Source organism: Thalassococcus sp., assembly GCF_982780845.1.
Genome location: NZ_CEYADA010000015.1, coordinates 1 through 56,601, shown reverse-complemented (window position 1 = coordinate 56,601; position 56,601 = coordinate 1). Strand labels below are relative to the sequence as shown.

Below are 56,601 nucleotides of genomic sequence, written 5' to 3'. Positions count from 1 at the left end.
GGCATGGAACCAACCAGAACCTTGTCTTCGTTGTCCAGCCCTTCAAGCTGACGACCACGGCCGCCCGCGTTCTTGATGACGTTCTTCACGCCTGTGACATCAACCAAGGCATCTGTCAGCTGCTGCAACAAAACGTCCGCCCAAGCCGCGTTGGGCTGGATCACCGCGGTGTCACCGAACCGGTCGATAATAACACCGGGCAGTTCATCCGCTTCGGCATGAACCAGACGGTAGAACGGCGCATCGAACAGGCGTTCACGCAAGGAATGCGCTTTGTCCAGACGGTTCGCAAACCAAGCCCGATCCGGCACGTCCCGTGTGTCACGGTCCAGAACGCGGCAAACGATCTTGGAGTTCGGGTTCACGGTAACCAGCGCGATTTCCTTGCGCTCGTTATCCTCAAGAACAGCAATCGTGCCTGCAGGCATTTTGCTGGTGCGCCGGTCCAGAACCATTTCGTTGGCATAGACCCAAGGAAAGCCGCGGCGGATCGCGCGGGCATTGGCCTTGGGCTTAAGGCGGACAACGGGAAGGTCTGATGCGGGCAAAGAAGAAGGGGGCTGTGTCATACAGCCCCCTTATATCGGGTCACAGCCATTTAAAAGCGGTCTTAAAGAGCGCCCGGCTGATTTTGTACCAGACCAACAGTCGAAGTGCTCAGTACCTGATCCGGTGTCAACTCTTCCTGGAAGACGCGCGCCAGATGCTGGGTGATGCGGTATTTCTGTGTGTGACCACGGCTTTCCGCCTCGATAGCACGAACCCCACCGAACCCTTTCAGGTCAGCTTTGACTGTTTTGTTGTTCAACAGCGTCTGGCCTGTAACCGCGTGACGGATGGTCAGATCAAAGGTGATGCTGTGAACGCCACCAACGGTGTAGCGCGTTTTCTCTGTCAGGCTGTGGAAACGCTTGACGGTCACTTCAACGGCCACCGGAACGTCACCTGTCAGCTTGCTGCTGGACAGTCGCAGGCTGTCTTGGAAGATCGCGCGCACCTGTTCATAGCGGTTGCCCAGCGGGTCACCGCGCCAAACGATGTCACCCAGCGGGTAATACATGTTTGCCTCGGACACACGCAGGCTTGTCGGAACGTCGACTTTGAAATCGACAATGCGAACGACCGGTGCGGTCGCGGCCTGAACATCCGCTTCGACGGCGGCAGTTGTTTCTACCGGGGCGAATGCAGGGCCGGCTGCGATGCCGGTGCCGCCACGGGTTGCTGTATCGGCTGCACCACAGGCGGACAGCGCGGCCATCAGGCCCAGCACACAGATTTTCTTTACGATCGACATCACAATGTCCCCATAAGAGATATTTCGTATCTTTCGATAATTCGCTTCAAATTGAGGCGCGAATTTGGCTTAGCCCTGACGAAAGAACGATTTATCGTGGCCGGTCAGTCCGGATTTGACACATTTCACATTCCACAATTCCGTTCCGAACGTCGCGAAACCTGCCGGAATATGCTCCTTATAATAGGCGGTTTTAATTTTCGGCTTTTGGGTTTACTGTTAGCGCTAACCGAAGTATGACGCCCCCAAACGTCGCAACCGGATAGGTCGCCAGCTATGACTGTTAACCCCACAATCGCCAAAGTTACCGAACGGATCGAAAAACGGTCCGAGAAAATGCGCGCCACATATTTGGATCGTATGCGCCGCGCCGCCGAAGAAGGCCCTCGCCGCGCGCATCTGACCTGTGGCAACCAGGCCCACGCTTACGCCGCTATGGGCGATGACAAATCCGCCCTGGCCGACGCCAAGGCCCCAAACATCGGGATCGTCACCGCCTACAACGATATGCTGTCCGCGCATCAGCCTTTTGAAACCTACCCAGCCCAAATCCGCGAAGCCGCGCGTCTGAAAGGCGCAACCGCGCAGGTGGCCGGTGGCGTGCCTGCAATGTGTGATGGCGTGACACAAGGTCAGGTCGGCATGGAACTGTCGCTGTTTTCCCGCGACGTGATCGCACTGGCTGCGGGCGTGTCCCTGTCCCATAACGTCTATGACTCGGCTTTGTATCTGGGCGTTTGCGATAAAATCGTGCCCGGTCTCGTCATCGCCGCAGCCACATTCGGATACATCCCCGGCATCTTCCTGCCCGCGGGTCCGATGACATCCGGCCTGCCCAACGACCAAAAAGCCAAAGTCCGCCAGCAGTTCGCAACCGGCGAAGTTGGCCGTGACAAGCTGATGGAAGCCGAGATGGCCTCGTATCACGGTCCGGGCACCTGCACTTTCTACGGCACCGCGAACTCGAACCAGATGTTGATGGAGTTCATGGGTCTGCATCTGCCCGGTGCGTCTTTTGTGAACCCCAACACGCCTCTGCGTGACGCATTGACCAAGGCAGGCACGGAACGCGCGCTGGAAATCACCGCGCTTGGCAATGACTACCGCCCAGTCAGTGACATTCTGGATGCCAAGGCCTTTGTAAACGGTTTGGTCGGCTTGATGGCAACCGGTGGGTCCACCAACCTTGTGCTGCACCTGCCCGCGATGGCCCGCGCTGCCGGTATCGCGCTGGAACTGGAAGATTTCGACGATATCTCGAACGTCACCCCGCTGATGGCCAAGGTTTATCCGAACGGTCTGGCCGACGTGAACCATTTCCACGCCGCAGGCGGTCTGTCCTACATGATTGGCGATTTGCTGTCCGAAGGCCTGCTGCACAACGACGTGAAAACCGTCGCCGGTGACGGCCTGTCGCTTTACACCAAAGAGCCGAAGCTGAAAGACGGCGAACTGGTCTATGAAGACGGTGACGGCAAAAGCCAGAACGACAAAATCCTGCGCTCTGCCTCTGATCCGTTCCAGCCGACAGGCGGCCTGAAACAGCTGTACGGCAATCTAGGCCACGGCATGATGAAGATTTCAGCCGTTGCCCCTGAACGCCATGTGATCGAGGCAAAGGCACGTATCTTCCACGATCAGGAAGATGTGAAAACAGCTTTCAAAAACGGCGAATTCACAGAAGACACCGTTGTAGTTGTCCGCTTCCAAGGCCCGCAGGCCAACGGGATGCCGGAACTGCATTCGCTGACACCGACACTGGCTGTTCTGCAGGATCGCGGTTTGAAAGTGGCCCTTGTCACCGATGGCCGTATGTCCGGCGCATCCGGCAAGGTGCCCTCTGCCATCCACATCTCGCCCGAAGCCGCCGCAGGTGGCCCGCTGGCCCGTGTTCGTGATGGTGACATCATTCGCGTCGACGCTGTGAAAGGCGAAATCACCTGCATGGCCGAAGATTTTGACAGCCGCGCGCCTGTGTCAGCAAACCTGTCTGACAACGGCCATGGCGTAGGCCGCGAGTTGTTCGAGGTCTTCCGCCGCAATGTTGGCCTTGCCTCGAACGGCGCGGGCGTCGTCGTCTAATTGCACAATACATTTGGGACAGAATTTATGATCACCCCTCAGGAAGCAAGCAAACGTAACGAAGAACTGTGCCGTCTGGCGCCGATCATCCCTGTGCTGGTCGTCGAAGACGCCAGCAAGGCCCGCCCCTTGGCCGAGGCACTGGTCGCAGGCGGCCTGCCGGTCCTGGAAGTGACACTGCGCACCGACGCCGCGCTGGACGTGATCCGCGAGATGGCCCAGGTTGAAGGTGGCCGCGTCGGCGCGGGTACCTTGCTGACCAAGGCGGATGTAGACGCAGCTGTAGCCGCTGGCGCGACCTTTGGCGTGTCGCCCGGTGCCACAGACGCGATCCTGACAGCCTGTGAAGAGGCAGGTCTGCCTCTGCTGCCCGGTGCTGCAACATCGTCCGAAGTGATGCGCCTTCTGGAACGTGGCTATACCGTTCAGAAGTTCTTCCCAGCCGAAGCCAACGGCGGTGCGCCTGCGCTGAAGGCCATCGGCGCCCCGCTACCGCAGGTCAAATTCTGTCCGACCGGTGGCGTGTCGCTGAAAAACGCCAATGACTACCTGTCGCTGTCCAACACGCTTTGTGCAGGCGGTAGCTGGGTTGCGCCCGCCAACCTGGTCGCTGCTGGCGACTGGAAAGCGATTGAGGAACTGGCCCGCGAAGCGGCGAGCCTGCCTGTTTCCTGATCAGTTCCGCGGTCTGCTGCGCCACCCGCCACGGCGGCGTGGCGCCTGCATGCCGCCCAACCCTTCCCGCAAAACCTGCGTCATCGGGTGGCCTTCCTGACCATGGCGGTCGATCAGCTGCTTGATCAACTCGCCCGTGTCACTGTCCACAGGATGGCTTAGGGCCCAGTCCATAAAGATGGTACGGCAATCCTCGATGGAAATGCCCTCGATTGCGTAGCTTTCCGCGATCAATCCGCGCGGATCTAATGTGTCACCTTTGTTCATGCCCTAGCCCTCTGCCGCTTGCAGTGATTGATCAATCATCTGCGCCGCTGTTTCAACTGCCACTCTTAGTGTTGCTTCGAGTTCTTGGAAATCAGAAGCACCCGCCAGACGGCACAAGAACTGCGCCGAGCTTTCCGCGGTCTGCTCGGGATCAATCTGCTCGCCGCTCAAAAGCTTTGCCCCACACTGAAGGGCCCACAGTTTCTTGTAGGTCTCGGCCAGATGCTGGGACGTGTCCGGATCAAGCCATCCGCACTCAGCCGCCGATTTCAGAGACAAGGGGACGTTGGCTGGCGGCGCGCCAGTGCACAACAACGCGCCAGCTTGGGATAGCAGTTCGATCTCTTGCATCTTGCCGCGCCCGATCTTGAAGTCCCAGATACCGCCATCGCCCTTGGCCTGCGCGATGCGGTCACGCATGTCGGACACTTCTTTCAGCACCTTTGCGCGGTCTTGCGGCTGTGACAGCAGCTCATCGCGGAAGGCCATCACCTCTTGGCCAAGCGCAGCCTCGCCCGCAACGGCACGCGCGCGGGTCAGCGCCAGATGTTCCCACAACCATGCCTGATTTTGCTGGTAGTCTTTGAACGACGTCAGGCTGGTCGCCACAGGCCCCTGATTACCAGACGGGCGCAGGCGCATATCGATTTCGTAAATCCGCCCCTCGGACATCGGCGCGGTGACTGCCGTGACCAAGGCCTGCGTCAACCGTGCGTAATAGGGCCGAACACTTAGGGATTTCGGACCATCGGACATCTCGGCCCCGTCCGCATCGTAGATGACGATCACGTCCAGATCGGAGCGTGCATGCATTTGCCCTGCCCCTAGGCTGCCCATGCCGATCACAGCTGCGCCCTTACCCGGCGGAGGGCCGTATTTGCGGGCAAATTCGGCCACGACAACGGGCCACAGGCTGGCAAGCGTTGCTTCGGCCAGTTCCGCGTATTGCGCTGCGGCCTCTGTTGCGGTGATCAACCCGCGCAGCAGGTGCACACCGATCCGGAAATGCCATTCCTTCCCATGACGCCGCGATGCGTCCAGTTTGCGTTCGTAATCCTTTTCGCTCTCCAGAGCCTCGGCCAGATCAGCGGTTAGTTTTTCCACACCCACCCAAGGCGCAAAGAAATCGCCGCCCAGAACCGCGTCGAACACACGGGCGTTTTGCGACAGGTAGCGCGCCAGTTCGGGTGACATGGTCACGATGTCGATCAGCAGGTCAACAAGCTGGGGATTGGCCTCGAACAGGGAAAACAGCTGCACGCCTGCGGGCAATCCGGCAAGGAAGCCATCAAAGGCCACCAACGCCTCATCCGGACGCGCAGACGCTTTCAATCGCCGCACGATGTCGGGACGCAAGCGTTCGAAAATTTCGGTCGCACGCGATGATCGCATAGCGGGATAGCTGGGCCAGCGGGCAATCAGCTTTTCACCGAAGGTATCCTCGTCTTCATCAGGCTTTGCAGCCGTCGCATCAGGCGCGAAAAAGCTTTCAGTTAGGGCGTGAACCTCTTCCAAACGTTGGGAAATATCCCGTTTCATGTCATCCACATTCAGACCGGACAATGCCGCCAAACGCTCAAACCCGTCGGGTGAACGCGGCAGATCGTGGGTCTGGGCGTCTTGGATCATCTGCACCCGATGTTCGACCTCGCGGTGCGCGCGGTAGTGTTCGATCAGCTTGTCCGAGGCGTCTTCGGGCACCCAGCCCTTGGCGGTCAGAACGCGCAGGCCGTCGACCGTGCCCCTGACCCGCAAATCGGGATCACGCCCACCCGAGATCAACTGGCGAGTCTGGGTAAAGAATTCGATCTCGCGGATACCGCCACGACCCAGCTTCATGTTGTGGCCGTCCAGCGTGATCGGCCCACCCAGCCCTTTGTGTTCGCGGATTTTCAGGCGCATGTCGTGGGCGTCCTGAATAGCCGCGAAATCCAGATGGCGGCGCCAGACAAACGGGCGGATGGTGTTCAGGAACTGTTCACCTGCCTTGATATCCCCCGCAGCAGCCCGCGCCTTGATATAGGCGGCGCGTTCCCATGTGCGCCCGAGGCTTTCGTAATAATGCTCGGCCGCGTCCATCGAAACGCAGACGGGCGTAACCGCCGGATCGGGGCGCAGACGCAAATCGGTGCGGAACACGTAACCCTCGGCGGTTAGATCGTTCAGCATCTTGGACATGTTGCGCGTGGCTTTGATAAGACCTGCGCGGGCATCCAGAAAATCGTCTCGGTCAAAGCGGGTTTCATCGAACAGGCAGATCAGGTCGATGTCCGAGGAATAGTTAAGTTCCCCTGCCCCCATTTTGCCCATGGCCAAGGCCACAAGCCCTGCCCCGACGCCGATGTCATCCTCAGTCGCACCGGGAATTTTACCGCGACGGATTTCGGCCCCGACGGTTGCCTCGATCGCCAGTTGCACGGCCAGATCGGCAAAATCCGACAAAGCACCTGTGACCTGCTCCAACTGCCAAGCGCCGGACAAATCCGCCAATGCGGTCAGAAGCGCCACGCGGCGTTTCGCAATCCGCAAATCAGCGGCACGTTTATCAACAGGTCCTTCGCGAAGCGCGGTAAAGACAGCAGGCAAAGCGCCGTCCAGATCATCCAGCGCGCTTTCCAGCCACTCGGCCTCTTTCACGATCAACCCGTGCAAATAGGGGCTGGACCCCGCCGTGCCTTGCAAAAGATCAAAGATATCTCCGCTTGCCCATGGAACGGCTTGCTGGAAATCCCCAAGGTGCCCTTTGGAGAACGGGCGCGGCATGCGGGTGATGGCATTACTGAGTCTCATATCCGCAGCATGGTCACGGGCGCGGTCCGGTGACAAGTGGGCAGGAGCCCTTGCAGTTGTGGAAAATTCCCATCACGGTCCTCGAAAAAAGGAGCGGATATGAGCAAGAGCCTGAAACGTGTGAAAGCCGCATTGGAAAGCCACGGTTTGGTGGCGAATATCCTTGAGGTCGGACAAGCGCGGACAGCCGCTGAGGCTGCTGCCTCAGTTGGATGTGACTTGGACCAGATCGCCAAGTCCATCATCTTTCAGGCCGAAGACACCGGCCTACCCGTTCTGTTCCTGACGGCTGGCGGCAATAAGGTGGATATCGAGAAAGCCTCAGTGGTCGCAGGAACGGCCCTAGGCAAATCCGATGCGCAGGTTATTCGGTCGCATACAGGCTTTGCCATCGGTGGCGTCGCCCCGATCGGGCACCTGTCCCCGATCCGCGCATGGATGGACCCGCGCCTGCTGGATTTCAGCGAAGTTTGGGGGGCCGCGGGCACCCCACGGCATGTTTTTGGCATTTCCCCGACCGGTTTGGAAAAGATTTCTGGCGCGAAAATTTCTGATTTTATTGAATAATATCAGTTAATGTAAAAAACTTTCACATTAACCATTGAAACCCGCCCCTCCGGTCCCGATCTATTGAATGTGAAAAGCATTCACATTGATCGATAACCACACCGGAGACCACTATGACATATACCGACACAACGTCTTCGCTGACCGCCCATCCCGGCTGGCTCCGGCGGGCAGAGGCTTGGCTGGACAGCAAAGGCAAAGGCGCATGGATCGCCGCAATGGTCCTGGGCTTCATCTTCTTCTGGCCCGTTGGACTCGCCCTTCTCTTTTACATGATCTGGAGCAAACGCATGTTCGGATGCAGCAAGCGCAAACACGCAAATCACCTTAAATCCGGCTTCTCGGCCATGCGCCCCTCGGGCAACTCGGCCTTTGACAGCTACAAAGCAGAAACGCTGCGCCGTCTGGAAGATGAACAGCAGCAGTTCGAAGAGTTCCTGAAGCGCCTGCGCGACGCCCGTGACAAGGCCGAGTTCGACCAGTTCATGGAAGACCGCGCCACCAAGGCGAAAACGGTTGAAACCGAAGACGCCTAAGCGCATCTGAATAAGGTCAGGGGCCAATACCGGCCCCGCCATTCCAGCGGAATGATTTTGAGAGGACAGCATGTACCGCACAACCGACTATGAAATGAACCACCTGCCCGATCCGGTTCGTCAGCCCGAATTTTACGACGGCGTGGTGATCAAACGGGCCGTGGCCTGGGTCATCGACGCGGTTCTGGTCGCAGCCCTTTTGGTCCCCGTGGTTATCATGACCGCCTTCGTGGGACTGTTCTTCCTGCCCTTCCTGTGGCTGATGGTCAGCTTTGTCTACCGCTGGGTCACCATTTCCACCGGCTCGGCGACTTGGGGCATGCGGATGATGGCCATCGAATTGCGTGACGCCGACGGCGATCGTCTGGATGGCGGAATGGCCTTCCTGCACACCGCTGGCTACACGCTGTCCGTTACAACCGCGATCATCCAGTTGGCCTCTGTCCTTCTGATGGTGACAACGGAACGTGGTCAGGGACTAAGCGATTTGGCGCTTGGAACCGTTATGATCAACAAGCGCGGATAAATCCGCCGTCCGGGGCTTGGCACTGTTCAAATCACGGGCTAAGCCAACCCTCCCTGCCGGGCGACCCCGACGCTGTTGCGTTGGGGTCTTGGCGCGGTGGGTTTTCGTTGTTACGGTTCCGTCACAAGAGACGACAGGTCTTATAAAATGCGCCACTCGCTGCCACTTGCGCCACAGTTCTATGTCACGGCCCCCCAGCCGTGCCCGTACCTGCCTGACCGGCTGGAACGGAAGCTGTTTACCGCGCTTCAGGGCGAGCAGGCAGAAAAGCTGAATGACAGCCTGTCGCAACAAGGTTTCCGTCGCTCGCAGAACGTTTTGTACCGCCCGTCTTGTTCGGAATGTGCGGCCTGTCTGTCGGCCCGCATCGAAGTGGCCAAGTTCAAACCGTCCAAAAGCCAGAAGCGCACGCTGAAACGCAATGCCCATTTGCGCCGCAACACCATGAGCCCTTGGGCCACCGAGGAACAGTATTCCCTGTTCCGCCGCTATCTGGATGCTCGTCACGCCGATGGCGGCATGGCAGATATGGATGTGTTCGAATTCGCCGCCATGGTCGAAGAAACACCGATCCGCAGCCGCGTGATCGAGTATCAGGATCGCGAAACCAAAGACCTTGAGGCCGTCTGCCTGACCGATGTTCTATCGGATGGTCTGTCGATGGTTTATTCATTCTATGAACCCAACGTGCCCAAGCAAAGCCTCGGCACCTATATGATCCTTGATCACATCGAAATCGCGCGCGAAGCAGGCCTTCCCTACGTCTATTTGGGCTATTGGGTGCCGGGATCGCAGAAGATGGGGTACAAGGCCAACTTTACCGGCCTTCAGCTGTTCCGTCAGGGGCTTTGGCAAGAGATGAAGGACCGCGACGACTACGGCGCGGAAACCCATCCACTGTCGACCGATCCTATCGCTGAACAAGTCGCGAATATCTCGCTTCCCGACACGCGCGGATAAGCCGCTCCTTTTTCCAATTCAGACAGGCTGATTGGCAATCGTTCTGCCTTTGGGACGATTTCACACAACCAAAAAGGCCGCCCTCTCAGGCGGCCTTTTGTTGTTTTGGATCAGTGTCTGATCAGTTCGGGATCAGATCCGGAACGATGGTCACGATGCTTGGGAAGAACCACAAGAGCGCGAGGCCAACGACCTGAATGATCACGAACGGAATGACACCGCGATAGATATGGCCTGTTGTCACCTCTTTCGGGGCAACGCCGCGCAGGTAGAACAGCGCGAAGCCGAACGGCGGTGTCAGGAACGATGTCTGCAGGTTCACCGCGATCATGATGGTGACCCACTTAGGGTCGAAAGACCCGCCGTAGATAACCGGACCGACAATCGGCACGACAATGTAGATGATTTCAAGGAAATCAAGCACAAAGCCCAGAACGAACAGCACCAACATGACGATCAGGAAGACTTTGAATTCGTTATCAAAGCTCTTCAGGAAGTCCTGAATGTAGTGTTCGCCACCGAACGAGATGACCACAAGGTTCAACAGCTGCGACGCGATCAGGATGGTAAAGACCATGCTGGTCACCTTGGCCGTTTCGCGCACCGCCGGTGTCAGAACACCGGATGTGAACAGAATCCAGCACGAATACAGCAGACCGAACCCAGCAAACAGATAGGCGCCATAGGCGAACAGGAAGGCCACCCAGGATTCGGCGCTAACCGATTCAAGGTTGATACGCAGGTCAAAGTTGATGCCGATCAGGATCATCGCGATGACAGCGAACGTCGCCCATGTGATGATCCACGGATCACGTCCCTGATCACGCAGCTTGCGGTAAGCAGCCAGCATGATCGCACCAGCCGCACCAAGTGCCGCAGCGGGTGTCGGGTTGGTGATGCCACCAAGGATCGAGCCCAGAACAGCAACGATCAGAACCAGCGGTGGGAAAACCACGCGGATCAGTTCGTTGTGCGCCATGCGTGCGCCAGCAACCTTGGCCCCATAGAGCGCTAGGACGCCCGGGATCAGAAGCCATACGACCGTCGCCGATGGCGAACTTAGTGGCGAGATAAACGCCACATCCGCCAACAGCATCAGCAGAACGCCGATTGCACCGATGATCAAAGGCTTCGGATCCGAAGACGGCGACACGCCGCGACCGACCGCAAGGATCAGACCCAGCATCACAGCCAGGATCGCAACACCCGTGCCGATGGGCGCAGCGGCGTCCACCTTGGCGGCACGCAACTCTGTGACCTCTTCTTCGGACAGACGACGGCTTTCGGTTTGACCACCAGCCGCTTCGATCGACGCCTGCTCGGCCACGGCCTGATCCCAGGCTTCCTGACCATGCAATTCGATCATCGAGGCTTTACATTCATCGCCAACATTCGTGCGCAGCGAAGCTGCCGCACCGATGTCCGAGAAGCTGTCGACCTGTGTGCTCTGACTACCGACAAGGTTCACCTGACCCAGCAGCATTGTGCCTGCAATCAGGGCTGCCGGAACGAACAGGAACCATGTCAGACCTTCGCCGCGTGTGATCACCTCGCCCGAAGACGCGCCGAGTTCCACCGCAGGTGCCTTGGACGGGTTCAGAAGCGCGTAACCAAATGCGTAACCGGCATAAAGAAGCGCCAGCATGATGCCCGGCAGCAGCGCGGCCTGGAACAACGTACCAACCGACACAACCGCAGGCTCGCCCAGATAGGTCAACGCGTCTGTACAACCCGCAGCCACCGCACGGCTTTCTTGCGCAGCGGAATACAGGTCACCCGCCAGTGTACCCAAAAGAACGATCACGATGGACGGCGGAATGATCTGACCAAGCGTACCCGAGGCCGCGATCACACCTGTCGCCAGTTCTGGCGAATAGTTGTTCCGCAGCATGGTCGGCAGGGCCAGCAGACCCATGGTCACAACAGTCGCGCCAACAATACCGGTCGACGCCGCAAGGAAGGCACCCACCACAACAATCGACACCGCCAGACCGCCGGGAAGCGGGCCAAAGACGCGGGCCATAGTAGTCAGAAGGTCGTTCGCGATCTTGGACCGTTCCAGAACGATCCCCATAAGAACGAACATCAGAACCGCCAGCAGCGTTTCGATGGACTGACCGGCGAGAACACGTTCGTTGATACGGTTCACGATAAAGGAAACGTTGCGATCAAGCGCTGTTTCCCAACCGCTGGCAAAGACCGGCTCGGCCAGACGTGGCAGATCCGGATAGCGGAAGATCGAGATACTGTCTGGTTTGATCCCGCTGGCGACCAGCGCGTTATAGGCGTCGGATGAATCATCAATCGCCTGATGGATCAGCAATCCTGCGGAATCGAGGGCCGCAATGATGCCGAATGAAATGATCCCTGCGCCACCGATGGCAAAGGCCACCGGAAAGCCGGACAGGATCGCTGAGAAAAGCGTAACAAAGACGATCAGAAGACCGATTTCGACGCCATCAAGTCCGAATAGCATTATATCTGTCTCCTGCTCTTACGCGCCGTGAGCGTGGTGTTCGTCAACAACATCGTCGAGGACGTCGATATCGAGGTATTTATCCTCGGACTCCTCGCCCTCTTTCCACTCAAGATACGAGCGGTAGAAGAACGCGATTGCCTGCAGGAAGATCAGGCCACACATGACGACCAGAAGAATTTTGAACAGGAAGTACGCAGTAAAGCCGTTGGGGCTGAAACCGATGGTTTCAACGTTCCACCGCAGCGCGCGCGACTTGGTCAAAAGACGATCCAGCGCGTCGGATGCTGACGGCTTGGGCACGATCAGGTGGCGCCACATGAAATACCACGAGTACATCCAGATCAGGACGGCTATGGGCATCATGAAAAACAGCGACCCGAACATGTCGATCACACGTTTGGTGCGATAGCTGACCGCCGAGTAGACCAGATCAACGCGCACGTGGCCACGCTGCACAAAGGTGTAAGTCAGACAAAGAGTGACGACCAAAGCGTTGTAAAGCTTCAGTTCTTCGGCCCACCAGCTGATATCGAACTGCAGCGGCACACCGAAACCGAACGAAATGTCCGGACGGGTAAAGATACGCTGCATAAAGACGATAACGACCTGCTGAAGCACCATCAGAAGACCGGCCCACGCAAAGAAACGGCCCAGCGTATTGCCCAGACCTTCCAGCACACGCACGGTGCCCCACATGACCGAATTGCGCCAAAGGCCAATGGCCGTCAGAACAAGGAAGGCCGTAAAGACGACGAAGAAAAACTCGACCGAGCCACCGTAGTAAACAAAACGCATGATGGCCTGTTTATCAGACCAGTCCAGCCACAAGGACGGATGCGTGATCGCATATCCGAAATTGTAAAACGCCATGGCGATGTTCTGAAAAAGCAAGACGATCCCCTCGCCTATTGCTCCGAACATACCACCGAGGCCAACCGCCTCTTCTTCCATACATACCCCCATTGCCCGCGTTCAGGCGGGTCGTTTTCAGGTTGTTTCTTGGAAAAAGGCCCCCGCTTTCGCGGAGGCCTTAGTGGAGTCAAATCCTATCGGATCACTGGCCCAGCACGCGCACACGCTGTGCAACGTAGTAGCCGTCCGATTTGTTGATCCAGGACGCGGACGATGCGAGGCTTTCGTCGAAGGAAGTACGGATCTTGGCGAACAGTTCGTCGCCCATGTTTTCATCCATAACTTCTTTGGACGCGGCGCCGAAGGCATCCCATACGTCGTCAGAGAACTGAAGCGTCTTGACACCCTGTGCCTGCAGACGTGCCAGAGCCGCACCGTTGTTGGCCAGTGTTTCAGCCAGCTGGTAGTGCGTAACAGCCTGAGACGCGATGTTCAGGATGTCTTTGTGCTTCTGGCTCAGGTCGTTCCAAACGTCGAGGTTGACGGAGGATGCCAGAGCGGAACCCGGCTCGTGGAAGCCCGCTGTGTAGTAGATTTTCGCAACTTCCTGGAAGCCGGCGCGTTCGTCAGCCATCGGGCCAACCCACTCCAGACCGTCCAGAGCACCAGACGACAGCGCCTGATACAGTTCACCACCCGGGATGTTCTGAACGGATGCGCCCAGTTTACCCAGAACCTGGCCACCCAGACCCGGCATACGGAACTTCAGACCGTTGAAGTCTTCTGCCGAGTTGATTTCCTTGCGGAACCAACCACCGGACTGCGAACCAGAGTTACCTGCCAGCAGGCCTTTCAGGTTGAAGATTTCGCCCAGCTCGTCGTGCAGTTCCTGACCGCCACCGTGGTGGTACCAGTTTGTCACTTCCTGCGCTGTGCCGCCGAAGGGAACAGCTGTGAAGAATGCATAACCCGGGTGCTGGCCTACGAAGTAGTAGTCAGCAGAGTGGTACATGTCGGCCTGACCGGAGGATACCGCGTCAAACACTTCCAGAGCGCCAACCAGTTCGCCCGGCGCTTTTTTGTCGATGGTCAGTTCGCCATCGGACAGAGCCGCGACGTAGTTTTCCAGATATGTTGCAGCGTCATCGAGAACGGCAAAGCCGCGGGGCCACGATGTAACCATGGTCAGCGTGCGCTTGCCCTGTGCATAGGCCGGTGCGGCCAGCGTGGATGCAGCAGCAGCGGAGCCACCAATAGCGGACGTTCTCAGAAATGAACGACGATCCATATTATTCCTCCCATAAAGACTGCGCCAATGCGAATTCCCCGCATGGCGCGGATCGGTGCAGTGTGGGTACACTAGACACGGAATTTCTACGTTGGAATACCCATTGCTACGGAGAGTGTCGGAAAATCGTTCTGATTTTCGGGGTAAACGGGCCCAAACACCCTGAATTCACGTGCTAATTTTCTGTGCAGCCCGCCAAAAAGCGCCAAAAAATCGCGCACATCGGCTCTGCATACCTTGTTCCCGGACGCCTGTCAGGCCACGATTGGACTCCTACTAATTCGGGAATGACCACTTTATGTCTGTTGCCCCTTCGTCCCTGACCGGAAAGTTGACGCAACTTGTCCAGCGCATCTATCCGAACCACGACGCTTCTGATCTTACCAAAGATATCGTCTCGGCTTTCTGGCCGGATGGCACGCATTGCCGGAAACGTCCGCGCAAGCCGGGCAACACATTATGGTCACAGCGCGATGCGATGGTCATCACCTACGGCAACTCGATTCAGGACGGTTCGCACAAGCCGCTCGACCTGCTGCGCGATTTTCTGACCAAACACCTGCAAGGGGTGGTGAACGGCGTCCATATCCTGCCGTTCTTTCCTTTCACGTCTGACGACGGGTTCGCTGTCACCGACTATCGCAAGGTTGATCCGCAATTAGGCGACTGGCCGGACATATCACGCATCGGCGGCGAATTTGCCCTGATGTCCGATCTGGTTCTGAACCACGTCTCAAGCCAAGGCGTATGGTTCAACGCCTACCGTCAGGGACAAGAACCCTACGACAAGTTCTTTTTCGAAGGCGATCCCGAAGACGATCTGTCCTCCGTCGTGCGCCCCCGCACCACGCCCCTTCTGCAAGAGGTCGAAACAGCCATGGGACCGCGCCACGTCTGGTGCACCTTCAGCCACGATCAGGTTGATCTGGATTATCGCAATCCCGAAGTCCTTCTGGAAATGATCCGCATCATTCGCCTGCACATCGACAAAGGCGTTCGGATTATCAGGCTGGATGCAGTGGCTTTTCTTTGGAAAGAACCCGGCACGCCATCAATCCACCTGCCCCAAACCCACGCCATCGTCCAATTGCTGCGGGTTCTGGCGGATTTCGCCACGGAAACCGTTGTCCTGCTGACCGAAACCAACGTGCCCAAGGCCGAGAACCTAAGTTATTTCGGCCAGCGGAACGAAGCGCACTCGATCTATAATTTCCCGCTGCCCCCGCTCGTCTTGCACGCGATGCTGTCGGGAACGGCGAAATACTTGCAAGCTTGGCAGCGCGCCATGCCGCCTGCCCCATTGGGTTGTTCCTATCTGAACTTCACCGCCAGCCATGACGGCATCGGCATGCGCCCTGCCGAGGGCTTGCTGCCGCCCGTCGAAATCTCTCGGATGATTGACACTGTGCAGCAAACAGGCGCGTTGGTGTCCATGCGCGCCCTGCCCGACGGTGGTCAGTCCGTCTATGAACTGAACGCATCCTATTTCTCGGCGATGGAGCAAACCTTTGACGGCGATGACGAACACCAGATCGCCCGCTTCCTAGCGTCGCAAACCATGATCATGTCGCTCGAAGGCATTCCGGCCTTTTACATCCACGCCATGCTTGCCACGCCTAACGATCACGACAGCGTGGAACGCCGCGGGATGAACCGCGCGATCAACCGGCACCGCTGGGACTATACCGAATTGCGCGCGCGGCTTCTGGACCCGAACAGCGATCAGGCGCAGGTTTTGAACGGCCTGTCGGAACGTCTGCGTATCCGGTCTGACCAACCCGCCTTCCATCCCAACGCCACGCAATTCACGCTGAACTGTGATGACCGGATTTTCGGGTTGTGGCGGCAATCTCTGGATCGCGATCAGTCCGTATTTGCCCTGCACAACGTCAGCAAAGACACTGTAACGATCCCGAAAACCCAACTGAATCTAATCGAGGACGAGGATTGGGTAGATATTCTGTCAGGTGAGAAAATTGATCCAACGGCAGAAGAGGTCGTGATGGCCCCCTACCAGTGCCGCTGGATCACAAACATGCATTAGAACGGAAGAGGCGCGTACTCTTCCTGATCCGCCCGAACGGCATTCAACAATTCTGTCAGCAACGCTGGATCTGCGGCGTTCACGCGGTTCCAGTTCGGAATGAACGGCGTCTCGTTCGGGTTTGCCAAGAAGATTTCACCGGCACGCATAATGTTCTCGGCGAACAACTCGATCGTACGCTCTTCTTCGTGACGATCCAGTTCGAGGCCGTTCATCTTGGCGTCATGAGCGTAGACCTCGACCATATCCAAGGCACGGCGATAGTACGTTGCCTTGAGCGAGCGGAACACGTTTGGCGAAAACACGGTGCCGTCCGCTGCCAGTTTGCGGAAAATCGACTTGCAGATATCGGTGGACATGCGGTTCAGACCGGCATCGGCATCTTCTGGGCTAACAGTCTGGTGTTTGTGATCGTAATCATCAGCGATTTCGACCTGACACACCGCGTTTGGCCCGAAATTGCGCCATGCCTCGGAAAGAACGCCCACTTCCAGGCCCCAATCAGACGGAATGCGCAGATCCGGCAGAACCGAAGTCCGCAGCGCGAATTCACCAGAAAGCGGATAGCGGAAGCTGCGCAGATAATCGAGGTAATCGCGATCCCCGATCACACGCTTCAATGAAATCAGCAGCGGCGACACAAGCAAGCGCGACACGCGGCCGTTCAGTTTGCCGTTGCCAACACGGGCATAGAACCCCTTGGACAGTTGATACGGAAAGCTCGGATTGGCGACAGGGTACAGAAGACGCGACAGCATATCGCTTTTGTAGGTCAGGATATCGCAGTCATGCAGCGCCATGACAGCCGTATCCGCGCAGGCAATCATGTAGCCCATCGACGTCCAGACGTTCTTGCCTTTGCCAAGTTCCTGCGGACCAAGACCATGTTCGGCCAGTCGCGCATCAAACGCCTTCATGCGGGGCGAGTCATTCCAGATAACAACGTGGTTCTGACCTAGTTTTTCAAAAAAGCTGCGCGCCCGTCGATACTGGGATTCGTCCGCACGGTCCAAGCCGATGATGATGCGGTGAAGATAGCGAAGTTTCGAAAGTTCTTCGATAATATTGGCAAGCGCCGGACCTTCGAGTTCGGAAAACAAGGAAGGAAGGATCAAACAAATTTTTCTATTCTGAGCAAAGGTTTCCAGCTCGTAGTTCATTTCCTCAACGGATCGCGTTCTCAGGTTATGGAATTGTGCGATGTTACCGTTTTGGTGGAAGTCAGCCATATCTTAAGGCGCCTTTCTACTGTCATATCTCTCAACAAATTCAAGCACCGCTTGGTTCCAACCTTCGGGTCCCGACTTTGTCGTTTTGGTAATTTTGCCTGTTTGCAAACCGCGTAACGCGGGCATCTCAGGCGCATGGTCGTTGCGGATGATCACACCAAAGTCTGCGGTATCCAGCATCTCGGCGTCATTCGGTGCGTCCCCAAGCGCGAGCGTCATGGTCGCACCAAGCTTTTCGACGATATCGCGCATCCCGTCGGCCTTTGTCCGGCCAAACGACAGCGTCAGAAACCGCCCACCACGTCGCATGGAAATCCCCTGCTCCGCCAAGGCTTCTCCAAAAGCATTCAGTTCTTCGTCCGTGCCAGCCCACAGCCCCGGTTCGGAAAACGCCCGCAACAGCGCATTGGACGCTTTGTCCAAATCTAGCCCTGTGATGTCTGCGACCTCTTGATCGGTCATTTGGCCGAAGCCTGTGAACTTAGCGCGCAGTACGGCTGGTACAGCGGTCAATCGCTTTAGGATCGTGTCATACTCGGACCGATCCAAATCACCGCTTTTGCCATCGGTCACCCCCGCCCCGTTTTCAACGATCGCGGGCCAGTGCGAGATGCCCATTTCCGATTGCATGACCGACATCTCCGCAGCGGTTTTGCTGCTGGCCAAAACCAAGGGAATTTCGCACGCAGCCAATCGCTCAATCGCCGGTTTGGCCGCTTCCCAGCTGTAGGTGTCGTGATCCAGCAAAGTGCCATCGAGATCGGAAAAAACGGTAAGCAACGATGTCGGTGTGCCAGTCACGTGGTGCCTCTTTCTGTCTGCCCTTAGTCAAACGGGATTTGCAGCAGAGTCCAAGCTAGATGCCGAATTTTCAAGCAATCGATTAAGAATACACCCCCTGCCGCCCATTCTTTAGGCAACCAGGCAAGCCCTAGAGAGCGGTACGCCATCCATGACCCTATGAATAAAAGCTCGCTCAGTGTGAGCAGAAATAAAAGAGTGGCAACGGAAAGATAGGTTGGCGGAGGCTCAGGGATTCGAACCCTGGGGACGCTCATCACGCCCAACGGTTTTCAAGACCGCCGCATTCGACCACTCTGCCAAACCTCCGGTTCGCTGGGCATAGCCCCAGATTTTCGATTCTGAAAGGTCCTAACGGGGAAAATCCGCCGAAGTAGGACCGTCAGGCTTTTCTTAAAGGCGGCATCAGGCTATTGTCCGCGCGAACAATAATGCGCCAAACACGCAGACATGCCACTGACCGATGCAGTTGGGGGCGGGAACAGGCAATGGGTCAAATTATGAGCAGCAAGTTTTTGGGTAAGCCTTTGTCAGGTGCTCTTCGGCAAGGCACCGTAATTGCAGTAGGTTTTGCGGCACTTGCCGGATGCGACGCATCCCAGATGCCCGGATTTCTTCAAGCAAAAGACAGCTCGGCATCGGTTCAGGAAACGGGCTCGTTCGGCACCGGAAATCTGGTGGAACGCGACATCGAGGCCCCTGAAGTTTTCCAGGCCAATGAGGCCGGTCTTTGGGATGGTCGCCCATCCCTGGGTGGTGTTTGGGTTGCTCACCCCAATGTGAAAGAGCCCGAGCGCGTCATCATCCGGAATGAACAGAATGGCCAGTTCGTGATTGGCGCGCTGTTCAAACGTGAACGCGAAACACCCGGCCCGCGCCTGCAGGTCAGCTCGGATGCGGCTGCAGCCTTGGGCGTTCTGGCTGGAAGCCCTGCGAACCTGAGTGTCGTGGCACTTCGCCGTGAAACCGTTGAGGAAACACCGCCACCCGCTGTGACACCGCCCAACATGCCTGTCACCGCCGACGGGCTTGAAAGCGCGCCTGAAATCGAGGCAGCTGCCCTAGATCCGATCACATCCAGCGCTGCTGCCGCAATCGAAAGCGCACCCGAACCTGCGCCCGCGCAACAGCCTGCCACGTTGACACCACCGGCTGCGTTGGAAAAACCCTTCATCCAGATCGGTATTTTCAGCGTCGAACAGAACGCCAAGAATACCGCGACGGCCATGAAACAGCAGGGCATGATCCCAACCGTTAAAAAGCAGACATCGTCTGGCAAAACGTTCTGGCGTGTGATCGTCGGACCGGCCCAGTCCAAGTCAGAAATCTCGACACTGCTGAAAAAAATCAAAGCTGCCGGTTTCACTGACGCCTACACGGTGACAAACTAAACCGTCTTCAACATCACCACGGCTGGCCGGTTATTGCTAGCCTTCGGAATAATGGAGTTGCCCATGCTATCGCCCCTTCGTCTTCTGGCCGGAGCGTTGCTGATATGGATGCACTCGACCGTCGCGGCGGTCGCATTTGATACCCCTGCCCGTGCGGCCTTTGTGCTGGACCAATCCACAGGAACGGTTCTTCTGTCCAAAAACGCCGACGAAAGCCTGCCGCCTGCGTCGATGTCCAAGCTCATGACGCTTTACATGGCGTTTGAAGCGATCCGCGATGGTCGCTTGACGTTGGATGAACGGCTCCCCGTCAGCAGCCACGCGATGTCCTATGGTGGCTCGACCATGTTTCTGGACACCACAGACCGTGTCAGCGTCGAAGACCTGATCCGCGGGATCATTGTGCTGTCCGGCAATGATGCCTGCGCCGTGATTGCCGAAGCGCTCAGCCCGAACGGAACCGAAGCCGGCTTTGCGCAACTGATGACGCAGCGCGCGCAACAGTTGGGCATGACCAACTCGACCTTCGCCAACTCAAACGGCTGGCCCGCGCCCGGCCATCGCATGTCGATGCGGGATCTGGTTTTGCTGGCGAATAACATCATCACCGAGTTTCCCGAATTTTACGAAATGTTCTCGGAGCGCCGGTTCGAGTTTGACGGTCGCGCGCCGCAAAACGTTGCCAACCGCAACCCGCTGTTGGGCTTGGGCATTGGGGCCGACGGCCTGAAAACCGGCCATACGCAAGAGGCAGGCTACGGTCTGGTGGGGTCTGCCGTGCAAAACGGCCGCCGTGTGATCTTTGCGATCACCGGTCTCGACAGCACAAGCGCCCGCGCAGAGCAGTCAGAAGCCATTGTGAACTGGGCGTTTCGCCAGTTTGCCGAAAAAACAGTGGTGACCAAAGACAAGAAAGTCGCCGAAGCACAAATCTGGATGGGCGCGGAAACATCAGTTGATCTGGTAAGCAACGAAGACGTGCGTCTGCTGTTGCCTGTCGCGTCAGTTAAACCTGTGGAATCCGAGGTCATCTACACAGGTCCGATCCAAGCGCCGGTGAACAAAGGCGACCGTCTGGCGGAATTGATCATTCGCCCCGAAGGCCTTCCTGAACATCGCGTTCCGCTGTACGCGGCATCCGATGTGGGCAACGCCGGCTTTATCAGCCGTGTGTCCACAGTGGGTTCTGTGCTTTTCAAACGTCTTTCCAGCGACACGCAAGGCGCGATGTGACCAAGACCGGAATGTTCATCAGTTTTGAAGGTATCGACGGGTCTGGGAAATCCACGCAGGCCCGTTTGCTTGCCGACCGTTTGCGCGCGGATGGCCATGATGTGATCTTGACCCGTGAACCCGGCGGCAGCGAAGGCGCGGAACAAATTCGCAATCTAGTTCTGAATGGCCCGACAGATCGTTGGTCGCCCCAGACCGAATTGTTATTGTTCAATGCTGCGCGCCGCGATCATCTGGAACGCCTGATCTGGCCAGCGCTTGAAGATGGTAAGATCGTTGTCTGTGACCGGTTTGCAGATTCCACCCGCGCCTATCAGGGCAGTACCCGTGGTGAACGGCGTAAGTTGGTGGATGACCTGCATAACCTGATGATCGGCGTGGAACCGGATATGACGGTTCTGGTCGATATCGATCCGAATACAGGCCATTCCCGCGCTACCGAACGGAACACTGGCGATGACCGTTTCGAAGGCTTCGGATCAGATTTTCAGGTCACAATGCGCCAAGCGTTTCTGGATATGGCCGACGCCAGCCCGAACCGGTTTCAGGTCATCGATGGGGATGGCACAATCGACGAGGTGTCAGACCGGATTTACGCGGCGGTGACACAACGCCTTGCACAAAATGCGGATGCCTGATGGCAGAGCCTGTTGATCTCCCGGAACCTGACCGCGTTGAGGGTGCCCCGCACCCACGCGAAACGCTGCGCCTGATCGGTCATGATGCGGCTGAACGGGGTTTTCTGGATGTGTATAACTCTGGTCGTCTCCACCATGGGTGGCTGATCACCGGACCTCGTGGTGTGGGCAAGGCAACTTTTGCCTGGCGCATTGCCCGTTTTTTGCTGGCCACGCCCCCTGCCGACGACAACGACATGTTCGGCGCACCGCCCACACCGGAAACCTTGGACATTCCCGAAGACCACCCCGTCATGCGCCGCAGCATGGCGCTGTCGGAACCCAACCTTTACCTTCTGCGCCGTGGCCCCAATGAAAAGGGCGACAAGCTGGCCAATGAAATTCTGGTCAAGGAAGTGCGTAAGCTGAAGGGCTTCTTCTCGATGTCATCGGCGGATGGTGGCCGCCGCGTTGTGATTATCGACGCCGCAGACGAGATGAACACAAACGCGGCCAACGCGATCCTGAAGCTGCTGGAAGAGCCGCCCGCCAACACGATCATGCTGCTGATCTGTCATCAGCCCGCGCGCCTTTTGCCGACGATCCGGTCCCGCTGCCGTGAGTTGCGACTGTCGCCGTTGTCGCCGGCGGACATGTCCACGGCCTTGGGCGGAACCGGCGCGGACATGTCACCGGCGGATGCCGATGCTTTGGCAGAACTGGCGGGGGGGTCCGTGGGCGATGCGCTGCGCCTGATCCATCAAGACGGTCTTTCCCTGTATCAGATGCTTATGCGGATCATGGCCACGATGCCCGACCTTGACCGCCCCGCTGCGCTGAACCTTGCGCAATCATTGGCTGTGCGCGGTCAGGAAGAAAAGCTTGGGCTGTTCTTTAAACTGGTTGATCTGGCAATGGTGCGCCTTGCGCGCACAGGGCTAGGCATGCCGCCTGCCCGCTTTGCCAGCAGCGACGAACAGGCGGTGCTGACCCGCCTTTCCCCGCATTCGGTGGCGGCACGTGAATGGGCGACGCTTGCCCAAGAAGCAGGCGACCGCGCCCGACACGGTCTTTCGGTCAATGTGGACCCTGCTTCGATCGTGTTCGACATGTTTATGCAAATGCGCGAGACGGCTGCGAAACTGCGCTAATACCGCTTCCCGCCTTGACCCCTGTGCGGCCTTCCTAGATATCCAAATCAAGCACGATAACGGATTGACTATGACGCACCCGCGGATCACCGACAGCCACTGCCATCTGGATTTCCCCGATTTCGACGAAACCCGCCCCGAGGTCATTGCCCGCGCGGTCGAGGCGGGCGTGCACCGGATGGTGACGATCTGCACGCGTTTGAAGAACGAACCGCTTGTCCGTAAGATTGCTGAAGACAACGATCCGGTGTTCTACGCTGCGGGCACCCACCCGATGAGCGTTGCGGACGAACCGATGGCGACTGTCGATGAATTGGTTGCCCTGTCCCAGCATCCGAAATTCGTGGGCATCGGCGAAACGGGTCTGGATTACCACTATACCGCCGACAGTGCCCAGGTTCAGAAGACATCCCTGAAGATCCACGTTCAGGCCGCGCAGGAAACCGGTTTGCCGTTGATCATTCATGCGCGTGCAGCTGACGATGACATGGCCGATATTCTAAGCACGGCCCACAAGGCCAAACCCTACACCTGTGTGATGCACTGCTTTTCGTCCAGCGCCGAACTGGCCAAGGCGGCCTTGGACTGTGGGTTTTATCTGTCGATGTCAGGCATTGCAGCCTTCCCCAAATCTCAGGAATTGCGCGATATTTTCGCGGCCGCTCCGCTGGATCGCATCCTTGTCGAAACCGACAGCCCTTACCTTGCGCCACCGCCCTATCGTGGCAAGCGCAACGAGCCGTCCTATTCTGTCCATACCGCCCAAAAAGGCGCCGAGGTCTTCGGTATCGACTATGCCGAGTTTGCCGCAGCAACCGAAGCCAACTTTGACCGCCTCTTCGCCAAAGCCGCCGCATGGAGCCCCGCATGACGAACGAATTGCGGTTCACAATTCTTGGCTGCGGATCGTCCGGTGGCGTGCCGCGCATCGGCGGGCATTGGGGCGATTGCGATCCATCCAATCCCAAAAACCGCCGCACACGCTGTTCGATGCTGGTGGAACGTGTCAGCGATGCTGGCACCACGCGGGTTCTGATCGACACCTCGCCTGACCTGCGCACCCAACTGCTGGACGCCGGTGTCGGCGAGATTGACGCGGTGATCTACACCCACGCCCATGCGGACCACACCCACGGTTTGGATGACCTGCGCATGATCGTTTACAACATGCGCGCGCGCCTGCAGGTCTGGGCTGATGAACCCACACGCGACAACCTATTCGAACGGTTCCGCTATGCGTTCGAAACCCCCGAAGGCAGCAGCTACCCGCCCATTCTGGATATGAACCTGATTGATGGCGATGTGACGGTCACTGGTGCGGGCGGCGAGATTACGTTCAATCCCTTCCTTGTCCGTCATGGCGGGATGGATGCGCTAGGCTTCCGTATCGCGGGCCTTGCCTACCTTCCTGATGTTGCCAGCATTCCCGACGACGCCTGGACGCATCTGGACAATCTGGATGTCTGGGTTCTCGATGCCCTGCGCCGCGATCCCCATCCGACGCATTCCCACCTGGCCCAGTCACTTGAGTGGATTGAAAAGGTCGCCGCCAAACGCGCTGTGCTGACCAACATGCATATCGATCTGGATTACGAGACCGTTCTGGCCGAAACGCCGGAACACGTCACCCCCGCCTACGACGGCATGGTCATCACCCTGCCGCTCTAATTCAAAGGACCCGCCATGCAGGCGCTGTTAGAAGTTATCCTCCCCGTCTTTCTGGTGATTGGCGCGGGGTATCTGGCCGTTTGGCGCGGCGGGTTCAGCAACGATGCGGTCGACGGATTGATGAAGTTCACCCAGAACTTTGCAATCCCCTGCCTTCTGTTCAAAGCGATCTGGACACTAGACCTCGGCGACAGCTTTGATCCGAAACTGCTGGTCAGCTTCTACACCGGCTCGGCCACAGGGTTCACTTTGGGCATGGTCGTGTCCCGTTTCGTGTTCAAGCGCGATTGGGAAGACTGCGTTGCCATCGCTTTTGCCTGCCTCTTTGCCAACTCGGTCCTGCTTGGTCTGCCGATCACGGAACGCGCTTACGGGCCGGACGCACTTCAGGCGAACTATGCGATCCTCGCGATGCATTCGCCGTTTTGCTACGGTCTGGGCATCACCACGATGGAGATCGTGCGCGCCAAAGGTAAAACCGCGATCGGCACCGTGCGCACGGTACTGAACGCCATGCTGCACAATGCGCTGGTGATCGGCATTATGCTGGGTGCGGTGTTCAACATCTTTGATCTGGGTCTACCAAGCCCCGTGACAGACGCGCTTGATATGATGATCCGCGCGGCGCTTCCGGCGGCATTGTTCGGTGTGGGCGGCGTGTTGTTCCGCTACCGTCCGGACGGAGATTTCCGTGTAATTGCATTCGTTTGCTTTGTGTCACTCGTGTTGCACCCGACCATCACATGGACCTTGGGTAAAGCGTTCGAACTGCCGACCGAGGCCTTCCGCTCTGCCGTTATCACCGCGGCCATGGCACCGGGCATCAACGCCTATGTCTTTGCAAACATGTACGGTCGGGCAAAACGCGTCGCAGCCTCGTCTGTCCTGATCGCAACCGCCCTGTCGCTGGGCACAGCGTGGGCATGGCTAAGCGCGCTGCCATAAGGTCGCGTTGAAACCGGTAAATTTTCTGGGAAATTGGTGCGGTCGAGAAGACTCGAACTTCCACGGGTGTTACCCCACAGCGACCTCAACGCTGCGCGTCTACCATTCCGCCACGACCGCACGTCTTGACTTGGTAGCGCGGCGTATAAATCAGCCTCTGCACGATGTGAAGAGCAAATTGACGGAAATCCGCGCCATCGCACGAATATTTGCCGCAGGGGGTCTGGGCTTGCACTTCCCTGCCCGACGCGGGCAAATGGAGCCCGAGTTCAACAGCCTTAACCGGCGCAGAAACTGGCACTTATCATGATCGAATGGCGCAATACCCCCGGGCTGACAGATTACGACGACGCGGTTGCCTTTATGGAAAAGCGTGCCGCCGAAATCGCCGAGGGCACAGCCAATGAACTGATCTGGCTGGTCGAACACCCGCCTCTTTATACTTCCGGCACCAGCGCCAAGATCGAAGATCTGAAAGACCCCGACCGGTTTCCGGTCTACCCGTCCAAACGCGGTGGCCAGTTCACCTATCACGGGCCCGGTCAGCGGGTGGCCTATGTGATGCTGAATGTCGGCGAACGCGGACGTGATGTGCGCTGCTTTGTGCGCGATCTGGAAAAATGGGTGATCCTGACTTTGGAAGAATTCGGCCTGACCGGACACATCCGGCAGGGTCGTGTTGGCGTCTGGATCGAACGTCCGGAAAAGCCTGCCCTGCCCTCGGGTGACGTGGCCGAAGACAAGATCGCCGCCATTGGAATCCGGCTGAAAAAATGGGTCAGCTTTCACGGAATCTCGATCAATGTCGAGCCAGAGCTGAACCATTTCGACGGGATCGTTCCCTGCGGAATCACCGATTACGGCGTTACCAGTCTGGTTGATCTTGGTCTGCCTGTGACGATGGACGATCTGGACGTCTCACTTCAGCGCACGTTTTCCATGGTTTTCGGCGAAGAGCCTAGGAACAGCTGACATTTCCTGCGTCCAAGAATCACGGCTGATAGACGCTCTGGCACTGGCATAGCGCATTTCTGATGATGCGAATCAATTGATGGTCATTTGATTACCAGCAGGTGTCATGGGCGCGAAAACGGGTGTCGAAAATCAACTCAGGGGCTGAATTTCCGGAATTTCGCCACCAAAGTCTTAAACCTTCCAGTGACGGACCCCAGACTGCGACAAAAATAACCCCCATGCGGCAAAACCGATCATTGCCGTACACGATTGCATTCCCTAAAACGTACCAACAATTCCATGGGGGTGGTCCGTCTTGGTTCGCCCTCCGTGCACTATCACCTGAGGAGGCACACAATGGCAGACGCCGCCATTCACGGCCATGACCACGAAGATGAACGCGGGTTCTTCACGCGTTGGTTCATGTCCACCAACCACAAAGACATTGGTATTCTGTACCTGATCGTGTCCGCGTTCGCGGGCTTCATCTCGGTCGCGTTCACAGTGTACATGCGTCTCGAGCTCATGGAGCCGGGCGTTCAGTACATGTGTATGGAAGGCGCCCGCATGACCGCAGCTGCGGCGGGCGAATGTACTCCGAACGGCCATCTCTGGAACGTCATGATCACCGGTCACGGCATCCTGATGATGTTCTTCGTTGTTATTCCTGCGCTGTTCGGCGGCTTCGGCAACTACTTCATGCCGCTGCAAATCGGTGCGCCGGACATGGCGTTCCCGCGTATGAACAACCTGTCCTTCTGGCTGTACGTCGCTGGTACATCGCTGGCGGTTTGCTCGGTTTTCGCACCGGGTGGTAACGGTCAGCTGGGTTCCGGTGTGGGCTGGGTTCTGTACCCGCCGCTGTCCGTACGTGAAGGCGGTCTGTCCATGGACCTCGCGATCTTTGCGGTTCACGTGTCTGGTGCGTCGTCCATTCTGGGCGCGATCAACATGATCACAACCTTCCTGAACATGCGTGCCCCGGGCATGACACTGTTCAAGGTTCCGCTGTTCTCGTGGTCGATCTTTGTCACATCGTGGCTGATCCTGCTGTCCCTACCGGTTCTGGCGGGCGCGATCACCATGCTGCTGACAGACCGTAACTTCGGCACAACCTTCTTTGATCCTGCCGGTGGCGGTGACCCCGTTCTGTACCAGCACATCCTGTGGTTCTTCGGCCACCCAGAAGTTTACATTGTTATCCTTCCGGGCTTCGGCATCATCAGCCACGTAATCGCGACATTCGCACGTAAGCCGATCTTCGGTTACCTGCCGATGGTATGGGCGATCATTGCGATTGGTGCTCTGGGCTTCGTCGTATGGGCGCACCACATGTACACAGTTGGCATGTCGCTGCAGCAGCAGTCCTACTTCATGCTGGCAACTATGGTTATCGCGGTACCGACAGGTGTTAAGATCTTCTCGTGGATCGCCACAATGTGGGGCGGCTCGATCGAGTTCAAAACACCGATGCTGTGGGCCTTCGGCTTCCTGTTCCTGTTCACCGTTGGTGGCGTTACAGGCATCGTACTGTCGCAGGCTGGTATCGACCGCGCCTACCACGACACATACTATGTGGTTGCACACTTCCACTACGTAATGTCGCTGGGTGCTGTTTTCGCCATCTTCGCGGGTATCTACTTCTACCTGCCGAAAATGACAGGCCGCATGTACCCCGAGTGGGCTGGTCAGCTGCACTTCTGGGCGTTCTTCATCGGTGCGAACCTGACGTTCTTCCCGCAGCACTTCCTGGGTCGTCAGGGCATGCCGCGTCGTTACATCGACTATCCTGAGGCATTCGCCACATGGAACTATGTATCGAGCATCGGCGCATTCCTGTCCTTCGCTTCGTTCATCTTCTTCTTCGGCGTGATTTTCTACTCGGTCTTCGCCGGCCGTAAGGAAACACGGAACAACCCGTGGAACGAATACGCGGATACGCTGGAATGGACCCTGCCTTCCCCGCCGCCCGAGCACACGTTCGAGCAGCTTCCGAAGCAGGAAGACTGGGACAAAGGCCACGCGCACTAAGCGCCTGACCTGACCAAAAGAAAGCCCCGCAGTTTTGCGGGGCTTTTTCTTTGCAGGTGTGCAAAAAACTACGTCGTCTGAGACACCTTGCCTCTGGCCTTGGACGCCCAAAAGATTACTTTCGCGACATGCCTTACTCTTGGTCTGAAAACACAGCTTCACATCCCGCGCAGGAACTTCGGCTTTGGCCGCACCAGTCCCTGCCACCCAAGGGTTTTGCCGCGTTCATTCTGACCACCTATCTGCTGTTCACAGTCCCGCTTTATGGACTGTTGGGGACCAAGTTGCTGTGGGGGCTTTTGCCGTTTCTGCTGATCACTTTGGCAGGGGTCTACTATGCCCTCAGGCGCAATGATCGCGACCGACAAATCCTTGAGGTTTTGACCATCACGCCAGACAACACCCATCTTCTTCACCGGTCCGCAAAGGGCGCTGAACAGGAATGGGACTGCAATACCTACTGGGCGCGGGTCGCGCTTTATCCCAAAGAAGGCCCCGTGCCGAATTACATCACGTTGTCAGGCTCTGGCCGCGAGGTGGAAATCGGCTCTTTTCTGACAGAAGAAGAGCGTTTGACGCTTTATGCAGAGTTGAACGACCGGTTGCGGCAAGCTACACGCCAGTAATGGCACAAGTCCCTGCAACACCAAAATTCCAACGCGTTAAAACGCTTATGAAGGCCCGCTTGGGTGATCCATCAAGCGTGGCGAAAACGGATGGGTTGCAGGCGTCGGAAATCGCCGCGTTGAACTTGCGTGCGGCTCTTGCAGACCAGGCCAGCCAGCCACTGGCTAAACAGGTCATTTTTCTGATCCCTCTGGTATCGCCAAAGGATGTGACCGACTGGGACGCTGTCACGGGACGTCTGAACCGAACGCTGCAAAGCTTTCTGGACCAGACCAATCCGAATTGGCGCGCTGTTGTCTGCTGTCAGGAACAGCCCCCCCTGCCCGACGATCCGCGCATCAGCTACCTACCCTTCGGTGAACCGTTCGAAGGCAACGACAAATGGCGCAAGCTGCATCACCTTGCCGACAGCCTGAACGCCGCGAACGATCCGGCCGGATACGTCATGAGCTTTGATGCCGATGACCTGCTGCACAAAGGTGCGGTCGATCACATGCTGTGCACTCAGGCCAGGGGCGGCTATCTGGTCGAACAAGGGTTCGTGCGCGACGTAGCTGCGGGCGACATCGCACTTGCGGGACGTCCGACGCTTGCGCTGCCCCTTCGGAAACCATTCTGGAAGCTTTGCGGGTCCTGCGTGGCCTTGCGGTATGATCCTGAAATCGCGGAAAGCGCACCGTTCATTCAGGCAATGACACAGCACGAACATCGCATGTTCCCCTATCTTGCCAAACTGGCCGGACTGCCGCTGACTGCGTTGTCGGAACCAATGGTGCTGTATGAGCTGAACCACGGCGAAAACTTTGGCGAGCGTCGCGGGCGCGTCAGCTTTAAGACGCGCTTTGTGCAGCGGTTCAAAATTTCTGACCAACGCACACTTTCCGGACTCGATCAGAACTTTCCGAGCTGACGGCGCACTTAACTGCGCGCGCCTTCCAACGAACAGCGCGCAAATAAAAAAGGCCGCTTCAAAGCGGCCCTTTCTTTATCTCTTTTTCAGCAACTCAGGCAGAAAGACGGTCTTTGACCATCGGGCCTACGGCACCGAAATCCATCTGACCGGTGTACTTGGATTTCAGAATACCCATCACACGACCCATGTCGCGGATTGATTCTGCCCCCACTTCGGCCACGGCCTCATCCAGTGCAGCGGCCACTTCGTCCTGAGACAGCCGACGCGGCAGGAATTCCTCGATCACGACGATCTCGGCCTCTTCGCGTTCAGCCAGATCAAGACGACCGCCTTCTTCATAAGTGCGGGCGCTTTCACGGCGCTGTTTGACCATTTTCCCAAGGATAGCGAGCACTTCGTCCTCACCTACCCCATTTTCTTTCCCCTCTGCACGAGCGGCAATATCGCGGTCTTTGATCGCGGCATTGATCAGTCTCACGGTCGACAAACGGGCGGCGTCTTTGTCTTTCATCGCCTGTTTCATCGCTGTGTTTATGCGCGTACGCAGATCCATTTGCGGTCTATCCCCAGTGATTTCGCAAAGCTTGCTTCTACTCAAAGCATATCCATAGCGCAATACAAAGCGCCGCAACGTCAAACCGTATTAAAAATGCTGTGAATCAGGCCAACAGGTGGCCTTGACCCTATGGGCTACGACTCTTAGGTAAGGCGCAATTTGGCCTTTGACAGGAGTCGCGCCATGACGCTTGCCCAACCGAAAAAACCCACCGCTTGCCTCGCCCTTGCTGATGGCACGATCTTTTACGGAGAGGGCTTTGGCGCCGAAGGCGATACCGTCGCCGAGCTGTGCTTTAACACAGCCATGACCGGTTATCAGGAAATCATGACAGACCCGTCCTACGCAGGCCAGATCGTGACTTTCACTTTCCCGCACATCGGCAACACCGGCGTGAACCCCGAAGACGACGAAACCGGTGATCCGGTGGCTGCGGGTATGGTTGTTAAATGGATGCCCACACAGTCGTCCAACTGGCGTGCAGTGTCGGAGCTGTCCGATTGGCTCTCCAGCCGTGGTCGCATCGCGATCGGTGGTGTTGATACACGCCGCCTGACCCGCGCGATCCGCCAGCAAGGGGCCCCCCACGTAGCCCTGTCGCACCGTGCCGATGGCGAGTTCGACATCGACGCACTGGTTCAGAAAGCACGCGCCTTCGAAGGTCTGTCCGGTCTTGATCTGGCCAAAGACGTGACTTGCGCGCAAAGCTATCGCTGGGATGAAATGCGTTGGGCTTGGCCCGAGGGCTACACACGTCAGACCCACGCCAAGCACAAGGTCGTCGCCATCGACTATGGCGCAAAACGCAACATCCTGCGCTGCTTGGCATCTGCCGGCTGTGACGTGACCGTTCTTCCAGCGACGGCAACAGCAGAAGACGTGCTGGCACTGAACCCTGATGGCGTGTTCCTGTCGAACGGTCCGGGCGATCCGGCGGCAACAGGCAAGTATGCCGTGCCGATGATTCGGGGCGTTCTGGAAAAGGACCTGCCTGTCTTCGGCATTTGCCTTGGTCACCAGATGCTCGCGCTCGCGCTAGGTGCGAAGACGGTCAAGATGAACCACGGCCACCACGGTGCGAACCACCCCGTTAAGGAAATCGGCACGGGTAAGGTCGAAATCACGTCGATGAACCACGGTTTCGCGGTGGACAGCCAGACTTTGCCGGAAGGTGTCGAAGAAACGCATGTGTCGTTGTTCGACGGATCGAACTGTGGACTGCGCATCAAAGACAAGCCTGTCTTCTCGGTTCAGCACCACCCCGAAGCCAGCCCCGGCCCGCAGGACAGCTTCTATCTGTTCGAGCGTTTTGCCGACGCTATGGCAAAAGCGACCTAAATCTTTCTCGCCGGTTAACGCACCGTTAAACACTTTCCCGTCTTCTGCCGCAAAGCGGTATGGAGACGGCAATGTCTGTCGATCAGTTTGACCAGACACCAAATGCGCGTGACTTTGTTGCTGACAAAGGCCGGCGACAACGCCGTCCTTTCAGCAAGGTTCTGATCGAAAACGGCGCGGTCCCCAAAACCAAAGTTCTGGACGCCATGGTCACCGCGCGTGATTGCGGGGTCACGCTTGATCGTGTCGCGGTTGCCGAAAACCTTGCGACGTCGAAAAAGGTTCTTGGCTTAACGGCTAAGAATTTTGGGATCAAACCCCTTGATACAAAGGCATTTCCCGCCGATCCGGCCGTCGGCGGCCTGCTCAGCCCCGAAACGTGCCTGACACTGGGCGTCGTCCCTTGGGCATATCAAGACGGCCTTTTGATTGTCGCGGCCAGCAGTCCCTTTGGCTATGATGCGTGCCGACCCTTACTGGAAAAAAAGGGAATCGCGCCTGCGATGGCTCTTGCCAGCGAAGAAGATATCGAAGGTCTAATAATTCGACGTCATGGGGCGGCATTGGCCGAACGCGCCGAAACGCGCGTTCCACAAGACCTGAGTTGCCGCGATTTTGCGATGACATCCCCGCTGTCTATGGCCGTCGCATCCGCTTTTGCCTGCCTGAACATTCTCGCGCTGTTTCTTTATCCGCAGCTTTATTTTGCGTCCCTCGTCAGTATCGCCGTCGGCGCTCTGGCCGTCACGCAAGTGTTCCGGATCATCGTCGCGCTGAAATCGCCGAAGTTTCAGCACGAAACCGCGCCACGCCGATTGGGCAAACGTCCGGTCGTGTCTGTACTTGTCCCCTTGTTCGACGAAGACGCCATCGCGAATTCCTTGGTCAACCGCCTGAAGCGGCTGGATTACCCAAAGGCCTGCCTAGATGTGCTTCTGATATTGGAGAAATCCGACCAGAAAACCCACGATATGCTGGCACAAAGCGATTTGCCCGGTTGGATGCGGATCGTGACGGTTCCTGAAGGCACGGTTCAGACAAAACCCAGAGCGTTGAACTATGCCCTCAACTTCGCACGCGGTGAGATCATTGGCGTCCTTGATGCAGAAGACGCCCCCGCCGCGGATCAGATAACCCGTATCGTTGACAGATTTGCCCGAAGTCCACCCGAAGTGGCCTGCCTGCAAGGTATTCTGGATTACTATAACCCAACGGCAAACTGGCTCTCTCGTTGCTTTACCATCGAATACGCAACGTGGTTCAGGCTGCTTTTACCGGGGGTGGCCAGCGCAGGGTTTGCAGTGCCACTTGGGGGAACAACAGTCTACTTCCGTCGCGCCGCGTTGGAACATGTCGGATGTTGGGACGCCCATAATGTCACGGAAGATGCGGATTTGGGTATCCGATTGGCCCGTTTCGGCTACCGGACCGAGATGGTTGGCACCGTCACTTTGGAAGAAGCGAACAACAGGCCTTGGCCATGGATCAAACAACGTTCGCGCTGGTTGAAAGGATATTTGCAAACCTGGCTGGTCCATTCGCGAAATCCCAAACGCCTTTTGCGGGAACTGGGGCTTAAGCGGTTTCTGGGGTTCCACGCGTTGTTCTTGTGCTCGTCACTGCAGTTTTTGCTAATTCCGGTGCTGTGGTCATTCTGGCTGGTGGTCGCGGGGTTGCCTCACCCACTGGACGGCTTTCTGACGCCGGACGTGCGATACGGGCTCACTGCTTTGTTCCTGAGTTCCGAGGCCCTATCCGTCACAATCGGGGCGTTCGCCTTGGCCAGATCCCCCCACAAGACGCTGATGCCTTGGGTTCCGTCGCTGCTTCTGTATTTCCCGCTGGGATGTATCGCCGCTTACAAAGCGCTGTGGGAGTTGGTCAGAAAACCTTTTTTCTGGGACAAGACAGCACACGGCACGTCCCTGCCCCAGTCAGATACCCACGTTTAGAAATCAATCGCCAGACTTCAGCGAATCCAGCTTCAGACGCGTCACGAAAGCAACCGAGATATGATCGCGCAGCGCTTTGTAGGCGGCGTGTTCATCACGGCGCGAAATCGCATCCACGATGGCCGCATGTTCGCCAAGAGCAACCTCACCCCGACCTTGGGCTGCCAGCGACGTGGTCGCCATCAACGCCATCGAGCGATGTACCAGATCCAACTGTTGCACCAAAAAGCGGTTATGAGACGCCAGATGGATCTGTTTATGGAAGCGGCGGTTCGCCCGCGCGAGCGCTTGAGGCTCGTCAATCAGCTTACGATCTTCGTCGACCATGCCCTGTAGGACCTGAATTTCTTCCTCGGTCGCGTGGCGCGCAGCAAGACGGGCGGCCAGCCCCTCAAGCTCGGTCCGCACAGCGTATAGTTCGGACATCTGGTTGTGATCCAAAGACGCCACAATCAACGATCGACCGTCCCGCGCCAGTAGCGATTGCGTCTCAAGCCGCTGCAACGCTTCACGGATCGGGGTGCGCGATACGCCGAATCTTTCGGCCAGATCACTTTCGACCAGCCGGTCTCCCGGGCGATAGATTCCCGTATCAATCGCATCAAGAATAAGCGAGTAAGCGTCTTTTTGTTGTACACGCGTCTGCGACATACGGGTCTCCTCCGAAGTATCCGTGGACAATAGGACTGGTTTCCTTACGTTTTCAAGCGCGGCCATTGTATCGTTTCGCCGCACCGGATAGCGTCCGCGTCACGATGAAAGACACATTTTCCCATGTTCGCCATTGGGTGTTCGATCTGGACAACACCCTCTACCCCCCAGAAATGCGGCTTTTCGACCAGATCGAAAAGCGGATGACGTCCTATGTTATGAACAGTCTGAACGTCACCGCGGATCAGGCGCAGGACCTTCGGGTGAGCTATTGGAAGACATACGGCACCACGCTTGCCGGGCTGATGGCCAACCATGATCTTGATCCGGTTCCCTTTCTGGAAGACGTGCATGACATTTCATTCGACGTACTTTCGCCGGATGCAGAACTGCGTGCCCAGATTGCGGCGCTGCCCGGCCGCAAGATTATTTACACGAACGGCACCCGCCCCTACGCCGAACGCGTGATTGAGGCACGCGGGCTGGATGGCCTGTTCGAGGCGATCTATGGCGTCGAACACGCAGGCTATGCGCCCAAGCCCGAACGCAGCGCTTTTGAAAAAGTGTTTGCGCTGGACGGTACCGACACCACTACAGCCGCCATGTTCGAAGACGATGTGCGCAATCTGGAAGTGCCGCATGCGATGGGCATGAAAACCGTGTTGGTTGCCGAAGAAGCAACGGATCACGATCATATCCACCACCACACCGATAATCTGGCGGCGTTTCTGTCTAAACTGGTGTGACAGCTGCGACGCTTTTGCAGTGGTGAAACGCGCCCCGACGACCTAGATGAAGCCTATGACACAGAACGCGCTCAGTTTTGATATCGTAATCTCGGGCGGTGGCATTGCCGGCCTGACGGCAGCTGCGGCTTTTGGCAAAGCAGGCTTTTCGGTGCTATGCGTCGATCCTGCGTCACCGATTACCACGCGCGATGCAGATGGCGCGGATTTGCGATCGACGGCTTTTCTACAACCCGCCCGCGACTTTCTGAACGACATCGGGCTATGGCCCGTGCTGGCCCCCTATGCCACCCCGCTGCAAACAATGCGCATCGTGGATGCAGGTGGCGAAGTTGCCGAACCTCGCGTGACGAAAGATTTCGATGCGGCGGACATTTCCGAGGACCCTTTCGGTTGGAACCTGCCGAACTGGCTTTTGCGTCGCGAAATCTCGGCCGTTTTGAACGACCTTCCCAATGTTGAATTCCGCCCCGGTGTAAAGGCTGAAACCCTGTTTACACGCACCGCTCAGGCTCGTGTCGGGTTGAGCGACGGAACCAAGGTTTTCGCCAAACTGGTCATTGCAGCAGACGGTCGCAATTCGCCGATGCGGGACGCTGCAGGCATTGGTGTTCAGACGACCCGCTTCGGGCAGAAAGCATTGGCCTTTGCCGTCACGCACAGCCTACCCCACCGGTTCGTGTCGACGGAAATTCATCGAACTGGCGGGCCGTTTACGTTAGTGCCTCTGCCCGATTTTGACGGCAAACCTTCCTCGGCCATCGTCTGGATGGAAGACGCCGCCAAAGCCGACGCGTTGATGGCATTGGATGAAGCCGCGTTCGAGGCCGCGATGAACGAACGGTCGTGCGAATTGTACGGTCCTTTGAAACTGGCGTCCAAGCGCACAATCTGGCCGATCATCGCGCAAAAGGCAGATAGCTTGATTGCAGAACGTCTGGCCGTCGTCGCTGAAGCCGCCCATGTGGTGCCGCCCATCGGCGCGCAGGGCCTGAATATGAGCCTCAAAGACATCGCGACATTGCTTGATCGGGCGACCAAACATCCAGAACAGCTTGGGGACCAGCCGATGCTGGATGCCTACCAAAAGGCCCGCTATGGCGATGTAAAGCTACGTGTTGCCGGTATCACTGCGTTGAACCGGACATCTATGGCATCGGACCAAACGCTGCGCGATTTGCGTGCCAAGGGGATCGACCTGCTGCACGGCATCGGCCCGGTCCGCCACGGTCTGATGAAACTGGGTCTCGGGGCGAAATAGCCCTGTTCAGTGATAGGTAAATTCACCGACAACGTTGCGCCATTCACCGGATGACAGCAGTTTTCTGTGCGTGAATTTCACCGAATGCAGCGGGCCTTCGATCTCGTCTTGCCAGAACTCGATGAACCGGAACAGCTTGGGATGATCCGGTGCCAGATCGTAGTCTTGCCAGATGAAACTATTCAGAACGTGCTGGTAATCGGGAATCCGGTAAAAGATTTCCGCAGTGGTCAGACCATAGCCTTTCAGCATCATTTCGGTTTCGCTGATTTCCATACTCAACCTCCAATTTTTTTCTGATATGTTCAGGTTTGAAAATTTAGCAACTTCTGTCAACAAAAACAGCATGTTAGCACTCTGACAGAATGGCTGCCGAAAAATCGCACTGATCCATACGTTGCACCCCATATCCTGCCTCTGCTATGATATGAGCCAACAACATATAGAATAACGACAGGCGGACAAAAAAAGTGACCGACCGGCCAGAAACCCCTGAAAACGAAGAAGAAAAACGGCCCGAACGCCCCGCGTATGATGGCCCTGCGGTCTCCATCGAACATGAGATGAAGACTTCGTACCTCGATTACGCCATGAGCGTGATCGTCAGCCGTGCGATTCCCGATCTTCGGGACGGTCTGAAACCGGTGCACCGCCGCATCCTTTATGCGATGCATGAAACGGGTAACAGCCACGACAAATCGTATCGCAAATCAGCCCGTCCTGTGGGCGACGTCATGGGTAAATACCACCCCCACGGCGACAGCGCGATCTATGACGCGCTGGTCCGTATGGCGCAGGATTTCTCGATGTCCCTGCCGCTTTTGGATGGTCAGGGCAACTTCGGTTCGATGGACGGCGATAACGCGGCCGCCATGCGTTACACCGAGGTCCGCATGGACAAACCGGCGGCTTACCTACTGAACGATATCGGCATGGAAACCGTCGATTTCCAAGACAACTACGACGGCAAGGATCAGGAACCCACTGTTCTGCCTGCCCGCTTCCCGAACATGCTAGTCAACGGTGCCGGTGGTATCGCGGTTGGTATGGCGACCAACATTCCGCCGCATAACCTTGGTGAAGTGGTTGATGCCTGCCTTGCGCTGATCGAAAACCCCGATCTGACGTCCGAGCAGTTGATCCATTATGTGCCGGGCCCCGATTTCCCAACAGGTGGCATCATGCTGGGCCGCTCGGGCGCGCACAAAGCGTACCTTGAGGGTCGTGGATCGGTAATCATTCGGTCGAAAACGCGGGTTGAAGAGATCCGCAAAGACCGATGGGCGATTGTCATCGACGAAATTCCCTATCAGGTGAACAAGGCATCGATGATCGAAAAGATCGCCGAAGCCGCCCGCGAAAAACGGATCGAAGGCATCGCCCACGTTCAGGATGAATCCGACCGTAACGGTGTGCGTGTTGTCGTTGAACTGAAGCGTGATGCCACGGCCGAGGTCGTGCTTAACCAGTTGTTCCGCTACACGCCGATGCAGACATCGTTCGGCTGTAACATGCTGGCCCTGAACGGCGGTCGCCCGGAACAGCTTACTCTGCGCAAGTTCCTGACATCCTTCATTGATTTCCGTGAAGACGTCGTTGCCCGCCGCACCGCGTACCTGCTGCGCAAAGCACGTGAACGCAGCCACATCCTGTGTGGTTTGGCGGTTGCCGTCACCAACGTTGATGAAGTCGTCGCCACAATCCGCAGCTCGGCCGACGCCGCCGAGGCGCGTGAAAAGCTGATGACGCGTCGTTGGCCCGCGCAGGACATCGCGGATTACATCCGCCTGATCGATGATCCGACCCACACGATGAATGACGACGGAACGTACAACCTGTCGGAAACTCAGGCGCGTGCGATCCTTGAACTGCGTCTGCAGCGCCTGACACAGCTGGGTGTGAAAGAAGTCACCGACGAGCTGGAAGAACTGGCCTCCAAGATCAAGGAATACCTTGAAATTCTTGGATCCCGCGACCGTATCATGGGCATCATTTCGGACGAACTGACCGAAGTGAAAGACCTGTTCGCCGTGCCCCGCCGCACCGAGATAGTCGAATGGTCGGGCGATATGGTCGACGAAGACCTGATCGAACAGGAAGACATGGTCGTGACCGTCACGCAGACCGGCTACATCAAGCGCACGCCGCTGGCCGACTTCCGCGCGCAGCGTCGTGGCGGCAAAGGTCTGTCCGGCATGGCGACCAAAGATGACGACGTGGTCACCACTCTGTTCGTCGCCAACACACATACGCAGCTGTTGTTCTTCACCACCGAAGGCATGGTCTACAAGCTCAAGACATGGCGTCTGCCCCAAGGGTCGCGCACGTCCAAGGGCAAGGCGATCATCAACATCCTGCCCATTCCGCAGGGTGTTTCGATTGCCGCCATCATGCCGGTTGATCGGGCCGAGGATGAATGGGACCAGCTGCAGATCGTCTTTGCAACCTCTGCCGGTACGGTTCGCCGCAACGCGCTGTCTGACTTCACCAACGTGAAGTCGAACGGCAAGATCGCGATGAAGTTCGAAGACGACAACGCCGATACCCGCCTGATCAATGCGCGCATCTGTTCGGAAGACGATGACGTGATGCTGGTCACTGCGAAGGGCCGTGCGATCCGCTTCCGCTCTACCGATGTGCGCGTGTTCAACTCGCGTGCGTCCGTTGGTGTCCGCGGCATCAACCTGAAAGACGGTGATGAGGTCGTCTCGATGTCCGTCATCCGTCACTTCGAGGCCAGCCCGGAAGAACGTGCTGCTTACCTCAAGATGCGTCGCGCGGTTGCCGGCTTGGCTGACGATGCCGAGGGCGATGAAGATGATGTCGCACCCGGCCTGATCACACAGGAACGCTATGCTGAAATGTCGGCCGCTGAAAACCTGATCCTGACAATCACGTCGTTGGGTGCTGGTAAACTCAGCTCGTCGCACGACTACCCTGTCCGCGGACGTGGTGGTCAGGGTGTGACAGCGATGGACAAAGCCATGCGTGGCGGTCCGCTGGTGGCCTGCTTCCCTGTCGAGATGGGCGATCAGATCATGCTCGCGACTTCCAAGGGTCAGTCCATTCGCGTGCCTGTTGATGGCATCAGCTTCCGTTCCCGCAGCGCAGGTGGCGTGCGCGTGTTCAACACCGGCAAAGGTGAAGAGGTCGTCAGTGTCGCATGGATTGCGGAACAGGACGAAGAGGATGTGATCGACGGTGAAGCCACCGAAATCACGCCTGAAACACCCGAAGGCGGCGAAGAAAACTGACCTTTTGATCAAATAAATCGAACGTTTTTGAAAACGCGCCTTGCATATTTGCAACGGCGCGTTTTCTATACGCAGCGCCGACCTGCCCCTTTTCCAAGCAGTCGGAACTCAGACTAGACGTGGTGGACTTATGATTAACTGGGATGATCTTCGGTTTTTGGTGGCTCTTTCGAAAACCGGAACGATGACCGCAGCGGCCAAATCTCTCGGGACGAATACAGCAACAGTGTCGCGACGTATCGAGCGGTTGTCAGGCCATTTGGGAACCACCGCCTTTATCAAAACACCGGATGGCTGGCAGCCGTCAGGCGCGATCCGCCCGATCATCGATCTTGCGCAGGATTTTGATGGTGCCCTTCGGTCGCTGTTGAACGAACCGTCCATCCGGCGCGGTGCCGAAGATATCCGCGTCAGCATCGGCTGCATTCCGGTCATCAACTCGCGCGTTCTTTTTCCAGGTCTCAAGAAATATTCGAAGGATCTCGAAGGCTTATCGCTTGTTTTTCATGACCGCGCGCAACGTGAAGGTCTGGGTGACAACGATCTGGTCATCACGCCCGGCGCACCGGATCACGGGCGGGTCATCACCCGAAAAGCAGGTGTACTGAGCTTCCGACTGTACAAGATCAAGGATATGCCCGACCCACAGGATTGGATCGGTCTGGTCGAAAGCTTTGACGCCATCGACATCATGCGGGCTGGTTTCGATCTGTACCGCCGCCCGCCCAAAGTGCGCGTGGAAAACTTTGATGCCATCTATCAGCTGATGAACGCCACCGGCTATTGCGCGCCGCTGCCTACGATCATCGGCGATGCGGATGATCGGCTAGGGCCGGTAAGCGCGACCTTGCCCGAAGCAAAAATGGACATGTGGATGTCCTACCATGAAACCCGCCGCAATGATCCGGCAATGCGGCAGGTCGTGGATTGGATCCTCAAATGCTTTGAGGACCTGACACCTTAAAGATCGTAAATCTCGCCGAATTTGGCTTCCAGATAGTCCATCAAAGGTGCCTCTGACGGTTCAGCCCCAGTGGCTTTGGCGATCAGGTCAGTGGGTTTGTAAAGCCCACCGTGCTGCTGCACGTTTTCCTGCAGCCACGCCGTCGCCGCAGTGGTATCGCCCTTTGCCAGATCCGTATCGAGATCGGGCAATGCACCCCTCATCGCCACGTTTAGGCAGCCCGCATAAAGGTTGCCCAACGAATAGGTCGGGAAATAACCGAACAGGCCGACGGACCAGTGCACATCCTGCAGCACGCCGTTCGATGCCTTGTCGACCTTATAACCAAACGCCTGTTCGAACCGCGTATTCCACGCCTCTTCAAGGTCGGCCACGTCCAGCTTGCCCTCCATCAGGTCTTTTTCCAGACCAAAGCGCAGCAAAACGTGCAGGTTATACTGGATTTCGTCCGCTTCCGTCCGGATGTAGCCTTTGTGGACCTTATTCACAGTCGCGTAGAATTCATCTTGGTTGGCGATGCCGAAATCACCAAAGGCCTCTTTCATCTCGCCAAAGAGCCACGATGTAAACGCACGCCCACGACCGATCTGGTTTTCGTAGATGCGGCTCTGGCTTTCGTGAACGCCCATCGACACACCACTGCCCAAAGGCGTGAACATATAATCGTCGTCGATGTTCTGCTCATAGCAGGCGTGGCCGACTTCATGGATGGTTGAATAAAAGCAGTTGAACGGGTCAATCTCGCTGGTGCGCGTGGTGATCCGCACGTCCATGCCGCTACCGGATGAAAACGGGTGCACAGCCTTATCAACGCGACCGCGCGACATGTCATAGCCAAAGGTTTTAGCCAGTTGCCGCGTCAGCTTCATCTGCTTGGCTTCATCAAATGTGCCCGTGACGTTCTTGGGTTCGGGTTTGCCCAACACCTTGTCACGCAGGGCAATCAGGCGCGGCTCCATCGAGTTGAACATCGCGGCGATCTGGTCGCCTGTCGCGTCGGGCTCATAGTCGTCCAGCAACGCGTCATACAAGTTGCCCTTACTCAGCGCCGCGGCCTCTTCCCGTTTCAGCGAAACGATTTCTTCCAGCGTGGGCGCAAAAGAGGCGAAATCGTCCTTTGACCGTGCCTCGGCCCAGATGCCTTGTGCCATGCTGGTTTTGCGGGCCAGTTCCGACGCCAGTTTGGCGGGAATAGCGGTATTGCGCAGGTACGATTTGCGGATGTGCCGCAGGTTTGCCTGCCCCACTTGATCGAGCGATGCATCATCAATGGCAGCAAGCCAGTCGCCCAAACGCGGGTCCGTGCGACGGGCGTGCAGCACATGCTCCATCGCGGCCATTTCCTCGGCCCGCTGCGGGGCTGCACCCCGTGGCATCATGGTTTCCTGATCCCAGCCCAAGCGGCCAGCGATTTGCCCCAGCGCACCGGTTTCGCGCTGGAACGCCATCAAGTCGTCATATGCGTTGGTCATGCGGCCCCCCTGACCGACTGGAAGCGCGGGTACTGCGCGCCGAAACGGGCACGAATGATCAGCACCCACAAAAGAACTGCGCCCAACTGGTGCACAATCGCGATGTGCAGCGGCGAGCTGTAGATCACGGTGACGATCCCCAGAACCATTTGCAACGTCATCATCGCCATCACCGCATTGAAACGGAAGCGCGTGTCGGCGTTGGGCGATTTGCGTGCACGGCGCCAGACAATCACACCGAAGATAAACAGCGCATACCCTGTCATGCGGTGGATGAACTGCACCAGACCATCGTTTTCAAAGAAGTTGCGCCATACAGGCTCGATCTCGAACGGGGTTGGCGGGATGAACGCGCCGCCCATCAGCGGCCAGTCGGTGTAGTTGCGCCCCGCATCAATACCGGCAACCAAAGCGCCGATCAGGATTTGCAGGAAGGCAAAGTGCATCATGCCTGTGCCCATGGAAAACAGCTTAGCCTCGCGGTTGCGACGCGCTTGGAACAGATCGCGCTGATCGTGCCCCAGCATGAACACGTACCACGCGATAAACCCGAGGATCACGAACGCCAGGCCAAGGTGCGTGGCCAGACGGTAGCTGGCGACATCCAGCATCTCGCCGGATAGGCCCGAAGACACCATCCACCATCCAATCGCGCCCTGCAGACCGCCCAACGCGCCCAACAGCAACAGGCGACCAGTCCAACCGGTCGGGATGTTTTTGGTCACGAGGAAGCCAAAGAAACCAACGGCCCACACCAGACCGATCACACGGCCCAGCTGACGATGGCCCCATTCCCACCAGTAGATAAACTGGAACTCGGAAAGGCTCATGCCCTTGTTTTGCAACTGGTATTCAGGGATCTGCCGGTATTTGTCGAATTCGACCTGCCAGGCTGCCTCGGACATCGGCGGCAGTGCGCCGGTGATCGGGGCCCATTCGGTGATCGACAGGCCGGAATCTGTCAGGCGGGTCAAACCACCGACGAAGATCATGGCCATCACCATGGCAAACAGCACCATCAACCAGATGCGGATCGCACCGCGTGCGCCACCCCTGCCCTGATCGATCATACCACCTTGGGGCGCTGCGGGTTTGGCAGTTTCACTGCCGACTTCTTCGAAAAGCTTTCGCTGACCGCTCATGTAAACTCTCCTTGATCGAAGCAGACAGTAGGTCTCGGGGCCCTGTCCTTCAACGCCCGCCTTTTTCTTTCCACCGAACAATTTGCCGCAGGACACCGTGCAGGGTTTGAACATCCGCGCGTGTCAGGGGCATCCGGCTCCAGAGATTGCGCAGGTTCAGCTTCATGCTGTCCGCTTTATGCTCGGGAAAGAAGAAACCGGCCTCGTCCATCCGGTCTTCGTAATGATCCGCCAAAGCCGCCACTTCCTGCTGGTTCGCCCAGACAGCACCCGCCATTTCGGTGGTCTCGCCCACGATCTCGGTCGTTTGGCGGCGCCATTCATAACCGGTCAGCAACACGCATTGACCAAGGTTCAGTGAAGGAAACTCGGGGTTCACCGGAACGGTGATGATGCCATTTGCCTGAACGATGTCTTCGTTTTCCAGACCCGCACGTTCGGGGCCAAACAAAACGGCAACCTTTTCGCCCTTCGCCACCCGTTCGCGCACGACCTTCATCGCCTGCTCCGGGCTATAAACCGGCTTGGTCAGGTCGCGGCTGCGGGCGGTGGTTGCCAGGACAAAGGTACAATCCTCGATCGCGTCGCGCGTGCTTTCATAAAGCTGGGCTTCATCCAGAAGACGGCCCGCGCCGGACGCCATTGCAACGGCCTTTTCGTTGGGCCAGCCATCACGCGGGGCCACAACGCGCATCCGGTCCAGACCGAAATTCCACATGGCGCGAGCCGCCGCGCCGATGTTTTCACCCATTTGCGGGCGAACCAGCACGAAACAGGGTTGAGGCGTGTCGCTGGGCATCTTTTTATCCTGCAGTCAAACTTGCCCTGCTCATACGCCCTAGCGGCGCATGCCACAAGCAAACAGCCCAAGTTTCAAAGGCCAAATCGCATCGTCGTGGCGGGGCAGAATTTCGATGCACGCAACGAAAGACCGATGAAATGGCCACAACACCGGATGGTCAAATCGGTTTAGCTTGTTTAATACGGTGCAAAGCTTTGAAGGGGCACGCGAAATGGCCGATAAAGAAGAGCCGCAGCTGTATCTGATCACACCGCCAGAACTGGACCTGTCCACGTTCTCAGAAAAATTGAAATCCGTGCTGGATGCGACGGAAATCGCCTGTCTGCGCCTGAGCCTTGCAACGCGGGACGAAGACAAAATCCTGCGCGCGGCCGACGCAGTTCGTGAAATCGCGCACAGCTACGATGTGGCGACAGTGATCGATACGCATGTCGTGCTGGCCCAGCGTCTGGGTCTGGACGGTGTGCACCTGACAGATGGTGCGCGTTCAGTGCGCACGGCCCGCAAGGAACTTGGCGATGACGCGATTGTCGGAAGCTACTGCGCCCAGTCCCGCCATGACGGCATGAACGCGGGCGAAGCTGGTGCGGATTACGTCAGCTTCGGCCCTGTGTCGGAAACTGCGCTTGGTGATGGTGCCATGGCCGAATTCGAACTGTTCGAATGGTGGTCCAGCATGATTGAAGTGCCCGTTGTCGCCGAAGGTGGCCTGACGGCAGACATCGTGCGCCAACTGACCCCCGTTACAGACTTCTTTGGCATCGGAGAAGAAATCTGGGGCAACGAAGATCCCGTTGCAGCGCTGAAGGCGCTGACAGACGCGATGGCCGGGGCGTAGGGCCCTACTCGATTTTCAAATGATGAGCATCGCGCACCTGCGCCTCAAGGTGCTGCGCGATGGCCTTTCTGTCTGAAAACGCATTCACGCGCACTGGGTCGTGGTAAATTACCTCGACCTTGCCCTGACGCTTGGCCGACAGCGTTTTCAGCAGATGCGTGCCGAAATCCATATCGCCCCACCAGCCGTAAAACCGCGCATCCTGATCGTGGGGCGCGGAATAGATCACCGTGACGGCCTGAAGCTGGATTTCGTCCTTCAGCGGGTCTTCGAAAAACGATGCAAACAGCGTGGTTTTGAACGGCAAAACGCGTAGCCCGTCGGTCGATGTGCCTTCGGGAAAAAACAAAAGTTTATGCCCGTAATGAAGCCGCTCGGCGAACAGCGCGGTCTGGGCCTTCGCCTCACGCCGGTCACGGCGGATGAAAACAGTTCCGGTCGCCCGTGCAAGCCAGCCGATACCGGGCCAGCCTGCCACTTCGGACTTGGAGACGAAATAGATGTTCTTCAGCGAATTCAGAACAAAAATATCCAACCATGACGAATGGTTCGCGACAATCGCGCCATGATCCGTCATCTGCTGACCCCTGACGTGAACCGGCAAACGCATAATGCGCAGGGACAGCTTGCACACACCTTGCGTGATCCATGGCGTGACCGGTCGGCGCATCTTGAACACCGGACGTTCCACCAATCGTGTCAGCAACAACAACCCCAAACCGCCGAACACGACAGTTCCCATAACCGACCCGCGCACCGCAACCCGCGCCCAGCCAGCTGGTCCGATCCGAAGCTTTTCGGGCCGTTCTTCGTCATCCCACGTTTGGCTCATGTGGCGTCCTTGGTGTAAATGCCCTTTTGCCGCGCATTCAGGCGTTGGGTATCCATGATCAGGCAGACATCGGTGGTGTTAAACTGATGGTCAACGAAGGCCCCATCACCGACGGCTCCACCAAGGCGCAGGTAGGCTTTGATCAGCGCAGGCGTTTCCAGCACTGCGCGACGGCGGTCAACCTGATCCTCGGGCAAGACGTTCAAGCTTTGGTATTCCTTGGACCGCACACGCAAATCCTCGGACACCAGATGACGATGATGCAGATTGGATAAAGGATGTGCCAAAGCATCAATGTCGGTGCCATGAAAACTGGCTGTGCCAAACAGAATGTCGATATCGTGCTGGGTGACATAATCGGCCAGGGCCTGCCAAAGCACCATCATACCGGCCCCACCGCGATAATCCCTATGAAGGCAGGATCGACCAAGTTCCAATAACTTACGGCCAGATCTTAGCAATGGACCAAGGTCATACTCCGCATCCGAATAGAAGCGACCGATGTGTCGTGCCTGATCATCCCGCAAAAGCCGGTACACCCCGACAACCTGATCATCAGTGCGGCTTTCATCCAGCAAAAGCAGGTGGTCGAAATGCGGATCGAACGCGTCTCGTTCAAGGCCCGCGTCGTGATCCACCAGATCACCATCGCCGCCCAGTTCGCGCACAAACACATCATACCGCAACCTTTGCGCCGCCAGAAGATCGGCGTCGTCCCGCGCTAGGCGTGTCGTGAAACGAGGCGTCTGGCCCGTCATCGAGGTCCCCCTTTGATCCGTGCCGGTTCTAATGCGAAAGGGAATTCCGGCGCAACAGGCCGATTGCCGCTGATCCAGTGCCAAAACACTGCCTTACGTTTGGTCCCGCCGCCTTTGCCAGAGTTTGTTAACCTTTTGGTAACCTCTAAGGCACTAGCTGGGATCGAATACCGGCGTCAGGGTCACAAATCGCCCGTCGATCACGACTTTTCCCTCATCCGGGAAGTTGACTGTAATCCGCCCGCCGATGTTCGATTGAACTTGCCCTGTGCCCCATTGGGGCTGATCAGGGTGTCTGACAAGCATACCAGGCTCGAGAATGGCATTTAGATCACTAGACATTAAACAGCCCCTTCCGGAATTTGATGCCGGTTCGTCGGCGTCTCAGCCTACAGATAGCGCCGCGTTGGCCGCATTGGTAGGGTCGCGGTTGTGCCACGATCTAATTAGCCCTGTCGGAGCGATCCAGAACGGGATCGAATTGATCGGTCTGTCGCCAAGCCTTGATCCCGCGGGCGATGAAATGCGGCTGATGACGCACAGCGTTGAAAATGCCTCGGCCAAACTGAAATTCTTTCGCATCGCCTTTGGTCTGTCCTGCGACGAATCCCAAGTCAGCCGCCAATCGATTCAGGCCATTTTTGACGGTTTCACACGTGGCACACGAAAACAGGTTGAACTGGCCGGTACCGAAACGATGACCCGAACGCAGGCACAACTGGTGATGTTGGCCTTTCTTTGTCTGGAATCCGTCTTGCCGATGGGTGGCCGCATCGCCGTGATCATCGAACCGCGAGGCGCTGAATTAACCGTTCTAAACGGTCAGTTGGATGCTGAGCATCCTTTGTGGCAAGCCTTTGAAGGGCCGGTAGATCTGAAAACGCTTCAACCCGCCCATGTGCAATTTGCGCTGCTGCCTTTGCTTGCCGCAAAAGAAAACCGGCGCCCTCAATTGCTTGACGACGCCGGCGTGATTTCTTTGACGGTTTAGGATTACTTCCGAACGGTGCCGTCGCCTGTGACCAGATACTTAAAGCTGGTCAGCTGTTCGGCACCAACAGGGCCACGCGCATGCATTTTGCCTGTGGCGATGCCGATCTCTGCGCCCATGCCGAACTCACCACCATCCGCAAACTGGGTCGAGGCATTGCGCATCAAAATCGCGCTATCGACACGTTCGAAGAAACGGTTCGCGGTATCGTCGTTTTCGGTCAGAATACATTCCGTATGGGCCGAGCTGTATTTGCGAATGTGCTCGATCGCGGCATCCACATCATCCACGACCTTGGCCGCAATAATCCGGTCCAGATATTCACAGCCCCAGTCTGTATCCGTCGCTGCCACAGTGCCCGGCACCGATTGCAAAACGCCATCGGCGCGCACTTCGATCCCTGCATCCATCAGCGCGCGCAAAACGCCCTGCCCGATGGTGTCGACAACATCGCGGTGGATCAGCAGACACTCCGCAGCGCCACAGATGCCTGTGCGGCGTGTTTTGGCGTTCAGCACAACGTCCAGCGCTTTGATCGGATCGGCATCAACGTCGATATAGACGTGCACAATGCCCTCGAGGTGCGCAAAGACCGGCACCCGCGCCTCGCGCTGGACCAAACCGACAAGGCCCTTGCCGCCGCGCGGAACGATCACGTCGATGAAATCCGTCATTTTCAACATTTCCGACACCGCTGTTCTGTCGCGTGTGGGAACCAGTTGAATGGCAGCCTCGGGCAGGCCTGCAGCAACCAGCCCCTGCACTAGGCACTGGTGAATTAGACCCGAGGAATGAAAACTTTCTGAACCGCCCCGCAGAATAACCGCATTGCCCGCCTTCAGGCACAGCGCACCTGCATCGGCAGTCACGTTCGGACGGCTTTCATAGATCACGCCAATCACGCCCAATGGTGTACGGACGCGTTTGATGTTCAGGCCGGTGGGTTGATCCCATTCGGCAATCACAGCACCAACGGGATCGGTCTGGCCAGCAATTGCACGCAGACCGTCACAGATGGACTGGATACGGGCCTCATCCAACAGCAGACGGTCCATCATCGCATCGGACAGACCCTTTTCACGGCCATATTCAAGGTCTTTCGCATTGGCCACGATGATCTCGGCGCGGCGTTCCCAGACGATGTCGGCGGCTGTCGACAGCGCTTTTTCCTTGGCCTCGGATGGGGCAAAGGCCAACTCCGCCGCGGCCGCTTTGGCGCGCGCACCGATATCCTGCATCATGGCATGAATTTCGATCTGTTCGGTCATGTCTTTGCCCTATCTTCTGGTTTCAAATTACCGGCGCTTACAGCGCCATGTCGTCACGGTGCACAAGAACCGCACGGCCCTCATACCCCAAAACACCTGCGATTTCATCCGATCGGCGGCCTTTAATGGCGCGCGCCTCGGTGGATGTATACCGGCAGAGCCCCTGTCCCAAATCACGACCTTCGCGATCGCGGATCACAATCGGGTCACCTCGTCCGAACGTGCCCGAGATCGCCGTGATGCCCGCAGGCAAAAGCGACTTGCCCGCGGTCAACGCTTTGGCCGCGCCATCGTCGACCGTGACAATGCCACGGGGTTTCATCGAAGCAATCCAGCTTTTGCGCGCCGTCTGCGGGTCAATCGTCGGCTTGAACCACGTCGCCGACGCGCCATTTCCCAATGCGGTCAGCGGGTTAAGAACCGAACCTTCAGTGATCGCCATAGCACAACCTGCGGCCATTGCGGTCTTACCAGCCATCAGTTTGGTCTTCATTCCGCCCTTGGACAGACCCGAACCCGCATCACCTGCCATCGCCTCGATCTCGGGTGTGATCTTGTCGATGAAATCATATCGCTTGGCTGTCGGATCGGTGTTGGGGTTTGCCGAATAAAAACCGTCCACATCGGACAACAGGATCAACTGATCGGCGCCCACGGTCACAGCAACCTGCGCCGCCATCCGGTCGTTATCCCCATAACGAATTTCATCGGTCGCGACCGTGTCGTTTTCGTTCACAATCGGAACCGCGCCAAAACCAAGCAGCGTTTCCAAGGTGGCCCGAGAATTCAGGTAACGGCGGCGGTTTTCGCTGTCTTCCAGTGTGACCAGTACCTGCGCGGTGGTGATGTCATGGGGCGCCAAAGCATCCTGCCATGCGCGTGCCAGTTGGATCTGCCCGACAGCGGCGGCGGCCTGACTTTGTTCCAACGGCAAATGCGATGAGCCAAGACCCAGAACCACGCGCCCCAAGGCGATAGAGCCCGAGGACACGATAACCACATCCGTACCGCCTGCTTTCAGGCGGGCCACATCTTCGGCGACAGACCGAAGCCAATGTTCACGCAGATCACCTGTATTGCGATCCACCAACAGCGCCGAGCCGATCTTTACGACCAGTCTTTTGGCGTCACTCAGGGCTGCCATGTCCCCTCATCCCCGTCTTCGTCTTTTGCCTTTTCTTCGGCGCGGACTTCTTCGATTTTCACGCGCAGCGCGCGCAGCACGTTCTGGGTGCCTTCGCCCGAAACGCCAGACATCAACATGACCTTATCGCCAACCGCCTGCTGCAATTCATCGCGTAAGAATTCGCGTTCTTCCTCGTCCAGCGTGTCGACCTTGTTCAGAACCGTGATCCGCGGTTTATCTGCCAGACCGGCGCCATAGGCCTCGATCTCGTCGACGATGGTCTGATAATCCTCGATCAAGGTGCCGGACGAGCCATCCACCAGATGCAGCAAAACTGCGCAACGTTCGATGTGGCCAAGGAACAAATCGCCCAATCCACGCCCTTCATGCGCTCCCTCGATCAGGCCCGGAATATCGGCGACCACGAATTCTGTGTTATCCACGCCCACGACGCCCAGATTGGGGTGCAGCGTGGTAAACGGATAGTCCGCGATCTTGGGTCGTGCGTTGGACGTTGCCGCCAGAAATGTCGATTTACCTGCATTGGGCAGACCGAGCAGACCCACGTCGGCAATCAGCTTCAAACGCAGCCAGATCGTGCGTTCGATGCCTTCCTGACCGGGGTTGGACCTGCGCGGTGCCTGGTTGGTTGCGGTTTTAAAGTGCACGTTGCCCCAACCACCATTGCCGCCCTTGGCAAGCATGACCTTCTGACCAAGCTCGGTCAGGTCCGCGATGACGGTTTCGCCGTCTTCGTCCAGAATTTCAGTGCCCACGGGAACGCGCAGCGTGATGTCATCGCCATCTTTACCTGTGCGCTGGCGGCCCATTCCGGGCTGACCGTTCTGGGCAAAGAAATGCTGCTGGTAACGGAAATCGATCAGGGTGTTCAGACCATCGACGGCCTCGACCCAGACAGTTCCACCAGACCCGCCATCGCCGCCGTCCGGGCCGCCATATTCGATGAATTTCTCGCGTCGGAAGCTGGCTGCGCCGCGACCGCCCGAGCCGGATCGAATATAGACCTTACAGAGGTCAAGAAATTTCATGGTGTGCCTCGAAGTTCTGCCTGCTCAGGCGATAGTGCGTATTGGCGGCAGGCTCAAGCCGTGCCGCGCTGGTTCCGGTCCCCTGCCCGACCTTTTCAAAGCCAAGTTTGGCCAAAACGCGTCCGGACGCAGGGTTATCATCAAAATGGTCGGCCTCGACCACATCGGTATCGAAGCGGTCAAAGACAAAGCCCAAAAGGGCCGAGGTTGCTTCTGTAGCCAAGCCCTGCCCCCAGTGATCCTTACCAAGGAAGTACGCGCAATTGGCAACAGGGGTTCCGCCGATCCCGACAGAACCGATCAATTGACCGCCCTTTTCTTCCACACCCAGCCGAAATCCCAAGCGGCCGCGATATTGCGACGCTTCGATCCAGTCTTCGCAATGTTCAACGGACCATGGGCTGGGAACCGACGCCAGCATCCGCGCGACGTCAGGATCCCCACCGAGCTGCGCCAGCGCAGGCGCATCGGATGTGTCCAAAGGCCGGAGACGCACTCTTCTAGTCTGAATGTGAATGTCGTCTCTGGCACTCATGTCTCATAGCTTTTTAAGGTAGGTCCAGGTGGACACTTTACTGTTTCTGGCAACGCAAAACGCTTCGGCGTCGCCGATGTATTCAAAGCCTGCGTTGGTCAGCACCCGCGCCGACGCCGGATTGTCCTGAAAAACGCTGGCAAACATGGTCTGGACACCCTGCGGATTGGCATCGATCACACCACGAACAGCAGCCGAGGCGATGCCTGTATTCCAGAAAGCAGGCGCGACCCAATAGCTGATCTCGGACTGTGCGCGATCCATCTTTTGCAGGCTGATGACACCCATCACCTCGGGGCGGTCGGAGCAGGTGCCGTCCAGGACCCAGCGATCAATGTCTTCGTCGTCTTTCAAAGTACGGGCGACAAAGGCTTCGGCCCATCCTGGCGGAACCGGATTAGGGATGTTCGGCGTCATCTTGGCCAGTCGCAGATCAGCCGCATAATGACCAATCAAGCCCTGATCAGACACACGCACGGGACGCAGTTCAAACCGCTCGCACGAAATGACGTCTGGTGTTGCCAACTTTTCAACCAACATTTCCAATTCCTCCGATCGGCTTTGTCACAGGCTGCCCCTCCTCGGCATCGCGCGTGACACACGCCTTATATGGATGTCTTTAACGAATTCTGCCCAATTGCCCCCGCAAACGAGAAAGGGGACCGGCTGTATCGCCGATCCCCCCAAGTGTTCTTTAAACCCTAAGATCGGCTTACTCAGCGGCCTCCGCCACTGGGAGAACCGAAATAAAGGTGCGGCCTTTCAGGCCTTTGTGGAACGTTACTGCGCCGTCAACTGTTGCAAAGATTGTGTGGTCTTTGCCAATGCCAACGCCCTCGCCCGGCCAAAACTTAGTGCCGCGCTGACGAACGATGATGTTGCCCGGGATAGCCGCTTGGCCACCGTACAGTTTTACACCAAGGCGACGACCAGCGGAGTCGCGACCGTTACGGGATGAACCGCCTGCTTTTTTATGTGCCATTGGTTATCTCCTTACTTCGCGGCCAGTTCTTTGGCCTGTTCGATCCAGCCTTCACGCTCGATACGACCTTTGAACGACAGCTTCTCGCCGAATTCTTCGACGTCAGCGTCTGTCCATGCCGCGATCTGGGCGAAAGACGTTACACCTGCTTCATGCAGCTTCTTTTCCAGTGCGGGACCCACACCGGACAGCTGCTTCAGGTCGTCTGCGCCAGCGGCCGCAGGGGCAGCTTTTGCAGCAGGCTTTTCAGCTTTCGGAGCGGCAGCCGCGGCAGCAACACCAGCAACCGAACCAGCACCAACAGCCGCTTTAACGCCTGTCTTGTCGCCACCGGAGGCCAGAATGTCTGTCACGCGAACCAGTGTCAGTTGCTGACGGTGGCCCTTGGTGCGCTTCGAGCTGTGCTTACGACGGCGCTTAACAAAGTTGATAACCTTGTCGCCTTTGATCTGGTCGATCACTTCGGCCTGTACCGCGGCACCAGCCACGAAAGGCGCGCCGACAGTTGTGTTGTCGCCGCCAAGCATCAGAATATCGTTGAACTGGACTGTTTCACCAGCATCAGCAGCGAGCTTTTCGATCCGGAGCGTGTCGCCCGACTGGACCTTGTATTGCTTGCCACCGGTTTTCAGAACCGCGAACATGCGTGTCTTCCTTTTCCACCGCGTTCTATGGCCCCTGCCCGATGCAGGTGTTTGTGACCGAAGTCGCCTCGAACGGCGCGCCCCGTCAAAGGGCGTCATTACAATAAAATCAAAACGGGACCGAAGCCCCGTCATGAAGTCGCGCTTATGCGGGCGAAACCATTTTTTGTCAAGCGCACAATCCCAACGTTTATTGGGCCTTTGCCGGATTACAGATCCATCGCCATCAGATGATCGGCAATTGCCCGCCCCATCGCATAGGAAAGCGTGTCGTACATTCCATTAAACGCTTCGAACAGCGCCTGATTCATAGCCTGCCCTGCAGATGACTGGGACATCTCTATATAGGCATCCAGTTGGTCATCATCCAGCGGACCATAAGCCAACAGCAGATAGGCATAGACCCATTCACGGGTATCAAGCCGCACATCGGGTTCTTGCGCCCAGACATCCGACAGAATCTCGTTTTCCGTCATCTGAAAGGCACCGCCGTCGTTCAGGCCCACGTAAAATTGAAGCGTCGCATTCAACCCGCCAGCGATATTGCTTTCGATCAGATCGTTTGCGGCGATGAACTCAGATATCTGGGCAAGCCGCGCATCATCAGTGCCGTCCAGACCACGATAAACGTCACGCGCGCTTTCCTCGACGTCTTCATCAACCATCGCGGCACGGGCCTCAAGTTCCAGATCGATAATCTGCGTACCGGTGTCTGTGGCATAGAAATCCAGCAACGGGCCAAGATCCTCGCCGTCCAACGCAGCCTCGAACGCCGCATTGACCGATGTCAGCATTGTGTCCGCATCGTAAATCTGTTCGACCGTTTTGGCCCACGCATCATTCGGGCCGCTTGGAAGCATCTCGGTGGCCAGAACATTGCCATAGGCCAGCCCCTCTTCCTGCATGATCGCAATGACCTCGGACATCCTGAGCGCGTCGGACAAGTCCTGCGCCTGAGTGGCCCAGACAGGGGTCGCCAGCGTGAACGCCCCGAAAGCTAACAAAAATTTGGTCATATGGTGCGTATCCCGCCCGTGAAGTCCCATTTGCAAATGACCCTAAGCGGCTTCCTGAAAATTGCCAAGCGGTGCTGTCCTTCACATCAAATGACGTTTTTTTTGAAAACCCTGTTGCACCGGAAAACACATAAGGCTAAACGCAGCCACCAGACCCCCGCGGAGAGGTGCCGGAGTGGTCGAACGGGGCGGTCTCGAAAACCGTTGTGGGCGCAAGTCCACCCAGGGTTCGAATCCCTGTCTCTCCGCCACTTGCCTTTATTTCAACTCTGAAATGGCAAGCTGTCCTGACTACAAACCAACTTGCCGCACTCTTCTGCCCGCAACTTCGCGCTTGGCTTTGAGAACCGTAGAATGGTTTCGTGATACTTCGACAATCGCCCAATCCCACCGAAGGAAATCAACCCTTGGTCTGCGACTGCCAAAGTTGCCCGTAGGGTATCGGGTAAGACCTTGCCTGTGCGTTTCCGGACCCTTCGGTTGACACGATTCAAAACGCAAACTTATCAAAATCACATGCGGTTATTGATTGTGGGCACCTGCTCGTTTGACAGGTGCAGGTAACGAATATGGCGAGGCGAAACGAAAATAGCATGACTAAAAATAAACCTATCGCTGTCCTCGTTGACGCAACCGGAGACTTTGGCAAAGCAATTTCTGTACGGCTCGCCGCAGAAGGACTGCGCATTGTTGCGGTTGGTCGCACCCAAGAAAGCCTTGAGGCGCTTAAGAAAGACGTCCCCGATCTAAAAACATGCGTCGCAGATATCTCGGATGACAGCAGTATCGATGCGATCAAAGCCGCGCTGGATGGCCCTGTTCAACTCGCCGTGCACGGGCCCGGTCTGGCGGCCCCCGGCCATGTGACCGAACTCGCCCCCGACGCACTGGCCGCATCCGTTAATATCAAGGCTGGCGGCATGCTTCGCCTCACCCGCGCTGTCGATAGTCACTTGATGGAGGGTGCACGGCTTGTCGGGATCGCCGGACACTATGGACTGGAACCGACGGATTACGCCTGTGCGGCCGGTGTCGCAAACGCATCGTTGATCGCGCTTATGCGCCAGCTTTCAATGGCCTACGGCCCGCGTGGTATCAGTGCGCACACCGTCGCCCCGGGCCCTGCCGATACGCCGCGCCTACATCGCATCGCCGAAGTGCGCGCCCGCGACAATGGAACGACGCCCGAAGAGGTGTTGGAGCATATGAAGGCGGACTCGTCGCTCAAAACACTTGTCACGCCGGAACAAGTGGCTTGGGCCGTTACCAGCCTTCTTGCGCCAGAAGCAATCGCAACGACTGGGACGGTCCTGTCGCTCGATGGCGGCCGACGCCGCGGCATGCCATAAGGAGCGCTCAAGATGCCTGTTGTCTTTTTCACCATTCCAGAGGGCGGGATTGATGGACCGGCGTCCGAGCGCCTTCTTCAGCGCGCCTCTGAAACATTTGCCGAAATCCTCGAAAGTCCGGTCGATCGCATCCGCGCTTACATAAAAACACTTCCCGCACATCATTGCGCGAACGGTGGGATCGTCCCGGGGACCTCTCCGTTCTTTGAATTCATAGTGCTCGAAGGCCGCCCGCTTGCACAGCGCCAAGAGCTCATGAAACAGTTTGCTGGGATACTCGCGGAAGAAACGGGCATTCCCCTTTCGCAGGTGCGGGGAATGTGCCGCCGTGTTCCGGCAGAGGAATGGTGCATCGCAGGAAAACCGGCATCAGAGGCCCGTGCGGCCCATGTGAGCGCACTGCAGAAGTTGTAACAGCCAAGACGTTTCGCGTCTTAACGCCTCGATCTGTCAAATGACCGGTCGGGGTTTTCTATATGCTTTAGACTTCCAGCAGAACGGTAGAGCGGCCCGCAGACAACGGCGGCGGAGGCGATCTGGTTCGCCTTGGTTATCGATGAAGTTATCCGGAGACCTTTTTCACGAACTGAGACTTCAGCCCCATCGGCCCAATACCAGGTATCTTACAGTCGATATCGTGGTCCCCATCCACAAGGCGGATGCCGCGAACTTTGGTTCCCACTTTGACGACGGAAGACGACCCTTTGACCTTCAGGTCTTTGATCACCGTGACTGTGTCGCCTTCGTTCAGCACATTGCCGACGCTGTCGCGGATCTCTGCGCCCCGCTCAGACGACGAACTTGCTGACCATTCGTGCCCGCATTCAGGACACATAAGCAGGGCGTCCACCTGATAGGTATAGGTAGACGAACAGTCGGGGCATGGGGGCAAAGTATCGGTCATGAAACCGCTCTAACCCCTTCTTGGAGGGCAGACCACATGAAAAATGCCCAGATCGTGCGGCACTTTGGTAAAGCGCCGCATTGCTCTTGGAATAGGTGTGGATCAGTGCGCAGGTGGTGGCGGGTGCCCGTCGTGGGTTTCCATATAGCCTTCAATATTGGCTTCGAGATCCGCCATGGATTCACCGCCCGCCATAAGGTCGGCGATTTCTTCGCGGCTCTTTTCGCCTTTGCGGAAGTCCGCCGCGATCG

Annotated in this window: 55 protein-coding genes and 3 tRNA genes (1 of these 58 only partly in view); 29 read left to right on the top strand and 29 right to left on the bottom strand. The window is 57.4% G+C overall.

Features of this window, described 5'->3' with window-relative positions; genetic code table 11:
- Both AC4FIA_RS15275 and AC4FIA_RS15270 read right to left on the bottom strand, forming a co-directional pair.
- Positions 1–569, bottom strand: the beginning of a protein-coding gene (locus AC4FIA_RS15275; RefSeq protein WP_287474645.1) for an RSP_2647 family RNA methyltransferase. Its footprint begins 649 nt before the window's first position; 569 of the gene's 1,218 nt are visible here — the first part of the coding sequence; the start codon lies at positions 567–569; its stop codon lies off the left edge, out of view.
- Positions 570–610: 41 nt separating this feature from the next.
- The gene (locus tag AC4FIA_RS15270; RefSeq protein ID WP_103909998.1) at positions 611–1,294 is read right to left on the bottom strand and encodes a DUF6778 family protein; all 684 of its coding nucleotides are present in this window, start codon (positions 1,292–1,294) and stop codon (positions 611–613) included.
- Positions 1,295–1,570: 276 nt separating this feature from the next.
- On the opposite strand from AC4FIA_RS15270, the gene edd reads away from it, so the two are divergent.
- Positions 1,571–3,376, top strand: coding sequence for a phosphogluconate dehydratase (edd, locus tag AC4FIA_RS15265; RefSeq protein ID WP_490366565.1), 1,806 nt, complete (start codon positions 1,571–1,573; stop codon positions 3,374–3,376).
- Between the two features lie 27 nt (positions 3,377–3,403).
- Entirely contained in the window at positions 3,404–4,051 is a 648-nt protein-coding gene (eda, locus tag AC4FIA_RS15260; RefSeq protein WP_490366564.1) for a bifunctional 4-hydroxy-2-oxoglutarate aldolase/2-dehydro-3-deoxy-phosphogluconate aldolase, read from the top strand.
- Here the strand turns inward: eda and AC4FIA_RS15255 are convergent, their stop codons facing one another.
- Positions 4,052–4,318 carry a hypothetical protein gene (locus tag AC4FIA_RS15255; protein ID WP_490366563.1) on the bottom strand — a complete coding sequence of 89 codons (267 nt, stop codon included), beginning with the start codon at positions 4,316–4,318 and terminating at the stop codon, positions 4,052–4,054.
- Positions 4,319–4,321: 3 nt separating this feature from the next.
- On the bottom strand, positions 4,322–7,108 hold the full coding sequence (locus AC4FIA_RS15250; RefSeq protein ID WP_490366562.1) for a bifunctional [glutamine synthetase] adenylyltransferase/[glutamine synthetase]-adenylyl-L-tyrosine phosphorylase: 2,787 nt from the start codon (positions 7,106–7,108) through the stop codon (positions 4,322–4,324).
- A 99-nt stretch (positions 7,109–7,207) separates the two neighbouring features.
- Here AC4FIA_RS15250 and AC4FIA_RS15245 point away from each other — a divergent pair, with 99 nt between their 5' ends.
- From AC4FIA_RS15245 to AC4FIA_RS15230, 4 genes are all read left to right on the top strand, one after another.
- Positions 7,208–7,675 carry a YbaK/EbsC family protein gene (locus AC4FIA_RS15245; protein ID WP_490366561.1) on the top strand — a complete coding sequence of 156 codons (468 nt, stop codon included), beginning with the start codon at positions 7,208–7,210 and terminating at the stop codon, positions 7,673–7,675.
- Between the two features lie 113 nt (positions 7,676–7,788).
- Positions 7,789–8,211, top strand: coding sequence for a DUF2852 domain-containing protein (locus AC4FIA_RS15240; RefSeq protein ID WP_490366560.1), 423 nt, complete (start codon positions 7,789–7,791; stop codon positions 8,209–8,211).
- 70 nt (positions 8,212–8,281) lie between these two features.
- Positions 8,282–8,737 (top strand): RDD family protein, encoded by a 456-nt coding sequence (locus AC4FIA_RS15235; protein ID WP_234994712.1) that lies wholly within the window; start codon positions 8,282–8,284, stop codon positions 8,735–8,737.
- A 147-nt stretch (positions 8,738–8,884) separates the two neighbouring features.
- On the top strand, positions 8,885–9,697 hold the full coding sequence (locus tag AC4FIA_RS15230) for an arginyltransferase (RefSeq protein ID WP_490366559.1): 813 nt from the start codon (positions 8,885–8,887) through the stop codon (positions 9,695–9,697).
- A 121-nt stretch (positions 9,698–9,818) separates the two neighbouring features.
- Here the strand turns inward: AC4FIA_RS15230 and AC4FIA_RS15225 are convergent, their stop codons facing one another.
- The 3 genes from AC4FIA_RS15225 to AC4FIA_RS15215 all read right to left on the bottom strand — a co-directional run bounded on the left by AC4FIA_RS15225 (position 9,819) and on the right by AC4FIA_RS15215 (position 14,316).
- Positions 9,819–12,173 (bottom strand): TRAP transporter large permease, encoded by a 2,355-nt coding sequence (locus AC4FIA_RS15225; protein WP_490366558.1) that lies wholly within the window; start codon positions 12,171–12,173, stop codon positions 9,819–9,821.
- A gap of 18 nt (positions 12,174–12,191) precedes the next feature.
- A complete protein-coding gene (locus AC4FIA_RS15220) occupies positions 12,192–13,127 on the bottom strand; it encodes a TRAP transporter small permease subunit (protein WP_490366557.1) in 936 nt (311 codons plus the stop codon).
- A 103-nt stretch (positions 13,128–13,230) separates the two neighbouring features.
- The gene (locus AC4FIA_RS15215) at positions 13,231–14,316 is read right to left on the bottom strand and encodes a TRAP transporter substrate-binding protein (protein ID WP_103910007.1); all 1,086 of its coding nucleotides are present in this window, start codon (positions 14,314–14,316) and stop codon (positions 13,231–13,233) included.
- A gap of 298 nt (positions 14,317–14,614) precedes the next feature.
- Here AC4FIA_RS15215 and AC4FIA_RS15210 point away from each other — a divergent pair, with 298 nt between their 5' ends.
- Positions 14,615–16,360 carry a sugar phosphorylase gene (locus AC4FIA_RS15210; protein ID WP_490366556.1) on the top strand — a complete coding sequence of 582 codons (1,746 nt, stop codon included), beginning with the start codon at positions 14,615–14,617 and terminating at the stop codon, positions 16,358–16,360.
- Here AC4FIA_RS15210 and AC4FIA_RS15205 read toward each other — a convergent pair.
- The 3 genes from AC4FIA_RS15205 to AC4FIA_RS15195 all read right to left on the bottom strand — a co-directional run bounded on the left by AC4FIA_RS15205 (position 16,357) and on the right by AC4FIA_RS15195 (position 18,699).
- Positions 16,357–17,589: a glycosyltransferase family protein gene (locus AC4FIA_RS15205; RefSeq protein WP_490366555.1), complete on the bottom strand. Its 1,233-nt coding sequence runs from the start codon at positions 17,587–17,589 to the stop codon at positions 16,357–16,359. The genes AC4FIA_RS15210 and AC4FIA_RS15205 overlap by 4 nt on opposite strands.
- 3 nt (positions 17,590–17,592) lie before the next feature.
- On the bottom strand, positions 17,593–18,390 hold the full coding sequence (locus tag AC4FIA_RS15200; RefSeq protein ID WP_490366554.1) for an HAD-IIB family hydrolase: 798 nt from the start codon (positions 18,388–18,390) through the stop codon (positions 17,593–17,595).
- A gap of 218 nt (positions 18,391–18,608) precedes the next feature.
- Positions 18,609–18,699 (bottom strand) — tRNA-Ser (locus AC4FIA_RS15195).
- A 191-nt stretch (positions 18,700–18,890) separates the two neighbouring features.
- Between AC4FIA_RS15195 and AC4FIA_RS15190 the strand changes: the two genes are divergently transcribed.
- From AC4FIA_RS15190 to AC4FIA_RS15160, 7 genes are all read left to right on the top strand, one after another.
- On the top strand, positions 18,891–19,781 hold the full coding sequence (locus AC4FIA_RS15190; RefSeq protein WP_490366553.1) for an SPOR domain-containing protein: 891 nt from the start codon (positions 18,891–18,893) through the stop codon (positions 19,779–19,781).
- Positions 19,782–19,844: 63 nt separating this feature from the next.
- A complete protein-coding gene (locus tag AC4FIA_RS15185) occupies positions 19,845–21,014 on the top strand; it encodes a D-alanyl-D-alanine carboxypeptidase family protein (protein ID WP_103910012.1) in 1,170 nt (389 codons plus the stop codon).
- The gene (gene tmk, locus AC4FIA_RS15180) at positions 21,011–21,652 is read left to right on the top strand and encodes a dTMP kinase (RefSeq protein ID WP_234994714.1); all 642 of its coding nucleotides are present in this window, start codon (positions 21,011–21,013) and stop codon (positions 21,650–21,652) included. The genes AC4FIA_RS15185 and tmk overlap by 4 nt, the downstream gene beginning before the upstream one ends.
- Positions 21,652–22,782 carry a DNA polymerase III subunit delta' gene (locus AC4FIA_RS15175; protein ID WP_490366552.1) on the top strand — a complete coding sequence of 377 codons (1,131 nt, stop codon included), beginning with the start codon at positions 21,652–21,654 and terminating at the stop codon, positions 22,780–22,782. The genes tmk and AC4FIA_RS15175 overlap by 1 nt, the downstream gene beginning before the upstream one ends.
- Positions 22,783–22,852: 70 nt before the next feature.
- Complete coding sequence (locus AC4FIA_RS15170) at positions 22,853–23,653, top strand: TatD family hydrolase (protein ID WP_490366551.1); 801 nt, start codon at positions 22,853–22,855, stop codon at positions 23,651–23,653.
- Positions 23,650–24,450: an MBL fold metallo-hydrolase gene (locus AC4FIA_RS15165; RefSeq protein ID WP_287474613.1), complete on the top strand. Its 801-nt coding sequence runs from the start codon at positions 23,650–23,652 to the stop codon at positions 24,448–24,450. Before AC4FIA_RS15170 ends, AC4FIA_RS15165 begins: the two co-directional genes overlap by 4 nt.
- Before the next feature lie 15 nt (positions 24,451–24,465).
- Entirely contained in the window at positions 24,466–25,395 is a 930-nt protein-coding gene (locus tag AC4FIA_RS15160) for an AEC family transporter (protein ID WP_490366550.1), read from the top strand.
- A gap of 34 nt (positions 25,396–25,429) precedes the next feature.
- On the opposite strand, the gene AC4FIA_RS15155 is transcribed toward AC4FIA_RS15160, so the two are convergent.
- Positions 25,430–25,515 (bottom strand) — tRNA-Leu (locus tag AC4FIA_RS15155).
- A gap of 186 nt (positions 25,516–25,701) precedes the next feature.
- On the opposite strand from AC4FIA_RS15155, the gene lipB reads away from it, so the two are divergent.
- The 4 genes from lipB (at position 25,702) to AC4FIA_RS15135 (ending at position 29,917) form a co-directional block, all read left to right on the top strand.
- Positions 25,702–26,367 carry a lipoyl(octanoyl) transferase LipB gene (gene lipB, locus AC4FIA_RS15150; protein WP_490366549.1) on the top strand — a complete coding sequence of 222 codons (666 nt, stop codon included), beginning with the start codon at positions 25,702–25,704 and terminating at the stop codon, positions 26,365–26,367.
- 339 nt (positions 26,368–26,706) lie between these two features.
- Positions 26,707–28,380, top strand: coding sequence for a cytochrome c oxidase subunit I (gene ctaD / locus AC4FIA_RS15145; protein ID WP_287474607.1), 1,674 nt, complete (start codon positions 26,707–26,709; stop codon positions 28,378–28,380).
- Between the two features lie 128 nt (positions 28,381–28,508).
- Positions 28,509–29,006, top strand: coding sequence for a DUF2244 domain-containing protein (locus tag AC4FIA_RS15140; RefSeq protein WP_490366548.1), 498 nt, complete (start codon positions 28,509–28,511; stop codon positions 29,004–29,006).
- 59 nt (positions 29,007–29,065) lie between these two features.
- Positions 29,066–29,917, top strand: a complete 852-nt coding sequence (locus AC4FIA_RS15135; RefSeq protein ID WP_490366547.1) for a hypothetical protein — start codon at positions 29,066–29,068, stop codon at positions 29,915–29,917.
- 94 nt (positions 29,918–30,011) lie between these two features.
- On the opposite strand, the gene AC4FIA_RS15130 is transcribed toward AC4FIA_RS15135, so the two are convergent.
- Positions 30,012–30,473: a GatB/YqeY domain-containing protein gene (locus AC4FIA_RS15130; protein WP_490366546.1), complete on the bottom strand. Its 462-nt coding sequence runs from the start codon at positions 30,471–30,473 to the stop codon at positions 30,012–30,014.
- A gap of 186 nt (positions 30,474–30,659) precedes the next feature.
- On the opposite strand from AC4FIA_RS15130, the gene carA reads away from it, so the two are divergent.
- Together carA and AC4FIA_RS15120 are read left to right on the top strand one after the other, a co-directional pair.
- Positions 30,660–31,814, top strand: a complete 1,155-nt coding sequence (gene carA, locus AC4FIA_RS15125; protein WP_490366545.1) for a glutamine-hydrolyzing carbamoyl-phosphate synthase small subunit — start codon at positions 30,660–30,662, stop codon at positions 31,812–31,814.
- Between the two features lie 71 nt (positions 31,815–31,885).
- Entirely contained in the window at positions 31,886–33,766 is a 1,881-nt protein-coding gene (locus AC4FIA_RS15120; protein WP_490366544.1) for a glycosyltransferase, read from the top strand.
- Between the two features lie 3 nt (positions 33,767–33,769).
- Here AC4FIA_RS15120 and AC4FIA_RS15115 read toward each other — a convergent pair whose 3' ends face one another.
- Positions 33,770–34,417, bottom strand: coding sequence for a GntR family transcriptional regulator (locus tag AC4FIA_RS15115; protein ID WP_103910023.1), 648 nt, complete (start codon positions 34,415–34,417; stop codon positions 33,770–33,772).
- Positions 34,418–34,521: 104 nt separating this feature from the next.
- Between AC4FIA_RS15115 and AC4FIA_RS15110 the strand changes: the two genes are divergently transcribed.
- Together AC4FIA_RS15110 and AC4FIA_RS15105 are read left to right on the top strand one after the other, a co-directional pair.
- A complete protein-coding gene (locus AC4FIA_RS15110; RefSeq protein ID WP_490366610.1) occupies positions 34,522–35,163 on the top strand; it encodes a pyrimidine 5'-nucleotidase in 642 nt (213 codons plus the stop codon).
- A gap of 55 nt (positions 35,164–35,218) precedes the next feature.
- A complete protein-coding gene (locus AC4FIA_RS15105; RefSeq protein WP_490366543.1) occupies positions 35,219–36,424 on the top strand; it encodes a UbiH/UbiF family hydroxylase in 1,206 nt (401 codons plus the stop codon).
- Between the two features lie 6 nt (positions 36,425–36,430).
- Here AC4FIA_RS15105 and AC4FIA_RS15100 read toward each other — a convergent pair whose 3' ends face one another.
- Positions 36,431–36,700, bottom strand: coding sequence for an usg protein (locus AC4FIA_RS15100; protein ID WP_488048152.1), 270 nt, complete (start codon positions 36,698–36,700; stop codon positions 36,431–36,433).
- Positions 36,701–36,894: 194 nt separating this feature from the next.
- Between AC4FIA_RS15100 and gyrA the strand changes: the two genes are divergently transcribed.
- Positions 36,895–39,678: a DNA gyrase subunit A gene (gyrA, locus tag AC4FIA_RS15095; RefSeq protein WP_490366542.1), complete on the top strand. Its 2,784-nt coding sequence runs from the start codon at positions 36,895–36,897 to the stop codon at positions 39,676–39,678.
- Between the two features lie 130 nt (positions 39,679–39,808).
- Positions 39,809–40,642: a LysR family transcriptional regulator gene (locus AC4FIA_RS15090; protein WP_103910027.1), complete on the top strand. Its 834-nt coding sequence runs from the start codon at positions 39,809–39,811 to the stop codon at positions 40,640–40,642.
- On the opposite strand, the gene AC4FIA_RS15085 is transcribed toward AC4FIA_RS15090, so the two are convergent.
- The 3 genes from AC4FIA_RS15085 to AC4FIA_RS15075 are packed head-to-tail and all read right to left on the bottom strand — an operon-like array spanning position 40,639 to position 44,055.
- Positions 40,639–42,114, bottom strand: coding sequence for a carboxypeptidase M32 (locus AC4FIA_RS15085; RefSeq protein ID WP_490366541.1), 1,476 nt, complete (start codon positions 42,112–42,114; stop codon positions 40,639–40,641). The genes AC4FIA_RS15090 and AC4FIA_RS15085 overlap by 4 nt on opposite strands.
- Complete coding sequence (gene ctaA, locus AC4FIA_RS15080; protein ID WP_490366540.1) at positions 42,111–43,256, bottom strand: heme A synthase; 1,146 nt, start codon at positions 43,254–43,256, stop codon at positions 42,111–42,113. Before ctaA ends, AC4FIA_RS15085 begins: the two co-directional genes overlap by 4 nt.
- Before the next feature lie 49 nt (positions 43,257–43,305).
- On the bottom strand, positions 43,306–44,055 hold the full coding sequence (locus AC4FIA_RS15075) for an RNA methyltransferase (protein WP_490366539.1): 750 nt from the start codon (positions 44,053–44,055) through the stop codon (positions 43,306–43,308).
- A gap of 214 nt (positions 44,056–44,269) precedes the next feature.
- Between AC4FIA_RS15075 and AC4FIA_RS15070 the strand changes: the two genes are divergently transcribed.
- On the top strand, positions 44,270–44,896 hold the full coding sequence (locus tag AC4FIA_RS15070; RefSeq protein ID WP_490366538.1) for a thiamine phosphate synthase: 627 nt from the start codon (positions 44,270–44,272) through the stop codon (positions 44,894–44,896).
- Between the two features lie 4 nt (positions 44,897–44,900).
- Here the strand turns inward: AC4FIA_RS15070 and olsA are convergent, their stop codons facing one another.
- The 3 genes from olsA to AC4FIA_RS15055 all read right to left on the bottom strand — a co-directional run bounded on the left by olsA (position 44,901) and on the right by AC4FIA_RS15055 (position 46,828).
- Positions 44,901–45,728: a lyso-ornithine lipid O-acyltransferase gene (gene olsA, locus AC4FIA_RS15065; protein WP_490366537.1), complete on the bottom strand. Its 828-nt coding sequence runs from the start codon at positions 45,726–45,728 to the stop codon at positions 44,901–44,903.
- Positions 45,725–46,486, bottom strand: coding sequence for an L-ornithine N(alpha)-acyltransferase (gene olsB / locus AC4FIA_RS15060; protein WP_490366536.1), 762 nt, complete (start codon positions 46,484–46,486; stop codon positions 45,725–45,727). Before olsB ends, olsA begins: the two co-directional genes overlap by 4 nt.
- A 153-nt stretch (positions 46,487–46,639) precedes the next feature.
- On the bottom strand, positions 46,640–46,828 hold the full coding sequence (locus AC4FIA_RS15055) for a DUF3553 domain-containing protein (protein ID WP_103910337.1): 189 nt from the start codon (positions 46,826–46,828) through the stop codon (positions 46,640–46,642).
- On the opposite strand from AC4FIA_RS15055, the gene AC4FIA_RS15050 reads away from it, so the two are divergent.
- Positions 46,806–47,477 carry a histidine phosphotransferase family protein gene (locus tag AC4FIA_RS15050; protein ID WP_490366535.1) on the top strand — a complete coding sequence of 224 codons (672 nt, stop codon included), beginning with the start codon at positions 46,806–46,808 and terminating at the stop codon, positions 47,475–47,477. The genes AC4FIA_RS15055 and AC4FIA_RS15050 overlap by 23 nt on opposite strands.
- 2 nt (positions 47,478–47,479) lie before the next feature.
- Here AC4FIA_RS15050 and AC4FIA_RS15045 read toward each other — a convergent pair whose 3' ends face one another.
- The 8 genes from AC4FIA_RS15045 to AC4FIA_RS15010 all read right to left on the bottom strand — a co-directional run bounded on the left by AC4FIA_RS15045 (position 47,480) and on the right by AC4FIA_RS15010 (position 54,097).
- Positions 47,480–48,745: a glutamate-5-semialdehyde dehydrogenase gene (locus AC4FIA_RS15045; RefSeq protein WP_490366534.1), complete on the bottom strand. Its 1,266-nt coding sequence runs from the start codon at positions 48,743–48,745 to the stop codon at positions 47,480–47,482.
- Positions 48,746–48,782: 37 nt separating this feature from the next.
- Positions 48,783–49,889: a glutamate 5-kinase gene (proB, locus tag AC4FIA_RS15040; RefSeq protein WP_490366533.1), complete on the bottom strand. Its 1,107-nt coding sequence runs from the start codon at positions 49,887–49,889 to the stop codon at positions 48,783–48,785.
- Positions 49,877–50,920, bottom strand: coding sequence for a GTPase ObgE (gene obgE, locus AC4FIA_RS15035; protein ID WP_490366532.1), 1,044 nt, complete (start codon positions 50,918–50,920; stop codon positions 49,877–49,879). The genes proB and obgE overlap by 13 nt, the downstream gene beginning before the upstream one ends.
- On the bottom strand, positions 50,907–51,455 hold the full coding sequence (locus AC4FIA_RS15030) for a GNAT family N-acetyltransferase (RefSeq protein ID WP_490366531.1): 549 nt from the start codon (positions 51,453–51,455) through the stop codon (positions 50,907–50,909). Before AC4FIA_RS15030 ends, obgE begins: the two co-directional genes overlap by 14 nt.
- 3 nt (positions 51,456–51,458) lie before the next feature.
- The gene (locus AC4FIA_RS15025) at positions 51,459–51,995 is read right to left on the bottom strand and encodes a GNAT family N-acetyltransferase (protein ID WP_287477068.1); all 537 of its coding nucleotides are present in this window, start codon (positions 51,993–51,995) and stop codon (positions 51,459–51,461) included.
- A 172-nt stretch (positions 51,996–52,167) separates the two neighbouring features.
- The gene (rpmA, locus tag AC4FIA_RS15020; protein WP_103910040.1) at positions 52,168–52,437 is read right to left on the bottom strand and encodes a 50S ribosomal protein L27; all 270 of its coding nucleotides are present in this window, start codon (positions 52,435–52,437) and stop codon (positions 52,168–52,170) included.
- A gap of 11 nt (positions 52,438–52,448) precedes the next feature.
- Entirely contained in the window at positions 52,449–53,081 is a 633-nt protein-coding gene (locus AC4FIA_RS15015; RefSeq protein ID WP_490366530.1) for a 50S ribosomal protein L21, read from the bottom strand.
- 209 nt (positions 53,082–53,290) lie between these two features.
- On the bottom strand, positions 53,291–54,097 hold the full coding sequence (locus AC4FIA_RS15010; protein ID WP_490366529.1) for a DUF2059 domain-containing protein: 807 nt from the start codon (positions 54,095–54,097) through the stop codon (positions 53,291–53,293).
- A gap of 161 nt (positions 54,098–54,258) precedes the next feature.
- Between AC4FIA_RS15010 and AC4FIA_RS15005 the strand changes: the two genes are divergently transcribed.
- The 3 genes from AC4FIA_RS15005 (at position 54,259) to AC4FIA_RS14995 (ending at position 55,860) form a co-directional block, all read left to right on the top strand.
- A tRNA-Ser gene (locus AC4FIA_RS15005) sits at positions 54,259–54,348 on the top strand.
- A gap of 342 nt (positions 54,349–54,690) precedes the next feature.
- Entirely contained in the window at positions 54,691–55,446 is a 756-nt protein-coding gene (locus AC4FIA_RS15000; protein ID WP_490366528.1) for an SDR family NAD(P)-dependent oxidoreductase, read from the top strand.
- A gap of 12 nt (positions 55,447–55,458) precedes the next feature.
- The gene (locus tag AC4FIA_RS14995; protein WP_490366527.1) at positions 55,459–55,860 is read left to right on the top strand and encodes a tautomerase family protein; all 402 of its coding nucleotides are present in this window, start codon (positions 55,459–55,461) and stop codon (positions 55,858–55,860) included.
- Between the two features lie 148 nt (positions 55,861–56,008).
- Here the strand turns inward: AC4FIA_RS14995 and AC4FIA_RS14990 are convergent, their stop codons facing one another.
- Entirely contained in the window at positions 56,009–56,350 is a 342-nt protein-coding gene (locus AC4FIA_RS14990) for a zinc ribbon domain-containing protein YjdM (RefSeq protein WP_490366526.1), read from the bottom strand.
- Positions 56,351–56,601: the final 251 nt, after the last annotated feature.

Coding starts and splice junctions, on each gene's coding strand:
- AC4FIA_RS15270 (WP_103909998.1), bottom strand. CDS start 1,294: ATGTCGATCGTAAAGAAAATCTGTGTGCTGGGCCTGATGGCCGCGCTG.
- edd (WP_490366565.1), top strand. CDS start 1,571: ATGACTGTTAACCCCACAATCGCCAAAGTTACCGAACGGATCGAAAAA.
- eda (WP_490366564.1), top strand. CDS start 3,404: ATGATCACCCCTCAGGAAGCAAGCAAACGTAACGAAGAACTGTGCCGT.
- AC4FIA_RS15255 (WP_490366563.1), bottom strand. CDS start 4,318: ATGAACAAAGGTGACACATTAGATCCGCGCGGATTGATCGCGGAAAGC.
- AC4FIA_RS15250 (WP_490366562.1), bottom strand. CDS start 7,108: ATGAGACTCAGTAATGCCATCACCCGCATGCCGCGCCCGTTCTCCAAA.
- AC4FIA_RS15245 (WP_490366561.1), top strand. CDS start 7,208: ATGAGCAAGAGCCTGAAACGTGTGAAAGCCGCATTGGAAAGCCACGGT.
- AC4FIA_RS15240 (WP_490366560.1), top strand. CDS start 7,789: ATGACATATACCGACACAACGTCTTCGCTGACCGCCCATCCCGGCTGG.
- AC4FIA_RS15235 (WP_234994712.1), top strand. CDS start 8,282: ATGTACCGCACAACCGACTATGAAATGAACCACCTGCCCGATCCGGTT.
- AC4FIA_RS15230 (WP_490366559.1), top strand. CDS start 8,885: ATGCGCCACTCGCTGCCACTTGCGCCACAGTTCTATGTCACGGCCCCC.
- AC4FIA_RS15225 (WP_490366558.1), bottom strand. CDS start 12,173: ATGCTATTCGGACTTGATGGCGTCGAAATCGGTCTTCTGATCGTCTTT.
- AC4FIA_RS15220 (WP_490366557.1), bottom strand. CDS start 13,127: ATGGAAGAAGAGGCGGTTGGCCTCGGTGGTATGTTCGGAGCAATAGGC.
- AC4FIA_RS15215 (WP_103910007.1), bottom strand. CDS start 14,316: ATGGATCGTCGTTCATTTCTGAGAACGTCCGCTATTGGTGGCTCCGCT.
- AC4FIA_RS15210 (WP_490366556.1), top strand. CDS start 14,615: ATGTCTGTTGCCCCTTCGTCCCTGACCGGAAAGTTGACGCAACTTGTC.
- AC4FIA_RS15205 (WP_490366555.1), bottom strand. CDS start 17,589: ATGGCTGACTTCCACCAAAACGGTAACATCGCACAATTCCATAACCTG.
- AC4FIA_RS15190 (WP_490366553.1), top strand. CDS start 18,891: ATGAGCAGCAAGTTTTTGGGTAAGCCTTTGTCAGGTGCTCTTCGGCAA.
- AC4FIA_RS15185 (WP_103910012.1), top strand. CDS start 19,845: ATGCTATCGCCCCTTCGTCTTCTGGCCGGAGCGTTGCTGATATGGATG.
- AC4FIA_RS15175 (WP_490366552.1), top strand. CDS start 21,652: ATGGCAGAGCCTGTTGATCTCCCGGAACCTGACCGCGTTGAGGGTGCC.
- AC4FIA_RS15170 (WP_490366551.1), top strand. CDS start 22,853: ATGACGCACCCGCGGATCACCGACAGCCACTGCCATCTGGATTTCCCC.
- AC4FIA_RS15165 (WP_287474613.1), top strand. CDS start 23,650: ATGACGAACGAATTGCGGTTCACAATTCTTGGCTGCGGATCGTCCGGT.
- AC4FIA_RS15160 (WP_490366550.1), top strand. CDS start 24,466: ATGCAGGCGCTGTTAGAAGTTATCCTCCCCGTCTTTCTGGTGATTGGC.
- lipB (WP_490366549.1), top strand. CDS start 25,702: ATGATCGAATGGCGCAATACCCCCGGGCTGACAGATTACGACGACGCG.
- ctaD (WP_287474607.1), top strand. CDS start 26,707: ATGGCAGACGCCGCCATTCACGGCCATGACCACGAAGATGAACGCGGG.
- AC4FIA_RS15140 (WP_490366548.1), top strand. CDS start 28,509: ATGCCTTACTCTTGGTCTGAAAACACAGCTTCACATCCCGCGCAGGAA.
- AC4FIA_RS15130 (WP_490366546.1), bottom strand. CDS start 30,473: ATGGATCTGCGTACGCGCATAAACACAGCGATGAAACAGGCGATGAAA.
- carA (WP_490366545.1), top strand. CDS start 30,660: ATGACGCTTGCCCAACCGAAAAAACCCACCGCTTGCCTCGCCCTTGCT.
- AC4FIA_RS15120 (WP_490366544.1), top strand. CDS start 31,886: ATGTCTGTCGATCAGTTTGACCAGACACCAAATGCGCGTGACTTTGTT.
- AC4FIA_RS15115 (WP_103910023.1), bottom strand. CDS start 34,417: ATGTCGCAGACGCGTGTACAACAAAAAGACGCTTACTCGCTTATTCTT.
- AC4FIA_RS15110 (WP_490366610.1), top strand. CDS start 34,522: ATGAAAGACACATTTTCCCATGTTCGCCATTGGGTGTTCGATCTGGAC.
- AC4FIA_RS15105 (WP_490366543.1), top strand. CDS start 35,219: ATGACACAGAACGCGCTCAGTTTTGATATCGTAATCTCGGGCGGTGGC.
- AC4FIA_RS15100 (WP_488048152.1), bottom strand. CDS start 36,700: ATGGAAATCAGCGAAACCGAAATGATGCTGAAAGGCTATGGTCTGACC.
- AC4FIA_RS15090 (WP_103910027.1), top strand. CDS start 39,809: ATGATTAACTGGGATGATCTTCGGTTTTTGGTGGCTCTTTCGAAAACC.
- AC4FIA_RS15085 (WP_490366541.1), bottom strand. CDS start 42,114: ATGACCAACGCATATGACGACTTGATGGCGTTCCAGCGCGAAACCGGT.
- ctaA (WP_490366540.1), bottom strand. CDS start 43,256: ATGAGCGGTCAGCGAAAGCTTTTCGAAGAAGTCGGCAGTGAAACTGCC.
- AC4FIA_RS15075 (WP_490366539.1), bottom strand. CDS start 44,055: ATGCCCAGCGACACGCCTCAACCCTGTTTCGTGCTGGTTCGCCCGCAA.
- AC4FIA_RS15070 (WP_490366538.1), top strand. CDS start 44,270: ATGGCCGATAAAGAAGAGCCGCAGCTGTATCTGATCACACCGCCAGAA.
- olsA (WP_490366537.1), bottom strand. CDS start 45,728: ATGAGCCAAACGTGGGATGACGAAGAACGGCCCGAAAAGCTTCGGATC.
- olsB (WP_490366536.1), bottom strand. CDS start 46,486: ATGACGGGCCAGACGCCTCGTTTCACGACACGCCTAGCGCGGGACGAC.
- AC4FIA_RS15050 (WP_490366535.1), top strand. CDS start 46,806: ATGGCATTTAGATCACTAGACATTAAACAGCCCCTTCCGGAATTTGAT.
- AC4FIA_RS15055 (WP_103910337.1), bottom strand. CDS start 46,828: ATGTCTAGTGATCTAAATGCCATTCTCGAGCCTGGTATGCTTGTCAGA.
- AC4FIA_RS15045 (WP_490366534.1), bottom strand. CDS start 48,745: ATGACCGAACAGATCGAAATTCATGCCATGATGCAGGATATCGGTGCG.
- proB (WP_490366533.1), bottom strand. CDS start 49,889: ATGGCAGCCCTGAGTGACGCCAAAAGACTGGTCGTAAAGATCGGCTCG.
- obgE (WP_490366532.1), bottom strand. CDS start 50,920: ATGAAATTTCTTGACCTCTGTAAGGTCTATATTCGATCCGGCTCGGGC.
- AC4FIA_RS15030 (WP_490366531.1), bottom strand. CDS start 51,455: ATGAGTGCCAGAGACGACATTCACATTCAGACTAGAAGAGTGCGTCTC.
- AC4FIA_RS15025 (WP_287477068.1), bottom strand. CDS start 51,995: ATGTTGGTTGAAAAGTTGGCAACACCAGACGTCATTTCGTGCGAGCGG.
- rpmA (WP_103910040.1), bottom strand. CDS start 52,437: ATGGCACATAAAAAAGCAGGCGGTTCATCCCGTAACGGTCGCGACTCC.
- AC4FIA_RS15015 (WP_490366530.1), bottom strand. CDS start 53,081: ATGTTCGCGGTTCTGAAAACCGGTGGCAAGCAATACAAGGTCCAGTCG.
- AC4FIA_RS15010 (WP_490366529.1), bottom strand. CDS start 54,097: ATGACCAAATTTTTGTTAGCTTTCGGGGCGTTCACGCTGGCGACCCCT.
- AC4FIA_RS15000 (WP_490366528.1), top strand. CDS start 54,691: ATGACTAAAAATAAACCTATCGCTGTCCTCGTTGACGCAACCGGAGAC.
- AC4FIA_RS14995 (WP_490366527.1), top strand. CDS start 55,459: ATGCCTGTTGTCTTTTTCACCATTCCAGAGGGCGGGATTGATGGACCG.
- AC4FIA_RS14990 (WP_490366526.1), bottom strand. CDS start 56,350: ATGACCGATACTTTGCCCCCATGCCCCGACTGTTCGTCTACCTATACC.